The organism is Aquisalibacillus elongatus (genome assembly GCF_003843875.1).
In the GTDB taxonomy this organism is placed as follows: domain Bacteria; phylum Bacillota; class Bacilli; order Bacillales; family Alkalibacillaceae; genus Aquisalibacillus; species Aquisalibacillus elongatus.
The window spans coordinates 57,672-115,342 of the sequence record NZ_RKRF01000013.1; the positions used below are offsets into that span (position 1 = coordinate 57,672).

Annotated in this window: 60 protein-coding genes and 3 riboswitches (2 of these 63 cut by a window edge); of the genes, 15 read left to right on the plus strand and 45 right to left on the minus strand. The window is 38.3% G+C overall.

The window, feature by feature from the left end:
- The 4 genes in view from EDC24_RS13420 to EDC24_RS13435 are tightly spaced (at most 54 nt apart) and all read right to left on the minus strand, a layout consistent with a single transcriptional unit that may run on beyond the window.
- Positions 1–66, minus strand: the beginning of a protein-coding gene (locus EDC24_RS13420; protein WP_124223482.1) for a HesB/IscA family protein. Its footprint begins 291 nt before the window's first position; only the first 66 of its 357 coding nucleotides appear in the window; its start codon is at positions 64–66; the stop codon falls past the left edge of the window.
- A gap of 54 nt (positions 67–120) precedes the next feature.
- Positions 121–984, minus strand: coding sequence for a diaminopimelate epimerase (dapF, locus tag EDC24_RS13425; protein ID WP_124223484.1), 864 nt, complete (start codon positions 982–984; stop codon positions 121–123).
- A 12-nt stretch (positions 985–996) separates the two neighbouring features.
- Positions 997–1,233: a YuzB family protein gene (locus EDC24_RS13430; protein ID WP_124223486.1), complete on the minus strand. Its 237-nt coding sequence runs from the start codon at positions 1,231–1,233 to the stop codon at positions 997–999.
- Between the two features lie 37 nt (positions 1,234–1,270).
- The gene (locus EDC24_RS13435; protein WP_124223488.1) at positions 1,271–1,597 is read right to left on the minus strand and encodes a YuzD family protein; all 327 of its coding nucleotides are present in this window, start codon (positions 1,595–1,597) and stop codon (positions 1,271–1,273) included.
- Between the two features lie 160 nt (positions 1,598–1,757).
- Between EDC24_RS13435 and EDC24_RS13440 the strand changes: the two genes are divergently transcribed.
- A complete protein-coding gene (locus EDC24_RS13440) occupies positions 1,758–1,982 on the plus strand; it encodes a NifU family protein (protein WP_124223490.1) in 225 nt (74 codons plus the stop codon).
- A 46-nt stretch (positions 1,983–2,028) separates the two neighbouring features.
- Here EDC24_RS13440 and EDC24_RS13445 read toward each other — a convergent pair whose 3' ends face one another.
- The gene (locus tag EDC24_RS13445) at positions 2,029–2,988 is read right to left on the minus strand and encodes a 2-hydroxyacid dehydrogenase (protein WP_124223492.1); all 960 of its coding nucleotides are present in this window, start codon (positions 2,986–2,988) and stop codon (positions 2,029–2,031) included.
- Positions 2,989–3,061: 73 nt separating this feature from the next.
- On the opposite strand from EDC24_RS13445, the gene EDC24_RS13450 reads away from it, so the two are divergent.
- Complete coding sequence (locus EDC24_RS13450; protein ID WP_124223493.1) at positions 3,062–3,556, plus strand: phosphatidylglycerophosphatase A family protein; 495 nt, start codon at positions 3,062–3,064, stop codon at positions 3,554–3,556.
- On the opposite strand, the gene EDC24_RS13455 is transcribed toward EDC24_RS13450, so the two are convergent.
- Both EDC24_RS13455 and hepT read right to left on the minus strand, forming a co-directional pair.
- Positions 3,553–4,317, minus strand: coding sequence for a TIGR01457 family HAD-type hydrolase (locus EDC24_RS13455; protein WP_245998180.1), 765 nt, complete (start codon positions 4,315–4,317; stop codon positions 3,553–3,555). The two genes, EDC24_RS13450 and EDC24_RS13455, sit on opposite strands and share 4 nt — an antisense overlap.
- A gap of 2 nt (positions 4,318–4,319) precedes the next feature.
- Positions 4,320–4,766 carry a type VII toxin-antitoxin system HepT family RNase toxin gene (hepT, locus tag EDC24_RS13460; protein WP_124223495.1) on the minus strand — a complete coding sequence of 149 codons (447 nt, stop codon included), beginning with the start codon at positions 4,764–4,766 and terminating at the stop codon, positions 4,320–4,322.
- A gap of 149 nt (positions 4,767–4,915) precedes the next feature.
- Between hepT and EDC24_RS13465 the strand changes: the two genes are divergently transcribed.
- Both EDC24_RS13465 and EDC24_RS13470 read left to right on the plus strand, forming a co-directional pair.
- Positions 4,916–5,188 (plus strand): SAV0927 family protein, encoded by a 273-nt coding sequence (locus tag EDC24_RS13465; RefSeq protein WP_170158597.1) that lies wholly within the window; start codon positions 4,916–4,918, stop codon positions 5,186–5,188.
- Between the two features lie 43 nt (positions 5,189–5,231).
- A complete protein-coding gene (locus EDC24_RS13470; RefSeq protein WP_124223499.1) occupies positions 5,232–5,519 on the plus strand; it encodes a cytosolic protein in 288 nt (95 codons plus the stop codon).
- Positions 5,520–5,543: 24 nt separating this feature from the next.
- Here the strand turns inward: EDC24_RS13470 and EDC24_RS13475 are convergent, their stop codons facing one another.
- On the minus strand, positions 5,544–5,816 hold the full coding sequence (locus tag EDC24_RS13475) for a YutD family protein (protein WP_124223501.1): 273 nt from the start codon (positions 5,814–5,816) through the stop codon (positions 5,544–5,546).
- 119 nt (positions 5,817–5,935) lie between these two features.
- Here EDC24_RS13475 and EDC24_RS13480 point away from each other — a divergent pair, with 119 nt between their 5' ends.
- Together EDC24_RS13480 and EDC24_RS13485 are read left to right on the plus strand one after the other, a co-directional pair.
- Complete coding sequence (locus EDC24_RS13480) at positions 5,936–6,916, plus strand: M23 family metallopeptidase (RefSeq protein WP_245998182.1); 981 nt, start codon at positions 5,936–5,938, stop codon at positions 6,914–6,916.
- A 61-nt stretch (positions 6,917–6,977) separates the two neighbouring features.
- Positions 6,978–8,000, plus strand: a complete 1,023-nt coding sequence (locus tag EDC24_RS13485; RefSeq protein WP_124223503.1) for an aromatic acid exporter family protein — start codon at positions 6,978–6,980, stop codon at positions 7,998–8,000.
- Positions 8,001–8,488: 488 nt separating this feature from the next.
- Here EDC24_RS13485 and EDC24_RS13490 read toward each other — a convergent pair whose 3' ends face one another.
- Together EDC24_RS13490 and EDC24_RS13495 are read right to left on the minus strand one after the other, a co-directional pair.
- Complete coding sequence (locus EDC24_RS13490; protein WP_124223505.1) at positions 8,489–9,802, minus strand: sensor histidine kinase; 1,314 nt, start codon at positions 9,800–9,802, stop codon at positions 8,489–8,491.
- A complete protein-coding gene (locus EDC24_RS13495) occupies positions 9,799–10,509 on the minus strand; it encodes a response regulator transcription factor (RefSeq protein ID WP_124223506.1) in 711 nt (236 codons plus the stop codon). Before EDC24_RS13495 ends, EDC24_RS13490 begins: the two co-directional genes overlap by 4 nt.
- Before the next feature lie 126 nt (positions 10,510–10,635).
- On the opposite strand from EDC24_RS13495, the gene EDC24_RS13500 reads away from it, so the two are divergent.
- Positions 10,636–11,847, plus strand: coding sequence for a S1C family serine protease (locus EDC24_RS13500; protein WP_245998183.1), 1,212 nt, complete (start codon positions 10,636–10,638; stop codon positions 11,845–11,847).
- A gap of 186 nt (positions 11,848–12,033) precedes the next feature.
- On the opposite strand, the gene aceA is transcribed toward EDC24_RS13500, so the two are convergent.
- The 19 genes from aceA to EDC24_RS13590 form a co-directional block, all read right to left on the minus strand.
- Positions 12,034–13,305 carry an isocitrate lyase gene (aceA, locus tag EDC24_RS13505; RefSeq protein WP_124223508.1) on the minus strand — a complete coding sequence of 424 codons (1,272 nt, stop codon included), beginning with the start codon at positions 13,303–13,305 and terminating at the stop codon, positions 12,034–12,036.
- A complete protein-coding gene (gene aceB / locus EDC24_RS13510; protein WP_124223510.1) occupies positions 13,302–14,852 on the minus strand; it encodes a malate synthase A in 1,551 nt (516 codons plus the stop codon). The genes aceA and aceB overlap by 4 nt, the downstream gene beginning before the upstream one ends.
- A gap of 334 nt (positions 14,853–15,186) precedes the next feature.
- Positions 15,187–16,530: a sodium-dependent transporter gene (locus EDC24_RS13515; protein ID WP_124223512.1), complete on the minus strand. Its 1,344-nt coding sequence runs from the start codon at positions 16,528–16,530 to the stop codon at positions 15,187–15,189.
- A gap of 218 nt (positions 16,531–16,748) precedes the next feature.
- Entirely contained in the window at positions 16,749–18,338 is a 1,590-nt protein-coding gene (locus EDC24_RS13520; RefSeq protein ID WP_124223513.1) for a Na+/H+ antiporter NhaC family protein, read from the minus strand.
- Positions 18,339–18,453: 115 nt separating this feature from the next.
- A riboswitch (Lysine riboswitch) is annotated at positions 18,454–18,623 on the minus strand.
- 57 nt (positions 18,624–18,680) lie between these two features.
- Positions 18,681–19,487, minus strand: a complete 807-nt coding sequence (gene yunB, locus EDC24_RS13525) for a sporulation protein YunB (protein WP_124223515.1) — start codon at positions 19,485–19,487, stop codon at positions 18,681–18,683.
- A 52-nt stretch (positions 19,488–19,539) separates the two neighbouring features.
- Complete coding sequence (locus tag EDC24_RS13530; RefSeq protein WP_124223517.1) at positions 19,540–20,637, minus strand: HD-GYP domain-containing protein; 1,098 nt, start codon at positions 20,635–20,637, stop codon at positions 19,540–19,542.
- A 60-nt stretch (positions 20,638–20,697) separates the two neighbouring features.
- Positions 20,698–21,003, minus strand: coding sequence for a YunC family protein (locus EDC24_RS13535; protein WP_124223640.1), 306 nt, complete (start codon positions 21,001–21,003; stop codon positions 20,698–20,700).
- Between the two features lie 130 nt (positions 21,004–21,133).
- Positions 21,134–22,513, minus strand: a complete 1,380-nt coding sequence (locus EDC24_RS13540) for a bifunctional metallophosphatase/5'-nucleotidase (RefSeq protein ID WP_124223518.1) — start codon at positions 22,511–22,513, stop codon at positions 21,134–21,136.
- Positions 22,514–22,537: 24 nt separating this feature from the next.
- Entirely contained in the window at positions 22,538–23,359 is an 822-nt protein-coding gene (locus EDC24_RS13545; RefSeq protein WP_124223520.1) for a sulfite exporter TauE/SafE family protein, read from the minus strand.
- Positions 23,360–23,530: 171 nt separating this feature from the next.
- Positions 23,531–24,040 carry a YfiT family bacillithiol transferase gene (locus EDC24_RS13550; RefSeq protein ID WP_124223522.1) on the minus strand — a complete coding sequence of 170 codons (510 nt, stop codon included), beginning with the start codon at positions 24,038–24,040 and terminating at the stop codon, positions 23,531–23,533.
- 97 nt (positions 24,041–24,137) lie between these two features.
- Positions 24,138–25,535, minus strand: a complete 1,398-nt coding sequence (gene sufB / locus EDC24_RS13555) for a Fe-S cluster assembly protein SufB (RefSeq protein ID WP_124223523.1) — start codon at positions 25,533–25,535, stop codon at positions 24,138–24,140.
- Positions 25,536–25,579: 44 nt separating this feature from the next.
- Positions 25,580–26,026: a Fe-S cluster assembly sulfur transfer protein SufU gene (gene sufU, locus EDC24_RS13560; RefSeq protein ID WP_124223525.1), complete on the minus strand. Its 447-nt coding sequence runs from the start codon at positions 26,024–26,026 to the stop codon at positions 25,580–25,582.
- The gene (locus tag EDC24_RS13565; protein ID WP_124223527.1) at positions 26,016–27,236 is read right to left on the minus strand and encodes a cysteine desulfurase; all 1,221 of its coding nucleotides are present in this window, start codon (positions 27,234–27,236) and stop codon (positions 26,016–26,018) included. Before EDC24_RS13565 ends, sufU begins: the two co-directional genes overlap by 11 nt.
- Complete coding sequence (gene sufD / locus EDC24_RS13570; protein ID WP_124223528.1) at positions 27,236–28,543, minus strand: Fe-S cluster assembly protein SufD; 1,308 nt, start codon at positions 28,541–28,543, stop codon at positions 27,236–27,238. Before sufD ends, EDC24_RS13565 begins: the two co-directional genes overlap by 1 nt.
- A gap of 20 nt (positions 28,544–28,563) precedes the next feature.
- Positions 28,564–29,349, minus strand: coding sequence for a Fe-S cluster assembly ATPase SufC (gene sufC, locus EDC24_RS13575; RefSeq protein ID WP_124223530.1), 786 nt, complete (start codon positions 29,347–29,349; stop codon positions 28,564–28,566).
- A gap of 217 nt (positions 29,350–29,566) precedes the next feature.
- Complete coding sequence (locus EDC24_RS15235; RefSeq protein WP_170158598.1) at positions 29,567–29,719, minus strand: YuzK family famiily protein; 153 nt, start codon at positions 29,717–29,719, stop codon at positions 29,567–29,569.
- Between the two features lie 234 nt (positions 29,720–29,953).
- Complete coding sequence (locus EDC24_RS13580; RefSeq protein ID WP_124223532.1) at positions 29,954–30,847, minus strand: MetQ/NlpA family ABC transporter substrate-binding protein; 894 nt, start codon at positions 30,845–30,847, stop codon at positions 29,954–29,956.
- 22 nt (positions 30,848–30,869) lie between these two features.
- Complete coding sequence (locus EDC24_RS13585; RefSeq protein WP_124223534.1) at positions 30,870–31,538, minus strand: methionine ABC transporter permease; 669 nt, start codon at positions 31,536–31,538, stop codon at positions 30,870–30,872.
- Positions 31,528–32,556: a methionine ABC transporter ATP-binding protein gene (locus EDC24_RS13590; protein WP_124223535.1), complete on the minus strand. Its 1,029-nt coding sequence runs from the start codon at positions 32,554–32,556 to the stop codon at positions 31,528–31,530. Before EDC24_RS13590 ends, EDC24_RS13585 begins: the two co-directional genes overlap by 11 nt.
- 291 nt (positions 32,557–32,847) lie before the next feature.
- Positions 32,848–32,952: riboswitch (SAM riboswitch) on the minus strand.
- A 75-nt stretch (positions 32,953–33,027) separates the two neighbouring features.
- Positions 33,028–33,138: riboswitch (SAM riboswitch) on the minus strand.
- Between the two features lie 86 nt (positions 33,139–33,224).
- Between EDC24_RS13590 and EDC24_RS13595 the strand changes: the two genes are divergently transcribed.
- The gene (locus EDC24_RS13595; protein ID WP_124223537.1) at positions 33,225–33,644 is read left to right on the plus strand and encodes a TlpA family protein disulfide reductase; all 420 of its coding nucleotides are present in this window, start codon (positions 33,225–33,227) and stop codon (positions 33,642–33,644) included.
- A gap of 1 nt (position 33,645) precedes the next feature.
- Here the strand turns inward: EDC24_RS13595 and EDC24_RS13600 are convergent, their stop codons facing one another.
- The 4 genes from EDC24_RS13600 to EDC24_RS13615 all read right to left on the minus strand — a co-directional run bounded on the left by EDC24_RS13600 (position 33,646) and on the right by EDC24_RS13615 (position 35,193).
- A complete protein-coding gene (locus tag EDC24_RS13600) occupies positions 33,646–33,957 on the minus strand; it encodes a thioredoxin family protein (protein ID WP_245998185.1) in 312 nt (103 codons plus the stop codon).
- Positions 33,957–34,334: a toprim domain-containing protein gene (locus EDC24_RS13605; protein ID WP_245998187.1), complete on the minus strand. Its 378-nt coding sequence runs from the start codon at positions 34,332–34,334 to the stop codon at positions 33,957–33,959. Before EDC24_RS13605 ends, EDC24_RS13600 begins: the two co-directional genes overlap by 1 nt.
- 41 nt (positions 34,335–34,375) lie before the next feature.
- On the minus strand, positions 34,376–34,759 hold the full coding sequence (gene gcvH / locus EDC24_RS13610) for a glycine cleavage system protein GcvH (RefSeq protein ID WP_124223540.1): 384 nt from the start codon (positions 34,757–34,759) through the stop codon (positions 34,376–34,378).
- Between the two features lie 77 nt (positions 34,760–34,836).
- The gene (locus tag EDC24_RS13615; protein WP_124223542.1) at positions 34,837–35,193 is read right to left on the minus strand and encodes an arsenate reductase family protein; all 357 of its coding nucleotides are present in this window, start codon (positions 35,191–35,193) and stop codon (positions 34,837–34,839) included.
- A gap of 20 nt (positions 35,194–35,213) precedes the next feature.
- Here EDC24_RS13615 and EDC24_RS15240 point away from each other — a divergent pair, with 20 nt between their 5' ends.
- A complete protein-coding gene (locus EDC24_RS15240; protein ID WP_170158599.1) occupies positions 35,214–35,357 on the plus strand; it encodes a hypothetical protein in 144 nt (47 codons plus the stop codon).
- A 94-nt stretch (positions 35,358–35,451) separates the two neighbouring features.
- Here EDC24_RS15240 and EDC24_RS13620 read toward each other — a convergent pair whose 3' ends face one another.
- The 5 genes from EDC24_RS13620 to EDC24_RS13640 form a co-directional block, all read right to left on the minus strand.
- Entirely contained in the window at positions 35,452–37,236 is a 1,785-nt protein-coding gene (locus EDC24_RS13620; RefSeq protein WP_124223544.1) for an acyl-CoA dehydrogenase family protein, read from the minus strand.
- 21 nt (positions 37,237–37,257) lie between these two features.
- Positions 37,258–38,433 carry an acetyl-CoA C-acetyltransferase gene (locus EDC24_RS13625; RefSeq protein WP_124223546.1) on the minus strand — a complete coding sequence of 392 codons (1,176 nt, stop codon included), beginning with the start codon at positions 38,431–38,433 and terminating at the stop codon, positions 37,258–37,260.
- Positions 38,434–38,466: 33 nt separating this feature from the next.
- Complete coding sequence (locus EDC24_RS13630) at positions 38,467–40,869, minus strand: 3-hydroxyacyl-CoA dehydrogenase/enoyl-CoA hydratase family protein (RefSeq protein WP_124223548.1); 2,403 nt, start codon at positions 40,867–40,869, stop codon at positions 38,467–38,469.
- Between the two features lie 137 nt (positions 40,870–41,006).
- Positions 41,007–41,924 (minus strand): proline dehydrogenase family protein, encoded by a 918-nt coding sequence (locus tag EDC24_RS13635; protein WP_124223549.1) that lies wholly within the window; start codon positions 41,922–41,924, stop codon positions 41,007–41,009.
- Positions 41,925–42,114: 190 nt separating this feature from the next.
- A complete protein-coding gene (locus EDC24_RS13640) occupies positions 42,115–42,510 on the minus strand; it encodes a DUF302 domain-containing protein (protein WP_124223551.1) in 396 nt (131 codons plus the stop codon).
- 151 nt (positions 42,511–42,661) lie between these two features.
- Here EDC24_RS13640 and EDC24_RS13645 point away from each other — a divergent pair, with 151 nt between their 5' ends.
- Genes EDC24_RS13645 through EDC24_RS13660 form a run of 4 tightly spaced genes read left to right on the plus strand, consistent with a single transcriptional unit; the run spans position 42,662 to position 45,723 of the window.
- Positions 42,662–43,690, plus strand: a complete 1,029-nt coding sequence (locus EDC24_RS13645) for a metal ABC transporter substrate-binding protein (protein ID WP_124223553.1) — start codon at positions 42,662–42,664, stop codon at positions 43,688–43,690.
- 13 nt (positions 43,691–43,703) lie between these two features.
- Complete coding sequence (locus tag EDC24_RS13650) at positions 43,704–44,444, plus strand: metal ABC transporter ATP-binding protein (protein WP_124223554.1); 741 nt, start codon at positions 43,704–43,706, stop codon at positions 44,442–44,444.
- 15 nt (positions 44,445–44,459) lie between these two features.
- Entirely contained in the window at positions 44,460–45,323 is an 864-nt protein-coding gene (locus tag EDC24_RS13655; RefSeq protein ID WP_124223556.1) for a metal ABC transporter permease, read from the plus strand.
- Positions 45,313–45,723, plus strand: a complete 411-nt coding sequence (locus tag EDC24_RS13660; protein ID WP_124223558.1) for a Fur family transcriptional regulator — start codon at positions 45,313–45,315, stop codon at positions 45,721–45,723. The genes EDC24_RS13655 and EDC24_RS13660 overlap by 11 nt, the downstream gene beginning before the upstream one ends.
- Positions 45,724–45,755: 32 nt before the next feature.
- On the opposite strand, the gene EDC24_RS13665 is transcribed toward EDC24_RS13660, so the two are convergent.
- The 5 genes from EDC24_RS13665 to EDC24_RS13685 form a co-directional block, all read right to left on the minus strand.
- Entirely contained in the window at positions 45,756–48,035 is a 2,280-nt protein-coding gene (locus EDC24_RS13665) for a sensor domain-containing protein (RefSeq protein WP_124223559.1), read from the minus strand.
- A 287-nt stretch (positions 48,036–48,322) separates the two neighbouring features.
- Positions 48,323–49,057, minus strand: coding sequence for an RDD family protein (locus tag EDC24_RS13670; RefSeq protein WP_124223561.1), 735 nt, complete (start codon positions 49,055–49,057; stop codon positions 48,323–48,325).
- A gap of 233 nt (positions 49,058–49,290) precedes the next feature.
- Positions 49,291–50,463, minus strand: a complete 1,173-nt coding sequence (gene ftsW / locus EDC24_RS13675) for a putative lipid II flippase FtsW (protein WP_124223562.1) — start codon at positions 50,461–50,463, stop codon at positions 49,291–49,293.
- A 118-nt stretch (positions 50,464–50,581) separates the two neighbouring features.
- Complete coding sequence (locus EDC24_RS13680; RefSeq protein WP_124223564.1) at positions 50,582–52,192, minus strand: ABC-F family ATP-binding cassette domain-containing protein; 1,611 nt, start codon at positions 52,190–52,192, stop codon at positions 50,582–50,584.
- Between the two features lie 74 nt (positions 52,193–52,266).
- Entirely contained in the window at positions 52,267–53,400 is a 1,134-nt protein-coding gene (locus tag EDC24_RS13685) for a zinc-dependent alcohol dehydrogenase (RefSeq protein ID WP_124223566.1), read from the minus strand.
- 146 nt (positions 53,401–53,546) lie between these two features.
- Here EDC24_RS13685 and EDC24_RS13690 point away from each other — a divergent pair, with 146 nt between their 5' ends.
- Complete coding sequence (locus tag EDC24_RS13690; RefSeq protein ID WP_124223567.1) at positions 53,547–54,749, plus strand: MFS transporter; 1,203 nt, start codon at positions 53,547–53,549, stop codon at positions 54,747–54,749.
- A gap of 158 nt (positions 54,750–54,907) precedes the next feature.
- Here EDC24_RS13690 and EDC24_RS13695 read toward each other — a convergent pair whose 3' ends face one another.
- On the minus strand, positions 54,908–55,876 hold the full coding sequence (locus EDC24_RS13695) for a cation diffusion facilitator family transporter (RefSeq protein ID WP_124223569.1): 969 nt from the start codon (positions 55,874–55,876) through the stop codon (positions 54,908–54,910).
- Between the two features lie 117 nt (positions 55,877–55,993).
- Between EDC24_RS13695 and EDC24_RS13700 the strand changes: the two genes are divergently transcribed.
- Complete coding sequence (locus EDC24_RS13700) at positions 55,994–56,866, plus strand: DMT family transporter (RefSeq protein WP_124223571.1); 873 nt, start codon at positions 55,994–55,996, stop codon at positions 56,864–56,866.
- Between the two features lie 13 nt (positions 56,867–56,879).
- On the opposite strand, the gene EDC24_RS13705 is transcribed toward EDC24_RS13700, so the two are convergent.
- Positions 56,880–57,671, minus strand: partial view of an acyl-CoA dehydrogenase family protein gene (locus tag EDC24_RS13705; protein WP_124223573.1) — the final stretch only. Its footprint extends 891 nt past the window's final position; the window shows 792 of its 1,683 coding nt (coding positions 892–1,683); its start codon lies off the right edge, out of view; its stop codon occupies positions 56,880–56,882.

The window sequence follows — 57,671 nt, forward strand, 5'->3', positions numbered from 1 at the left end:
TTTAGACTCTTGTTTGCGCATTTCGTTAATTTGGTATTGAGCTTGCTCCGTTAATTCGATTGCCATACGACATACCTCCTTAAAATCATTATACAAACCATTGCCTTTAGCATCAAATATCTAGTCTAGAAAGAACTCACCTTCTGCGACTGTAACAGCAGGGCCTTTCATAAGGACATGCCCGTCATCTTGCCACGTAATCGATAAATCGCCACCGTCCAAATGAACAATAACTTCTTCGTTACGCCTAGAATGCTCATTCAAAACAGATGAGACAACCGCTGCACATGCGCCAGTGCCACAAGCTTGTGTGATTCCTGAGCCGCGCTCCCAAACGCGGAAATTTATTTCTCGTTCATTCAAAACTTCAACAAATTCCACATTAACGCCTTCAGGAAAACGATGATCAGTTGTTACAGCAGGCCCAACTGAATCAATTGGCGCTTCTGAAATATCATCTACATAAAAAACGACGTGCGGATTTCCCATCGAGACGGCTGTTGCGTAAAGGTCCTCTTCTCCGACTAAAAAAGGGTCTGAAATGACATGGTCCTCATCATCTCCGGTTAACGTTACCATTGGGATGTTGCCACGTTTAAGCTCTGGTTTGCCCATATCGACTGTCACGTTGTTAACGACGCCCTCTTCTACCTCAACCTCAGCCGTAACCACACCTGATTTAGCTTCAATTTCAAACTGCTCTTTTGTCACATAACCTAAGTCATAAGCTAGTTTCGCCACGCAACGAATCCCATTGCCGCAGTTCATGGCTTCAGAACCGTCTTTATTAAAAATTCTCATTCTAACATCAGCTACATCAGACGGAAGCATTAAAATCAGTCCATCAGATCCAATCCCTGTGTTAACATTAGATACCGACTGAGCCAATAACGGTAAATCGCTTTCGTTTATCTGAGTTTGAAACCCATCAACATAAATATAGCTATTCCCCAGACCATGCATTTTCGTAAATGGTATTTTCATTCGCCCTGCTCCCTAAACAATTGGATTTTCTTCTAGTTGTTTATAAATATTATCTAGCAATTGCTCCGGTGTCTCTCCCATCACAAGATCACCCTCCACAACCGCAAATAACGTCATCGCACATAGGGCGCAATTGCTTGTACACCCTAATTCCACAACATCTATATCAGGGTCTTTCTCAAGTTGTTCAAAAACTTCTTGAGAACCACTCATTAAATTATTTATACAAAATTCTACTAAAGGGTTCATGTTTGACACTCCTTAACCTGTTTCGACTCGAACCCGTTTATAACTGCGGCTCTAAACCTCTTTCCTGCAAGGCTTTATAAACCGTCTTTAACTTTGGATTCCCTTCTCCTACGATTTCTTCGTCGATTAAAACGACCGGGTAAAACATATCTTCTTCAACGACCCGCTCAGCAAATTTTTTATGTTGATCATCCTCTGGTGGATTGAATATATCAATATATTTATATGTCACAACATCTTCGCCAAACTTTCGCCCTATTGCAGCTTGAAGCCACTCATACTGTTCTTTTGAACTCGGTAAATTTACACAACTCGGGCAAAGCACTTCGGCACCATAGACGACTAATTCAATATCTTTCCCCATAAATCAATCCCCCTCCTATTTAATCAATCTCTAGTTACTTACATTTTACACGAGAATAAAATAAAGTTACAATGATAATGATTCTCAATAATTTTAATCAAACGGTTAGAAAAATATCGATTTCGTGATATAATATGATTAAGAAAGGGGAAGATGAACGATGTTTGAACAAGTACAGGAAGTCATTGGCAAACTACGCCCTTTTTTACTTCGTGACGGAGGCGACGTTGAATTAGTCGATGTCGACGACGAAGGAATTGTACTTTTACGATTAAAAGGTGCATGCGGTAATTGTCCAAGTTCAGCTATTACATTAAAAGCAGGTATTGAACGCGCATTACGCGCAGAAGTACCAGGAGTACAAGAAGTAGAACAAATCTTCTAATAAGCCTATGTGTAAAGGAACAATGCGAATCGCATTGTTCCTTTTTTTATCCAATTGGTGTTACTGGTTTTTCACCAACTAGTACGTTTTCAACGTTTTGAATAGCTAGCTCAATCATTTTCATTCTCGTCTCCACACTAGAAGAGCCAATATGCGGTAGTGCAACGACATTGTCCAACTCTAACAAAGCATGATCACTCTTAATCGGCTCACCTTTAAATACATCAAGTCCTGCTGCTTTAATATGTTCGTTCTTAAGTGCATCATAAAGATCTTCTTCGTTTACGACCCCACCTCTTGATGAGTTAACAAAAATCGCCGAGTCTTTCATTTTTTCAAAAGCTTCTCGGTCAAACATGTCCTTCGTCTCATCCGTTAGCGGTGTCATACAGACGACAAAGTCAGATTTCGCTAATAACTCATCAAATGAACCATACGTGGCACCCAGTTTCTGTTCCGCTTCTTCTTTTCTAGAACGATTATGATATATAATATTCATATTAAAACCCGTTGCACGCTTCGCTACAGCTTGTCCAATGCTTCCCATGCCGACAATACCTAATGTTTTGTGATGAACATCAGAGCCTGCCAATAATAATGGCGACCACGTCTTCCACTCATCTTGTTTGATATATTTCACTGCCTCAGGAATTCGTCTCGCAGTTGCTAACAATAAAGCAAACGTTAAGTCAGCAGTTGTTTCATTTAAGACGTCTGGCGTGTTTGTAACGGTCACTCCATATTCTTTAGCTGTTTCAATATCGATATTGTCATACCCAACAGCTAAATTCGCCACAACTTTTAAATTTTTAGCTTTTCGAAAAACTTCTTCATCAATTGAGTCAGTCAGCATGGTCAATAATGCATCCGCCTCTTCCGCTTGTTTTAATAGCTCGTCTCTTTCAACAGGTTTTTCTTCATAAGGCCACATATCCACTTCAAATTGATTCTTAAGTTTAGAAATAACGTTTTCCGGTAATTGACGAGTGATAAAGATTTTTGGCATTAAACCATATCCTCCTTTATATATTTGAGTGAATGATATAAAATAAAGAAAACTAAAAGATAGGTGATCTAGTATGAGTTATTTAGAAGAAAAAGCATTAGAAGCATTAGAAGAACGCAAAGTGCCTCTAGAAGAAATTGCTGAATTAGTATACTATCTACAAAAAGATTATCACGACGAATTATCAAAAGAAGAATGTCTAGATAATGTTAAAAAAGTTCTACAAAAACGCGAAGTTCAAAACGCTATTCTTACAGGCATTCAAATTGATAAGTTAGCCGAGAAAAATCATTTAGATGAGCCCCTTCAACAAATTGTTGATCAAGATGAAGGTTTATATGGCATTGATGAAATCATCGCTTTATCCATTGTAAACGTTTATGGTTCCATTGGTTTTACGAACTATGGCTATATCGACAAAGTTAAACCCGGTATTTTACAATATTTAAACGATAAATCAAACGGCTGCCACACGTTCTTAGACGATATTGTCGGTGCGATTGCCGCAGCCGCTTCAAGTAGATTGGCTCACAGCCAACATGACGCCATGAGGTCAATTGATGATTAATGAAACCATTCTGAAAGGGTTTCGACAGTGTAAGTTGGCTGGGTACCATAACCGGCTAACTCATCTTTAGTCGTCACGCCCGTTTGAACATGTAGTGTATCCATACCTGCGTTAATGCCTGCTTTGATGTCAGTCAAATAATTATCGCCGACCATAATCGCATCTTTTGCCTCAACACCTAGTTCTTCAAGTGCAACTTGTAACATAAGGCCAGTAGGTTTTCCGACAACTTCTGGCCTTTTTCCAGTGACATTTTCGATAAGTTGAATAAAAGCACCATTTCCAGGTACTAACCCTTTTTCAGTAGGAACTTTAATATCTGGATTTGTCGCAACAAATCCAGCCCCGTTTTGCACTAACACGCACGCATCCCTTAGTTTGCGATATGAATTGTTACGGTCAATTCCGACTACCACATAATCAGGATCATCTTCTACGATTTCAATTCCTTCATTTTCTAACGCTTGAGTCAACCCTACTTCACCAATCACAAAAGCTCTTACATGATTTTGTTGTTCTTTTAAATATCGTGCGGTCGCAAGCGATGCCGTCATCACTTGGTGAACCTCAGCATCAATATCAAATTTTTTCAATTTCCCTACCGTTACCTCAGGCGTACGAGATGAATTGTTAGTGACAAATCGGAAAGGAATCTGACGTTTTTTCAGTTCTTCAATAAAATTAGCCGCTTCCGGAATTGGTGATTTACCTTTATACATTGTGCCATCTAAATCAATTAAGTATGCTTGATAATCCCTCACCTTTATGACTCCTCACGCTTCGTAAAAGTTGTAACAGGTCCCATTTCCTTCTCTAAATAGTCTAAGACATAAGGACGAAACTGTTCTAATGTTTTTACATTCTTAGATAATATGGCTTCAATCTGTTCGTGGTTAATATTTGTATACTCACGGACTAACATTTTACGTAACCCAATAACGTCTTTATAAGCTTGCTCATCTTCTTGAGGAATGACTTTTTCATCGATTAAAATATCAATGATATCCTCATAACTACCTGGGTCGCGCATAATAAAGCCATCGATCATCATATTCCCAACATCGACCATGGACTCAATCACCATCTGAGATAGTCGTTCAATACCGAGTTTTTCTAAAAAAGTCGCACTGGATTGTTGCTCGTATGTTTCTAATAAACCACTCATATATAATAAAGTGTTTTCAATATGATCCCGATTTACAAAATACATAAAACGACACTCCTATACACGTTTAATTTGTTCTCAATTAGTAATCATATCACATTTTTTTGCATGACGATTGGATAAACAGTTATCTTATGACAGACGGGATTGATTCTGCTAAAATATGGTCAACAAAACCCTTAGGAGGTTCTAAAATGAATTTCGAAATTCTATCCGACGAAAGAGAACAAGCCGAACTTCGTTATGTTTGTGTCAGGACTGAGACAAGACGTTACGATTTAATTTTAATGACGAGCGAAAGTTTGAATGAAAAAAACGAAGTCGTACTGATTGATTACCAGGGGTCAAGGTATACGAAAATACATAAGAACAAAATTGAGGACAGCGAGTATTTGGCACATGCGTTTAATGTCAATGAATATGAGTCCGAAGAAATTTATGCATTCTTAAAAGAAGTTTTAGAATAAGATTAAACCTCCTGTACAAACTAATGTTACAGGAGGCGTTATGATGCGAAGAAATCGAAGAATTAAAGATCAACAAGATGATTTCACACCTGTTGAAGTTCAAGATAATTATCAAGTGCCTGAAGAATTCCCAGAAGGCAATTATGGCAATCCATTTAACGCAGATGAACCCTTAAAACCTTATCCAAATAAAGAATCCAAGCGTCATTTTTCAGCTTTTAACTATGAAAATAAAGAACTGCATGCTGATTTACCAAGACAGACGCCTGGAGCTCATGTTCCTAAAGACTTTCCAAATGAGGAAGGTATCGCTAAAGACGAAAAAGAATGACCTGCGCTTAGGGTCATTCTTTTTTTATCCATCAATTCGTTTCATGACAAAGTACGCGCAACCAAAGTTGCAATACTCATATAAGTAATCTTCTAATGTTGAAATTTTCGTATCAAAAGTCGCTTTTTGATTTTGGTCATCATAAAAACCTTTTAAGCGAAGTTGTCCAAATCCCCAATCGCCTACTATAAAATCATACTTAAGTAAAATATCACTCATGCGCTCTTCAACGTTTTCTTCTTGAAAGCCTTCTTTATGATCAATGATAATTTCGTATTGTTGGCCTAGTAGTTCCAATTTAAATCACCTCTGATACCTATTAGTGTACCATATTTTCCTAATTCAAAGAGTACATTTTTTTTGAATAACTGAACAGTATAACAATCAAGCAGACATTACCTAAAGGAGATTTTAACATGATACGTCTACATAGACGAATAATCTTTTTTTCTTTAGTGTTCATGTTCTTCATGACCTCGCCTCTAGTCACACAGGCTAAAGAAGAAACAAAAGAGATAAATGAAGCAGATTTACGACAAGCGTTATATCAAAAAACAGAAGCGTTGACACAAGTCCCCTGGTATTACTTAGCGGCAATGGATCAATACGAACGAAACATTCGAAAAACAAACGATGATGATCGTATAACCGGTATACAAATTTCCTTTGAAAAATGGTACGGCGTTTTACCACCAGGACCAAGTCACAATGAACGCGAGGAGTTGGTGACCTTATTTGGTGGAATAGGTAAAGATGGGAATGGTGATGGCATTGCAGATCCGACAGATGATGAAGATGTTTTATATACGTTTGCTATGGAGATACAGCAAAAAATCGCCGAAAATAACAGCATGGAATCGGCGATTACTGCTTATTACGAACGAGAAAAAGCAACTACGATCATTACACAAATAGCAAAACTTTTTAGTCATTATCAGACGGTTGATTTAAGTGAGCGAGCGTTTCCTATTCCGAAATGGAATAATTATAGCTACCGATCTACTTGGGGAGATACTCGCGGATATGGAGGCAGACGCATACATGAAGGGACAGATATTTTTGCAGGTTATGGAACACCTGTAAGAAGCACATCTTACGGAGTTGTGGAAATTAAAGGCTGGAACCGATTTGGCGGCTGGCGGATCGGCATTCGAGATATGTATAGTATTTATCATTACTATGCTCACTTAAATTCGTTTGCGGATGGTATTGAAGAAGGTTCCATTGTTGAGCCGGGAGATGTGATTGGTTCTGTTGGAGCATCAGGTTATGGGCCAGAGGGAACGTCCGGAAAATTCCCGCCGCATTTACACTATGGTATGTATAAAGATAACGGGAAGAACGAATGGGCATATGACCCATACCCTTATTTAAAACGTTGGGAACGACAACGATAAACTTGAAAATCCGCTTCATTATTGAAAAAATAGTATTAGACTAATTTTGGAGTGGAGAACCGTGAAGAAAATAGCCGGAAGTCGTGTTATTAAAACAGGAGTAGCCATATTTTTAACCGCATGGATCTGTGATATGTTAGGTTGGCCTCCTGTTTTTGCCGTGATTACCGCAATTGTCACAATCGAACCCAGTGTCTCACAATCGATTAAAAAAGGCATTGTACGTTTCCCAGCGTCCGCGATTGGATCGTTTTTTGCGGTTTTGTTTATATCGTTATTCGGACACTCACCAATTACTTATGCATTGGCGGCAGTGTTTACGATTGTCACAACTTATAGACTAAAACTTTATTCAGGACTTTTAGTAGCGACATTAACGGCTGTTGCCATGGTTGAAGTGATTCACACTAATGTCATCATGTCGTTCTTTATTCGTTTAGGTACGACGACAATCGGACTCATTGTATCAACGCTCGTTAACATGTTTGTTCTACCACCTGATTACACGAAGGATATTTCTAAAAAACTCCTTTCAATTACGCAAAAAACAGGCGAAGCAGTTGAACAAGTTTTTCATCAATATATTTTAAATAGTACGCAAAAAACTAGATGTCAAACACGATTGGATCAGCTTGACCGAGAAGTCCGTCAAATTGAGTCATTAGTTCAATTTCAAAAAGACGAAACGCAATATCATCCTCTTACAGTTTCTGAACAGCAGGAATTCAAACATGCTCAAGAACAACTGATCCGAATTAAACTCATGATTTATCATTTAGATAATATTTTAAACACGCCACTTACGGAGTTGTCATTAAGCGAAAAAGAACGAATGAAAATTTTAGAAGCTGTAGGCGAACTCGCCCACGCGATGAAACAACATACGAAATTCGATTTATCAAAACACCGTCAGAAATTAAAAGACTTAATTGATTTTTATTGGGAGGACAACGATAAATTGCGTAGTGAGCAAAAAGACTATCCGACCGCCTTCCCTGCTAAGCTCATTGTGTTGTACGAACTAGTGGCTATTTTTACATTAGTTGAAAATTACTATAAAGCGAATGTATATAAAAGCGAGTAGAAAGGGGTTCTACTCGCTTTTGTGTGCTATGGTTTTAGATTTATGCGGTGTTTCTTCGAATTTATGCGTATCAAACCTTGTCGAACGTTACCTTTTCTCAAATTTATGCGCCCTTATCAACCCGTTTATGCGCTATTTTTATATCGGACGAATTTTGATCAATGAGTGACCACAACGGTACTCCCTTTTACATTTATGCGCCATGTTTTTCGATTTATGCGCTACCTTCTTGAATTTATGCGTATCAAATTTTGTCGAATGTTACCTTTTTTCGAATTTATGCGGTGTTTTGAGACACTTTATGCGCTATTTTTAATCGGATAATAATTTTAGATTAGACAGTGGCCACAATGGGACCCCTTTTTACATTTATGCGCTATATCTTTGGATTTATGCGCTACTTTTTCGAATTTATGCGTATCAAATTTTGTCGAACGTTACCTTTTCTCAAATTTATGCGGTGTTTTGAGGCACTTTATGCGCTATTTTTAAAACCGAACTATAAATTTCGCTCCGCCTAAGGACGATTGTTGTACTTCAATGGTACCGTTTGACTCATCTACAATCGTTCTGGCAATCGCAAGGCCAAGACCTGTTTCTCCGCCTTTTCCTTTAACGAATCGGTTAAAAAGATACGGGACAATGTCTTCTGGAACTCCATCACCATCATCTTCAACAACAATTGTCTCGTTATGAATGCTAATTCTGACCTCGGACTGAGCATGTCGTATGGCGTTGACGACAATGTTTAAGTGCGCCTGCAACAGTTTTTCCTCATCAGAGTAAATCATAAAATCGTCGTCTGTATTTAGATTTAGCTGAATCTCGTTCTGTTCCGCTAACGGAATCATTCGGTCGTAGACTTTAGTCAGTAAGTGAGATAATTGGATACTTTTTCTTTCAAACGTATCTTGCTGGCTTTCTAATTTTGCAAGCCAGATCATCTCATTAATAATTTTTTTCAACCTATTAATTTCCTCGACCATCGTTTCAAGGCCTCGGTCGCGTTCTTCACCCGTAAACACGCCTTCCTTAATACCTTCAGCATAGCCTTGTATCGTCATGAGAGGTGTTTTCAACTCATGACTAGCGTTTTGGAAAAAGGTTTGTTGCGATTCCATGTAGCGCTGTAGTTCATCAGCCATATCAAACAGGCTTTGTTCCACTTCTTTAATCTCACCCGTTGTCTCAACCCGTTTTAAAGAATTAAACTCGCGCTTTTCGACTTTTTTCAACTCATGTTTTAACAGGGTAAGCGGCTTGACTAGACGGTTCGTTAAAAAGTAACTCATCGCGATCGCCATCACCCCGCCGATGACAAAAACAAGTAATAACCGATTCAGAAAACTACTTTGCACTTCTTGTAAATCGGTCAAAGGTGTCAATAAAATAAGCTCTACGCCCGTGCTGTTTGGCTGCCTTGCTATGCGGGATGTAACGTATTTTTGATTTGACCCTTCCCAAAGGTTTTCTGAGTAGTTATTGAAATAATCCTCTTGATAAAACTGTTGGGTGTGTGATGCTGACATCGTAGAAAACAACACAGTATCCTCACGCGTATGATACAAAATTAAATCGCCTTCTTGAGACATTAAAAAGTCCTGAAATTCACTAATCGACCGATCCGTCCCATACTCGTTATTTAAAATATCGATTAAAATCTCGCCTTTTTGCCTTAACTCCACTTCTTCTTTTTCAATTAACATATCTAAAATTAATGAATAAATGACGATTCCCGTTAAGGCTAAAATGACAACTAAAAGTCCTGAAAAAGCGATATTTAATTGCGTCCGTAATTTCATGTGGACCCCTCTTCTACTTTAAAACGATAGCCGTATCCCCACACGGTCTCAAGCGGAATATCCGTGAATTTTTTCCTCAACCGTTTGACTAAATCATCAACTGCTCGATCACTGCCGACGTAATCATCACCCCAAACACGTTGGAGTAATTCCTCACGTGAAAACGCTCGGTTCGGATGCTTCGCAAAGAGTAACGTCATACCAAATTCTTTTGTCGTCAGTTCAACCTCTTGACCTTTCCAAAAAACGCGTCGCTCATCAGGGTAAATCATTAGGTCTAATACTTGGATTTCTGCCTCATTTGATTGGCTTGTCGGTTGAACACGTTTAAACAACCGCTTCACTCTTGCGACGAGTTCGCCTGGACTAAACGGTTTCGTTAAATAATCATCACCGCCTAATTCTAGTCCAAGAATTTTATCCACTTCTTCGTCTTTGGCTGAGATGATGATGATGGGAACGTCACTTTTTTCACGAATTTTTTTACAAAAATCATAACCATCCATTCCTGGAAGCATAATATCTAAAATCCACATATCTGGTGGGTTTGTTTTCCACAAATTCATTCCTTGCTCCGCATCATCTAGCACGTTCACTTCGTATCCGGATTTTTCTAAATAAGCTGATACAATGCGTTGAATATTTGGATCATCTTCTACAACAGCGATGCTTGTCAAAACAGCCACCTCCTGAATCAACTCTATCATCTATTTTATTAAATACCCATTTGAAAAGCTAAAATTACACACTTTTTATACATTTTTCTTAAATGAATGCCACAAAAGTGTCCCATAATAATAATTGAAAAATCTAATTGGTGAGGTGATCCATTTATGGACGAAGAACAAAAACTAGAACAGCAAGAAACGACTCATCAAGACACACATAAATCTAGTGAATCAAAAGGAATCGGCAAACTATTTATGGCTGGTATCGTAGGTGGTGCTGTTGCGACCATTATGACTGCCTTTTTACTATCTACGAATATATTAACGAGTGCCAATGAATCAGAGAATTCGGAGCAGCCTGACGAAGAAAGTCAGGAACAAGCCGAAATATCGGACAACGTTTTTGACTCAGAGAATATTTCTACAGACTTAAATGAATTAGCTAAATCGATTGTTGGCGTGGTCAATATCCAGCAACAGAACATCTTTGACCAAGGCTCTGAAACTGGAACCGGCTCAGGAATTATTTACAAAAAAGACGCCGGCGATGCTTATGTCGTGACCAACCAACACGTCATTGATGGTGCTGAACAAGTCGAAGTGGCATTGAATCAGGACGAACGTGTTGACGCTGAGATTGTTGGTAAAGATCAACTAACCGACTTAGCGGTATTGAAAATTGACGGTAATAAGGTGAGCAACGTTGCTAAACTAGGTAGCTCAGAAGATACGATAGTTGGCGATACGGTTGTCGCTATTGGAAACCCACTAGGTCTGGAATTTTCCAACTCAATTACAAAAGGGATCATTAGTGGTAAAAATCGTTCGTTAAGTGTCGATACGAATGGTGACCGTCAACCGGATTGGGTAACAGATGTTATTCAAACAGACGCAGCGATTAACCCTGGTAACAGCGGCGGCGCATTAGTAAATGAAAAAGGCGAAGTTATCGGCATTAACTCTATGAAAATCGCTCAGCAACGTGTAGAAGGTATGGGTTTTGCCATTCCGATTGATCAAGCGCAAAAAGTCATTCAAGAAATTGAAGAGCACGGCGAAGTAAAACGACCGTTAGTCGGCATCAGCGCAGTCGGAATTAATCAGGTTCCACAACCTTATAACCAAAACATCCAGCTACCATCTGATGTTAGCGAAGGTTTAGTCGTCGCTCAAGTTCAAGACGGCTCTCCAGCAGCCGAAGCAGGTCTTCAACAATATGATGTCATTACGAAGATCAACGACCATGAAATCAAAAACACCATCGACCTAAAAACGTACCTCTATAACCAAGTTAAGATAAATGACGAAGTAGAATTAACGTTTTACCGTAATGGTGAAGAACAAACGGTCACACTAACATTAGATAAGGCCATTTAATAGAACAAGGTCCTAAGCTCGAGAGCTTAGGACCTTAATTTTATCCGCAGGTTTTGACTGCTTATCAGCATGTTTTTTCATGTTACACGCAGGTATTGTGAGTTTACCTGCAAGTTTTTTGAGTTTACCCGCATGTTTTTTCGATTTACCTGCAGGTTTGGTGAATTTATCCGCAGGTTTGCCGTTTTAAAACTGTTCAGACTCTGTTGATCCAGCAAGCGCAACAGTAGACGATGTGCCTCCTGATATGACTTGTGCGACTTCATCAAAATATCCCGTTCCTACCTCACGCTGGTGGCGCGTTGCCGTATAACCGTTCGCCTCATTTGCGAATTCGGCCTGTTGTAATTTCGAATAAGCTGCCATGCCGTGATTGCGATAATCGCTAGCCAGTTCGAACATGCTGTGATTCAATGCATGGAAGCCTGCTAGAGTTACGAATTGGAACTTATACCCCATGCGGCCTAACTCTTCCTGAAATGATTCAATCTCTTCATCTGATAATTTTTTCTTCCAATTAAACGATGGTGAGCAGTTATAGGCTAATAGTTTACCAGGATATTCTGCATGGATCGCTTCTGCAAAGCGTCTTGCCTCATCCAAGTCAGGCGTCGACGTTTCACACCAAATTAAATCTGCGTAAGGGGCGTAAGCTAGCCCGCGCGAAATGGCTTGATCAAGCCCTGCTTTTGTTCTGTAAAAACCTTCTTGCGTGCGCTCGCCTGTTATAAATAGCTCGTCGTATGGATCCAAGTCACTTGTAATCAAATCAGCTGCATTCGCATCCGTTCGTGCAACAATCAGTGTCGGTGTTCCCATCACATCAGCAGCCAGACGAGCTGAGATTAAATTTCTAACGGCTGTTTGAGTTGGTAAAAGGACTTTCCCGCCTAAATGTCCGCATTTTTTCTCAGAAGCGAGTTGATCTTCAAAATGAACCGCAGATGCGCCTGATTCAATCATGCCTTTCATCAGTTCAAAAACGTTTAACTGTCCGCCAAAACCAGCCTCGGCATCTGCAACAATCGGTGCGAACCAATCAACAGAATCGTCACCTTCCGCATGGTGAATTTGGTCTGCTCGCTGTAATGCTTGATTAATGCGCTTTACAACACTTGGAACACTATTTGCTGGATACAAGCTCTGGTCTGGATACATATGACCTGATAGATTTGCATCCGCCGCAACCTGCCAACCACTTAAATAAATAGCCTTTAAGCCTGCCTTGACTTGTTGCACGGCCTGATTCCCCGTTAAAGCGCCTAGTGCATTCACAAAGTCTTCCTCGTGCAGCAAATTCCAAAGTTTCTCCGCACCACGCTTAGCTAACGTATACTCAATATCAACCGATCCTTTTAATCTCTCAACCTCTTCGGCTGAATAAGGACGCTCAATACCACTCCACCTTTCATTCGTTTTCCAATCGTTTCTCATCTCTTCAACTCGATTCACGTTCATTTTACAACTCCTCCTTCAACTAAATAGTCATAAGCCGGGATCGTTAAAAATTCCTCAAAATGCTCCTGACTGATCAAATCTATAAATAGTTCTGTTGCTTTTGGATATTTATCTATTAAATCCTGCGTGACAAACTCCTCAACTAATGTGAGATTAATATCAGTTCCATCTTCTAACCTACCATTCGGATGATGAATCCATTGCCACAGCTGTGCTCTTGAAATTTCCGCCGTTGCCGCATCCTCCATTAAATGGTTGAGCGGCGCTGCACCTCTTCCGTTCAGCCAAGCCGCAATGTACTGAATGCCTACTTCAACATTTGTTTTAATGCCGTCTCTCGTAATCTTCCCTTTTGGTACTTCCAACAGGTCCTCTTGGGTAATTTCTACATCTAGCTGACGTTCTATCTGATTCGTTCCAGAAAAACCGTTTTCAAAAACATCCTTCACTAATTGAACCATTCCAGGATGAGCAACCCACGTGCCGTCATGCCCATCATTCACTTCCCGCTGCTTATCTTTCCGTACTTTTTCGAAAGCTTCTTCGTTTGCAACCGGATCATCTTTAACTGGAATTTGTGCTGCCATTCCCCCAATAGCAGGCGCCTGTCGCTTGTGACACGTTTGAATTGCTAATAGTGAATAAGCTCGCATGAATGGTGTTTCCATCGTCACCGTCGCTCGGTCAGGCAATATAAAATCTAGCTTGTGATGGAAGTTTTTAATAAAACTAAATATATAATCCCAACGGCCACAATTTAAGCCAGCCGAATGCTTTCTTAACTCATACAAAATTTCATCCATCTCAAACGCGGCTGTGATTGTCTCGATTAATACTGTTGCTTTGATCGTCCCTTGTGGAATTCCTAGCTCTTCTTGCGCAAATTGAAAGACGTCATTCCAAAGCCTTGCTTCTAGATGATTTTCAAGCTTCGGTAAGTAAAAATAAGGACCCTTTCCTCGTTCCATTAACGCCTTCGCATTGTGGAAAAGGTAAAGCCCAAAATCGACTAAACTCGCAGATAATGGCTCTCCATCGATTAGCAAGTGTGCTTCATCCAAATGCCATCCCCTTGGCCTTACAATTAACACAGCGTGATCTTCATTCAACGTATAAGACTTACCATTTTCACCAACGAAATCAATCTGATGACGAATCGCATCGTATAAATTTCGTTGACCGTTAATGACGTTTTCCCACGTTGGCGATGTAGCATCCTCGAAATCAGCCATAAACGTCTGCGCACCTGAATTAAGGGCGTTAATAATCATCTTCCGATCAACTGGACCTGTGATTTCAACCCTCCGATCTAATAAGTCATCTGGCAAAGGCTCAATCGTCCAATCTCCATTACGAATATCTTCTGTTTCGCTTAAAAAATTAAGTTCGCCACCTTCTTGTAACTCCAACTGTCTTCTTTTTCGATCATCAAGCAACTCTTTTCGTCTTGAGTTAAATTTGTTGTGCAGATCAGCTAAAAAATTCAACGCCGCTTCACTTAAAATCGTTTCATCAAGTAATGAACCTCTTACTTCAATTCTCGTCACCCTTTTTGCCTCCTCTGTTTTAAAACAATTAAATAATTTTATTATTGTTATATAACAACTTGAACAAAAAATTAATCTTCCTTTTTAGAAAGACAATGATCACATTCTAACAGTGCCACATGCTCTTCGACTGGCTTTCCACACTCTGGGCAATATGTTTTCACTCAACTCACCCCTTCTGTTACAAAACAATTATTATTTTTATATTCTGTTATAAAACAGTTTATGTCACTTATTCAAATTTTGCAACAGTTTTTTAAAATTTTTCTTAAATTAAATTTGCGCAAACACATAAAAAACAGCCTACCTAAAGGTAGACTGTTTATTCACTAGATTATAAAAAATCTTTATAGAAGTTAATCGCAAGTAATACAAATATAGCTACAGGAGCTACAACTCTGATAAACCAAATCCATAATACACCGAATATTGATTCACCAAAGCCACTTTCTTTAAGTGCGTCCATCTTCTTCCATCCCCAACCAACAAATAGGGATGTGACCAGACCACCAAGTAGTAAAGTGTACTCAGCTGTTAAAATATCAATGGAATCTAAGAATGAATTTCCGAAGAAAGTCATTGTCACTGGTCCACCTTGCGATAGCGCAGAAGGAATACCAACTGCTGTGATCACAATACCAGCAATTAAAGTTGCCTGTTTACGACTCCAGTTCATTTTTCTCATAAAGTATGCCACGTTAACTTCTAATAGCGAGATTGCGGAAGTTAGTGCCGCTACCGCAACTAAGAAGAAGAAGAAAATCGCAACAACTGTACCTGCTCCACCAAGCATATTAAACACTTCTGGTAGTGAAATAAATAATAGTGTCGGGCCTGATGCAGGGTCAATACCAAACGTAAATACGATTGGGAAAATAACAACACCGACAATAATCGCGAATAATGTATCAAGCGTTACAATCGTACCTGCCGCAGACGATAACTTCTCCTCTTTTCCTAAGTAACTAGCATATGTGATCATGGCACCCATACCAAGAGATAATGTGAAGAATGCCTGACCGATAGCTCCTGTGTAAACATCTGCATTCGTAAATGCTGACCAATCAGGTGCAAATAAGAAATTCATCGCTTCTCCAGCACCATCTAATGTTAAACTGTAAATAGCTAATACGATTAATATAATTGCTAATAGAGGCATAAACAGTTTATTCGCAACTTCGATCCCTCTTTTTATACCGAAGTACACAATGCCAATAACGATCGCCATAAATAAGAATTGCCAGAATAATGGTCCAGCTACTCCTCCAATAAAACCTCCGAAGAAGTCTCCATATCCTCCAGCTTCAACACCTTGTGCCGTGCCAGTTAGATAGGCATATAAGAAATACGTAATCCAACCTGCGATAACACCGTAGAATGATAGAATTAAAAATGCTGATAAAACTCCTAAGAAACCACCAAAACTCCACTTACTCCCTGATTCAATGTTGTAGTAGGACTGAATGGCATCAGATTGCCCTCTACGACCTACTGAAAATTCGGCCATTAGTACAGGTAAACCAACTAATAGAATACAGGCTACATAAATAATTAAGAATGCAGCACCTCCACTTTCACCCGCGAGAGTAGAAAATCTCCAAACGTTACCTAGTCCAACTGCTGAACCCACTGCTGCGAGTATAAACCCGAGTTTGGAGGCCCATTGTTCGCGTTCCATAGCTATTCCTCCCCATATATTTATTATTATAAAAAGTATATGACAAGTTGTAATTGGTATGTGTATTTTTTAACTTTTCAGAATAATTACAACTTGCTACAACACGTATTATATCGGTATAGACAAGAAGTGTCAAAGTATTTTTAATTTTTACTTTATTTGACAAAATAAAATAAAAGTGCTGTCCTTAATACCTTTAGGACAGCACTTTAAATCAACTATTTTGATGCAATACGCATCTTTATGAAGTAAACAATTAACACTAAAACACCAATTGTTACAAGTAAACCAACAAGCATCGAACTTGTTAAGGCATATAACAGGTAACCAAAAATAGATGCTAATGCAGCAATAAGTGCATAAGGTATCTGTGTCAATACGTGATCAATATGGTTCGACCCAGCACCTGTTGAAGATAAAACTGACGTATCAGAAATAGGTGAGCAATGGTCGCCAAAGACTGAACCGGCTAGTACAGCAGCTAGTGATGGAACTAAGAAATCAGGGTTAGTGTTAGCTGCGATCTCACCAGCAATACCTAACATGATACCGAATGTTCCCCATGATGTTCCGGTTGCGAAAGCCATGACACCCGAGATTAAGAAAATAACCAGTGGTAAAAATGCAATATTAAATTCTGCTTCAACTACTTTTTCAGATAAGAAATCTCCTGTTCCGATGCCATCAATGATACCAACAATCAACCAAGCTAAGACTAGTATATAAATTGCTGGTAGCATCGCCTTGATGCCTTCCCAGACTACTCTAAAGAAATTCGACTTCTCACCCGATTGGATTAAGAAAAATAATACTGACAAGACTGCGGCTGAAAGACCACCCATGACTAATGAATAGTTGACATCTGTATTTTCAAAGGTTGAAATAGCTGTAACCGCGCCCTCAGTTGCTTGAATTCCTGTATAAATCATCAATCCGACGGTGACTGAAACTAAAACTAATATCGGTAAAACTAGATGATAAATTCGACCGTTTGAACTTTCTTTAACATCATCTTGTAGATCACCTGGAACGTTCGAATTTAATGGATCAACCAGTTCACCTGTTTCTTGTGCTCTTACTTCGTGTTCTTTCATAGAGCCAAAATCAAGCTTCATTTTAATCACTAAGAAAACGAGAATAATTGCAGCAATGGCATAATAGTTAAGCGGAATCGTTCCAACAAATACGTTAAAAGCAGAAAAATCAGTTAAGTTTTGTGTTGCCAGAATACCTGCAATGGTACCGATAATATAAGCACCCCAACTAGAAATAGGCGATAAAACTGTAACCGGAGCTGAAGTTGAGTCGATTAAATACGCTAACTTCGCTCTTGAGACGTTTTTACGGTCTGTAATTGGGCGGGAAACTTGACCGATCGTTAAACTATTGAAATAGTCATCAATAAAAATACCAAGTCCTAATAAACCAGCTGTGTATTGTGAACCTTCTCTAGTTTTAATCTTTTTAATAGCCCAATCCCCAAAGGCTTTTGCGCCTCCGGTTGCTGTTAAAAATGAAATTAAAACTCCTAATAATAGTAAGAATAAGACAAGTTGAATACTCCAAATATCCCAATCCTCTGCTGTGGACTGAAATAAAGCTGACCATTCCAGCTCGCCAACATAAAACAATCCAACAAATGACTCCCAAATCAAGTTGAGGGTAGCTAAAAGATCAAATTCTTTGATCATTAACGCACCAACAACAATTCCTGCACCAAGTGAGATTAAGACTCTTCTTGTTAAAAGAACGAGCAAAATCATCACAATCGGCGGTATTAACGAATACCAAGTGCCGATAAAGTCCATTTTTAATTCCTCCTCAAAAATTAATATTATTAAATGGTATGACGTAACTACTGAAAATAAAAAAAAAAGTAATGATAGAGAAATCTACCATTACTTTACACAGACTGGTTATTTCTCGATCAGTAGCGCCCCGCCCATTTGCGAGAGTATATACCTTATTCAGATACACACCAACATTTATTCCCTGACATCAAATAAATGCTTCGGCAAATAACCCTTTCATGTACAGTCTTCGTTGTCATCCTCGTGCACATTACTCATGTTAGTTGCGCCTCTACCTCATCGATCGATAAGGTTTATCTAGTTGTTTAACATTTTACTTTGATAATATAGCATAGACTATTACTCTTGTAAACCACCATTTTCATTGAATTCACTATACGGTATAGCAATATTTGGCGGTTCGCCCCCACGACTGTAAAAGTCAGGTACGAGTCCTTGGATCACACGTGTATCCACCGGAATAGTTGTGACGACTTCTGTGGTTTTGGTCGAAAAAGGAATAACGATTTGAACATTGACTTTGATCTCTATTTCAAGCCGAACTAGCGCGTTGTTTATCCCATATTCTTCTATTGTTGTAATAAAATCGGGTTGTACATCTCCAATAACGCTAAAATGAACGGGAACTCTTGGTCCTAAGTTCGCTAATAACGTATTCCCTGTTGCCTGGCCGATTGGAATTCGAACAAGTGCTTCCCTATCATCCGTTTCATCCGGTTCAATCGTCTGGTCTTCTTCATCCAAGTCAAAATCTAACGAATTCCCAATGGGTCGCTCTCCTCTTTCTAATCGTTTTAAATAATTTTGCACACGAAACGTCGCATTCCGTAAAACACGATTTACCACAACGGCATTCCAACCCATTGAGATAATATTTCCGTCGTCATTCGTCTCAATTTGAATTAATTCCTCAACTTCTAAATCTTCAGCTATTCGTTTACTGACAGCTTCATTGATGGCCTCTCGAGCATATTGACCTGTTAGGGTTTCAGCAATATCGATTAAAGTCGGCTCAATTCCACGGTTGATAATAACGACTGAGAGAATAATCGATACAATAAAACTAACAAATGTATACATCAATATTTGACTAAATGTTTTTGGTTTTCGTTTTGAGAACGGTCGATTGCGACGTCTCTTCTTCATGAAGAAACCCCCCTCGGAACATTTTATGTCCAAGGAGGGTTCGTTATGTACATTATACTTGGGTTGTATTACAGTCCGTTATGACCACATCAGGTTTTTGAGATAAATCTAAATCATAAACTTCGCTTTTACTAATTGGCTGCTCCCCTTCATCAAGGATTCTGACAATCGGTCTATCCGGAATTTTCGTTTGGCTTGCTATAATGCCACTTCGACCATCACTTAATGTTACGTAAGCCCCATTAGGATAAATGGAGATATGCTTTCTAAATAAATTAATATATTCTTGAGAATACTGCGTTCCGCTTCCGGAATATAAAATTTCTAACCCTTCATGTGGTAAAAATGCATTTCGGTAAACGCGGTTAGAGGTGACCGCATCAAATACGTCTGATACGGCCATTATTTTGGCATACTCATGAATGTTAGGGCCTTTTAACCCTAACGGATAACCGCTCCCGTCTAATCGTTCGTGATGTTGATAAGCACAGTTAGCGACAACGGATGGTATGCCTTTGAATTGTTTTAAAATCTCATAACCATAAGTCGTATGCTCTTTCACGACTTCAAATTCCATATCAGTTAATTTACCAGGTTTATCAATAATCGATTTCGGTACTTTTACTTTTCCGATATCGTGAAGCATGGCACCGATGCCAATCTCCTCGATTTGACGGGATGAATAATTCAGTTCTTTGGCTAAAACGAGTGTATAAACCGTTACATTAACAGAATGGTTGTATAAATAATCGTCAAACATAAAAATGTCTGACATAATCGATAAAATTTCATCATGTTGATCAACGACACCTATGATATCATTTACCGTTTGCTGAACAGTATTTACAGATTGTTCGAGCATATACTGTTGATGTTTTTTCTTTTTGTATTGATGAAAGACTTTAAATGTGTTTCGAATATTGGATATCGCTTCGATTCTAAGCTCCTCATCAATGATGTTTTGAGGAATAATGTCATCTGACAATTCATCTTCAATATAGACGTATTTAAAGTCTAGATCACTAAGTCGTTTAATTAATTTTTCGGTAAAAATAACTTCTTTTTGAAGCAAGACTCTCCCATATGAATCGATAATTGGGTGAGCAAGTTGATCCCCTGGTCGCAAATATTCTAATCTAACTGCCTTCATACGTTTCCCCTTAAACCATTTTTTTACTATCATAAGCTTTTAAGGAGAATTTTTCAACGTTTATTTCAATCGTAATAAGGCATTCATGCCAATCATACCTTCATGCCAGCCGTACTTTTCTTTCGAATAATCCGTGACTTTCTGTAAAGGAGCATACAATAGTTCATCTAACGAACGCACCCCAACGGCACGCCCAGCCACGATATGACGGTCGGCTAATTTTTCATTGAGTAGATCAACATCTAACGCACCACACATGATATACCCAATGTCATTCGACACCACTAGCAAATCTGTTTTAGGTAATTCAACGTGAACAAACGTAAACGCCACATCATCAATCCAGATTGGTTCTACATGTACCATCATTCATCCTCCTTCTCATATACCGTATGAAGTTGAGAAAAAGAAGTGCCTGTCAAAATGGTACTTAATCGTTTGGCAAAAGGTCTAAAAAAGACTGGGACATAACAAAAGTTATCCCAGCCTCACAATTTTATTTTAGTGTAGTCAAACATTCTTCCAATAAATCTCTTAAAAATTCTGGTAGGTAATATTGCTTTTCTTTTACTGAGGAAATCGGTGGTACAAGCTGTGGGAATGAGAACGTATCAGCTGTTGCAACCACATATGCTGCATTAGGCTGAACCGGATGACCATTAACATATACCGTCTCTACATAATTCGTATCATCATGGTATTCAATCGATAAATTCTCATAAACCATTTTTCCAATTTTTTTGCCACGGAACCCTAATCCCTTCAGCTCAAAATGAATAAATTGTTCCTGCTCAAGCATCCGAACCGTTTCAATCAGTTCCCGCCCTGTTAGCTTCATCGTACAAGGATTCATCGGGTGCGGACAGCTTTCATGTACATCTTTACGTGTAACGGGGCCTTCATTAAACCCGTGTAATAAAACCCCAGAGTTTAACAACGCACAGTCCGCTTTAGTCCAATGTTTTAATGTCTTTACAAAAGCTTTCATTAAAGATGTTTCATTAAGCCAATCCACTGGATAAGGTTCACTAAGATTCGTAATGACTTTTCTTAGTTTATCATTCGCCTCATCGTTTAATTGACTTAAAACTTTAGCTGTTTCAGGGTGATCCTCTTCTTCAGCCACAGATACAGCATAACCGTCAAGACCAACCCGTTTCCTCGTCTCAATCTCAACATCCACGGTTACTGCTCCATAATAAAAGCCATGCTTTCCAACAGCAGTAATAATCGTATCATTGATGATTTGTCCTTGTTTGAAAAGATGGTGCGTATGTCCCCCAATGATGACATCCACATCATATTCCTCTGCCATTAACTCATCTTTACTAATCCCTAAATGAGATAGAACAATAATGACATCACTCTGTTTCTGTAAGTCAGGCAGCCATTTTTCTAAAGCTGCCAGCGGGTCTGAGGCTTCCCATCCTAATTTTTCATAAAAAGCCTGAAACGGAGCTGTCAAACCAATGACGCCAATTTTTATCCCTGATGGAGTTTCAAATATTTGATACTGCTTAAGCCAATGTGGTTCAGTTTTTTGTTGGGGTTTCACATTCGCACAGACAACTTCAAATTCAGCATGGTCATACAGATGGTATAGTTTTTCTTCCGGTAATGTAATACCCTCATTATTTCCTAACGTCGCAACATCGAAGCCCGAATGGTTTAAAAGCTCGATATTGCCCTCCCCTAAAGTCGCTTCTGTTATAAGGTGAGAACGATCCATATGATCACCGTTATCGAGTAGCATATAGAACTCTTGATTGTGTTCGTGCTTTTTTATGTTTTGATTAATTTCATTCATGATTTTTGGCCAATTATCAAAATGACTATGTAAATCGCTTGTAAAATAAAAATAAAGCGTTTCTCTCATACTGGATCTCCTTTTATTCGGTTATTACAGAATCAACCGTATTCCAATTATAATCATTAAGATACGTAATATCCATTCAAGCACTTGTCTATCCAATGTTTGATTTATTTTAGCTCCTAATACGCCACCTAACCAGGCACCTGGTACGGCTAATAATGCGTACTCCCAGACCACATTACCAGCGACGACATGAGCACTAGAGGAAACAATACTCGAAACAAAAATCATAAACATAGAAGTCGGTGCGGCAATATGAGCTGGAAAACTAAAAAATAAAATCATCGCCGTCACCATCAGCGACCCGCCTCCTATGCCAAACAAACCTGAGATCATCCCGACGAAAAATGAGATGATCACGCCAAAAATGATTGAATAGGAATACTCAACCTTTTTTCCTGTTAGGTTAAACTCGCGGTGTACGTAAAACTTTTTCCCTCTAGTGTTTCGAGCTGTTGCAAATTGAAGTAAATAATCTTTCACAAAAAATAAACTCGCTAAACCAAGCATTAGAATTCCAAAATAAAGCTCAAAGGAATTAATATTAACATAACTATTTAACCAAACGCCAACTAAAGCCCCGGGAATACTTCCAGTTAGAAAAATAAGCCCACTATAAATGTCTACCCGTTTACTTTTTAAATATGTAAGAGTGGATGATAATCCGGTAAAGATCATAATTAATAAAGACATCGCCACAACATTTTGAGGCGTTACCCAGCTAAATGACTCGGAGAACTTAGAAAGGAACAGTAAGGATGGAACAAAAATTAATCCACCACCTAAACCAACTAAACTTCCCATAAAAGCACTTGCCAGCCCGATGAGAAGCATGACGATAAGCATCATATGCAATCCCTCTTTCTACTATAAGGTTAGCATAGTTTGGTCAATTTAAATAGGTGATGGCAGTGGTGTTTATCTACTCTATATGAAGGAATGATCGACTAAGTAAAAACCCCAACCTTTTACTTTTAAAAAGATGGCTTATCGGATTACAATAAGCCATTTCCACGATTATTACTTTGATAGCGCAATTTTTATATGAGCTAAATGATGCTCTTCGTGCCAAGCTAATTTTGCTACTTTAGTGGCAACTGTTATTTCCCCATTTACCTCATGTGTAAAAGCTCTGTTTAATTGCTCTTCTGTTAAACTAGAACCTAAAGATACGATGCGCTCATTTATGCCTTCTAGCATTTTAATAGAACTTTCCACAGGAAGCTTGGTATCTGGTTGAATTGCCCATTTATCCTGATCAAAAGCTGGTACTGTAGGATTATCGTCTGTTAAAGCTAGCTTCAAACGTTGAAACATGTTCATCTGAGAATCTGCGATGTGATGAACAAGTTCACGAACTGTCCAACTACCTTCACGATATGTTTTGTTTAATTCCTCATCACTTAATGAATCAACAGTTACTCTTAATCGATCCGTGTAAGTTTCGATTTCTTTTAGCCATTCTTGAATATGTTCTAATGTGACATGATCAGGTACTTCTAATTCACCAATTGGAAATTTCACATCCATTTTGGATCCCCCTTATATCTTAATCATCTATAGTACGCAAAGAAAATAATAAAATAACCCTTGATATATTATTTTATATCAAGGGTTATGAAAAATATTAACCGATTGAACCTTCCATTTCGAATTTGATTAAACGGTTCATTTCAACCGCGTATTCCATTGGAAGTTCTTTTGTGAATGGTTCAATGAAGCCCATGACGATCATTTCTGTTGCTTCTTCTTCAGAAAGACCGCGGCTCATAAGGTAGAATAATTGTTCTTCTGATACTTTTGAAACCTTCGCTTCGTGCTCAAGTGAAATGTTTTCGTTAAGCACTTCGTTGTAAGGAATTGTATCTGAAGTAGACTCATTATCCATGATTAACGTGTCACATTCGATGTTTGAACGTGCACCTTCTGCTTTTTTACCAAAGTGTACGATACCACGGTACGTTACTTTACCACCTTGTTTAGAGATGGATTTAGAAACGATTGTAGATGACGTATTCGGTGCCAAGTGGTGCATCTTCGCACCAGCATCTTGGTGCTGACCTTTACCGGCTAACGCGATTGATAATGTGTTACCGCGCGCACCCTCACCTTTTAGAATAACAGATGGATACTTCATCGTTAGCTTAGAACCTAAGTTACCATCAACCCATTCCATTGTCGCATTTGCATCTGCTGTAGCACGTTTTGTAACCAAGTTATAAACGTTGTTTGCCCAGTTTTGGATGGTTGTGTAACGGCAATAACCATCTTTCTTAACGAAGATCTCAACAATCGCACTGTGTAGTGAGTTTGTTGAATAAACCGGTGCTGTACAACCTTCAACATAGTGTACAGACGCGCCTTCGTCTACGATGATTAGCGTACGTTCGAACTGACCCATATTCTCTGAGTTAATACGGAAATACGCTTGTAGAGGTGTCTCTACTTTCGTATTCTTAGGTACATAGATGAATGAACCACCTGACCATACCGCTGTGTTAAGTGCTGCGAACTTGTTGTCAGCAGCTGGAATTAACTGACCGAAGTACTCTTTGAATAGGTCTTCGTTTTCTTTTAGGGCTGTATCGGAATCTTTGAAGATAACACCCATTTCTTCAAGGTCTTTTTCCATGTTGTGATAAACAACTTCTGATTCATACTGCGCAGAAACACCTGCAAGATACTTCTGCTCTGCTTCAGGAATACCTAAACGATCAAATGTTTGTTTAATCTCTTCCGGTACTTCATCCCAAGAACGTTGTGTACGTTCAGAAGGTTTTACATAATACGTGATCTCATCAAAATCTAACTCACTTAAGTCGCCGCCCCATTGTGGCATTGGCTTCTTATAGAACTGTTCTAATGCTTTAAGGCGGAATTCTAACATCCATTCAGGTTCTTCTTTACGATTGGAAATTTCACGGACAACGTTTTCGGTCAACCCACGCTCTGTACGGAAAATCGATACGTCACGATCGTGGAAACCATATTTGTAATCGCCTACCTCTGGTGCCTTTTTAGCCATGTAATACCCCTCCTTTAAATAATTAGGTGAACAAAAAGGCTAACTTACTCTTCTTTTTCTACACCTTGTTCCATTGCCTTCCATGCTAGCGTTGCACATTTAATTCTTGCTGGGAATTTAGAGACGCCTTGTAAGGCTTGAATGTCGCCTAAATCCTCTAATTTATATTCACTTGTATCTGCTTCTTCACCAAGCATCATATCAGAAAACATTTTCGAGATTTTAAGTGCATCCTCAGCGTTTTTCCCGATGATAACTTGTGTCATCATGGAAGCTGATGACATTGATATTGAACAACCTTCACCTTCAAATTTAGCATCTTCTACGATTCCATCATTGATTTTAAGTTGTAAATCAATTCGGTCACCGCATGTCGGGTTATTCAATTCAACTGTGATGTGATCACCTTCAAGTTTTCCCTTATTGCGGGGATTTTTATAGTGATCCATAATGACCTGTCTGTACAGTGTATCTAAGTTATTAAAAGACATCACCGAAATACTCCTTTGTCTTGCGTAATCCTTCAACGAGTTTGTCGACGTCTTGTTTACTATTATACAGGTAAAAGCTAGCTCTTGCAGTAGCTGCAACTTGTAATTCTTTCATTAAAGGCTGTGCACAATGGTGACCAGCACGAACCGCAATACCTAATGCATCTAGTGCTGTTGCGGTGTCATGTGGGTGAACATCATCTAAATTAAACGTCACTAAGCCTGCTCTTTCCTTAGGACCATAAATTGTGATGCCTTCAATTGTTTGCATTTGTTCTAATGCATAGTTAGCTAATTCTTGCTCATGAGCTTCAATAGCTTCCATACCGACGTCTTGTAAGAAATCAATAGCTGCTCCAAGACCAATGGCTCCAGCTATGATTGGCGTACCACCTTCAAATTTCCACGGAAGCTCTTTCCATGTTGAATCGTAAAGGCCGACAAAATCAATCATTTCCCCGCCGAATTCTACGGGTTCCATATTTTCTAATAATGATTGTTTTCCGTATAAAACGCCAATGCCTGTTGGGCCACACATTTTGTGTCCGGAAAATGCGAAGAAATCAACATCTAAATCCTGAACATCAACACTCATGTGCGGAACACTTTGTGCGGCATCAACAACGATTACAGCTCCATTGTCATGTGCAATTTGGGCAACCTCTTTAATAGGGTTAATGGTCCCTAACACATTTGAGACTTGTGACATGGCCACGATTTTCGTTTTAGATGTGACCGTTTCTTTTACATCTTCTAATGAAATTGTACCATCTTCTTGAAGTGGTAAATATTTTAACGTTGCACCTGTCACTTTAGCAACCTGTTGCCAAGGGATGATATTACTATGGTGCTCCATTTTTGTTAAAACAATCTCATCGCCTTCAGATAAGTTCTCTCTTCCGTAACTATGAGCAACTGTATTAATTGCTGTTGTCGTTCCACGTACAAAGACAACTTCTTTAATACTGTTGGCATTAATGAAATGTTTAACCTTCTCACGAGCACCTTCATACCCGTCAGTTGCACGCGAACCGAGTGTATGAACGCCGCGATGCACGTTTGAATTATAACGTTCATAGTACTCGTTTACTGCATTAATTACTGATTGTGGCTTTTGAGAGGTTGCTGCACTATCTAAATATACAAGTGAATGTTCGTTAACTTCCTGATCCAAAATCGGGAACTGTTTGCGAACGTCTTCATTTAGCATTAATAAACTTTCCCTTCGATAACCTCACGAAGCTGATTTTGAACAGTTTCAATTGGAATTTCTTTAACAACAGGGCTTAAGAAACCATGAATAACTAAGCGTTCGGCTTCTTGTTTTGAAATTCCACGACTCATCAAATAGTAAAGCTGAACTGGGTCTACACGACCAACAGATGCTGCGTGACCTGCTGTAACATCATCTTCATCAATTAAAAGAATTGGGTTAGCATCACCACGTGAGCCTCGGTCTAACATTAACACGCGCGATTCTTGTTCAGCGTTAGACTTAGATGCTCCGTGTTCAATCTTTCCAATACCGTTAAAGATTGATGCCGATTCGTCTTTCATAACACCATGTTGTAAAATGTAACCTTCTGATTCTTTACCAAAATGTACAATTTTAGCTGTGAAGTCTTGTTTCTGTTTACCACGGCCAACTGATACAGCTTTCGCATGGCATAAACCATTTTCACCCATTAGGTTCGTAATGTTTTCAGAAATCGTGTTACCATCATTCATTTGGCCTAATGCCCATTCTAATGTTGCGTCACGACCAACTGTTCCGCGGCGGTTAACATATGTTGTTGTACCTTTTTCTAAGTTATCAACGGCACCGTAAGAAACATTCGCATTATCTAATGCAAAAACTTCACTTACGATATTAGCAACAGATTCTTCGTTTTCGTTTTCAGATACGTAGTTTTCTACGTATGTCACTTCACTGTTTTGATCTGCTACTAATAGAACATGGTTAAACAGCGCTGCTTCTTTGTCTTCTTGCCAGAAAACGACTTGAATTGGCTGTTCAACTTTGACGTTTTTCGGAACATATAGGAAAACACCACTATTTAATAACGCTGCGTGACGAGCTGTTAATTTATTTTCATCTACAGATACGCCTTCTTGCATGAAATACTTCTTCACAAGATCTTCGTTTTCATTCATCGCTGTGAAAATGTCTTGGAAAATAACGCCTTGATCTTGAAGTTCCTTTGATAATGACGCATATGCTACATCGTTGTTACGTACGATGATTAAGTTATCACTAACTGACTCTTCGCCTAATAATACACGTACTTTTTCCGGTAGGTCGGTAAACTTACTCACTTCATCACCTGAGACATCATGTTTGAAGTTCGTAAAGTTCCAGTTACGAATACGTGTTTTTTCTAGTTTAGGCATTGGAAGGTCTTCTGCTAAATCTGCTGCTTTTAAACGAATGTCGCGGAACCATTGTGGCTCTTGACGACGTTCGGAATATTGCGTGATATATTCTTTATCATAAGGTAGCTGTGTGTCCACTGTCATCCTTTTACCTCCTATCCAAATTACGCTTTTTGACCGACTGTTTCGTCTTCGATACCTAATTCTTCTTTAATCCAGTCATAACCTTCTGCTTCTAAGCGTTGAGCAAGTTCAGGTCCACCGGATTTCACAACACGACCTTGCATCATAACGTGTACATGGTCAGGAGTGATGTAGTCAAGTAAACGCTGATAGTGTGTGATGATTAGGCAACCAAAATCGTCACTGCGCATTTGGTTGATTCCTTTAGATACGACTTTAAGCGCGTCGATATCTAGACCAGAGTCAATTTCGTCTAAGATTGCAATTGCTGGTTCAATCATCATAAGTTGAAGGATTTCATTACGCTTCTTCTCACCGCCAGAGAACCCTTCGTTTAAGTAACGTTGTGCCATATTTTTATCGATTTCAAGTTCATCCATGTTACTGTCCATTTTCTTAATGAACTCCATTAATGGAATCTCGTCGCCTTCTTCACGGCGTGAGTTAATTGATGAACGTAAGAAATCAGAGTTTGTTACACCACTGATCTCACTTGGGTACTGCATAGCAAGGAATAAACCAGCTTGTGCGCGTTCGTCAACTTCCATTTCTAATACGTCTTCACCATCAAGAAGTACAGACCCTTGAGTGATTTCGTATTTAGGGTGACCCATAACTGCACTAGCTAATGTTGATTTACCAGTACCGTTTGGCCCCATTACAGCGTGGAATTCGCCACCTTTAATGGTTAAGTTAACCCCGTTAAGAATTTTTTCACCTTCAATTTCGACATGAAGATCTTTGATTTCTAAAGTTGATCCTGCCATTTGAATACCTCCATTTTTCTATAATTAATTGATGGTCATTCTCAATTTATTCTCATTATAATTTTATAACATTTACAAAGTATATTCAACTTATATACACAGAATAACCATACAGTTAACACCTATACTATTATATAAGAAATCTTGTCAGATTTAAAAGAAAAACGTCTATACAAAAAGCCTACCACAAAGTTGTGATAGGCTCTCGTTTCTTATATTAACGATGTATCTGTCGGTCAACTTCTGCGACCATTCGTCTACTCTCTTTATAATCTTGCTCGCGTTGCTTCTCTACTTCCAAACGCTTCTCTAGTTTCTGACTGTACTCCTTATAATTAACTCCGCGTGCTTGCTGCATCGCTTTTTCCATTTCACCTGTGTACGTCAGATCAATCTCATTGTCGTTTAAAATGACTAAATCATCCTTTCTTTTAATTACACTTATTATATTAACATGGGTAAATATTATTCAAAAACCGCATTCTAATCGATTTCTATAAATAAAAATGGATATGAGCGGTTAACTCCCACTCATATCCATACCCTTTATTTTTCTTCATAAATCCTCTTGTATAAACTTAATACATCTAAATTTGCCAAAAAATTATTCACTTACTGGAACGACAGCACCTTCATATTCTTCTTCGATAAATGTTTGAATCTCCTCAGAGCTTAAGACTTCAACTAAGGTTTGTAGTGCTTCGTTGTCTTCATCTTCACTACGAGCTGCAATGACGTTTACATAAGGTGATTCTGAACCTTCAAGAATTAATGAATCTTCTGCTGGAACTAGTCCTGCTTCGATTGCATAGTTTGTGTTGATTGCAACTAATGCATCTTCTTCACGTTCATAGAATTCTGGAAGTAATCCTGCATCGATACTCGCATCGAACTCAAGATTTTTAGGATTTTCAGCTACATCATCAACTGTCGCGTTTAATGGGTCAACGTTTTCTGAAATTGTGATAAGTCCATTTTCCTGAAGTAATGATAAAATTCTACCGTGATCTGCCACAGATCGGCTCATTATTACGACTGTGCCTTCTGGTATTTCATCAACATTATTTATGTTTTTAGAATAAATACCCATTGGCTCAATGTGAATTCCACCTAAATTAACAAAATCATAGCCGATTTCAGCTTTTTGATCCTCTAAATATGGAATGTGTTGGAAGTAGTTCGCATCTAATGTTCCATTATCTAAATCTTGGTTTGGTAACACATATTCTTGGTACGTTTCAATTTTTAAATCAATGCCTTCTTCTTCTAAAAGCGGTTGAGCTTCCTCTAATACTTCAGCATGTGGAACGTTTGTTGCACCAACTACAATCTCCGTTAATTCTTCTTTTTCTTCTTGTTCTTCATTATTTTCGGTATTATCTTCCTCTTCACTCTTGTCACCTGATGTTTGTTCTTCTTCACCATCACCCGAAGTACCACAAGCAACCAATACAACTGATAATAAACCTACGATTAATAATGCTAATAATTTTTTCATTTTAGAAACTCCCTTCAACTAATTATCTTTTATCTAATTTTTTGGATAAGTAATCTCCAATAAACTGGAAAATGAATACAATAATGACGATAAAAATGGTACTCGCAACTACGACATCATAATCACGGCGCTGGAACCCTTTCAAATAAGCTAAATCACCTAAACCACCGGCACCAATAATTCCTGCCATTGCCGTAAAGCTAACTAAGTTAATGGCGGTTACAGTAATACCAGATATAAGCGCTGGCATGGATTCCGGTAATAGCACTTTGAAAATGATCGTGTGCGTCTTGGCCCCCATCGTCTTGGCCGCTTCAATGACCCCTTTATCCACCTCCTTAAAAGCAATTTCAACTAACCGAGCATAGAATGGAGCCGCTCCCAGAATAAGCGCTGGTAAAGCCGCTTTTGGCCCCCGAAGAGTTCCTACTAAGAAATCCGTTAGAGGGAACAATAGTAAAATCAATATGATAAATGGTATGGCTCGGAATATATTAACAGCTGATGCTGTTACTGAGTTAATTAATCGGTTCTGCCATAGATTTCCTCGTTCAGATAAAAAGAGTAATAACCCTAATAAGATTCCTAAAATAAGTGTTCCAATAACGGAAATGACCGTCATATATAACGTTTCATACGTTGCGTCCCACATATCTTCCATCACAACATTCGGAAACCATTCACTTAACATCTCGAATCACCTCAACTTCTACACCTGATGCTTCTATGAATTTTAACGTTTCGGCAATCACGGATTCATTACCGTTCAGCTCAACATACAATGTTCCGTAGGCTCCTTCTTGTGTTGGCGAAATCGAACCTTGCAGAATATTAACTTCAACGTCAAATGTTTTAACAACCTCTGATATTAAAGCTCGTTTTGCATCATTACCGATGAAATGCAGTTTAATGACTTCGGTGCTTTCATCTTCTGTAATAAATCTTTTTAGTGAGTCCTGTTTGTGCTCAAGTGGGTTTAATTGTTGCACAAATCGTTTCGCTGTTTTAGATTGCGGTTTGACGAATACATCTAATACATCACCGTGCTCAACGACTTTACCTTGATCCATGACCGCAACGCGATGGCAAACTTTTTGTATGACGTGCATTTCATGGGTAATCATAATAATCGTTAAGTTTAGCTTTTCATTAATTGATACTAATAGGTCTAAAATATCATCCGTCGTCTCCGGGTCTAGAGCTGATGTCGCTTCATCACAAAGTAAAACATCTGGGTCATTCGCTAACGCACGTGCAATACCCACACGCTGCTTTTGACCACCGCTAAGTTCTGATGGATAAGATTTTTCTCGACCTTTTAGTCCAACTAAGTCAATGAGTTCCTGTACCTTCTCTTGTCGTTCAGATTTTGAAATGCCAGCAATTTCTAAAGGAAAAGCTATGTTATCAAATACGGTCCTTGACCATAATAGATTGAAGTGCTGAAAGATCATGCCCATTTTCTGTCGTCTTTTTCGAAGTTGATTAATGGGTAGATTAGTAATATCTGTTCCCTGAATGTTGATATGGCCACCTGTCGGTTCTTCTAAACGGTTGATGAGTCGAATAAAGGTACTTTTTCCAGCACCGCTATAACCAATAACACCAAAAATTTCACCTTGTTCAATGTTCAGTGATACATCATCGACAGCTTGAACATTTTGATGTTTGGTTTTATATAACTTAGATAACCCTTGAATCGAAATCATGTGTTAAATCTCCTCTCTCGGTTGAATAGTTCTTGTTTTGATTGTGATTCGCTACCGGCGGACGCTTTCCTGGGGCGCGAGCTCAACTTCCCAAAGCTCACTATTGTTTCGCTTTGCGTGATTTTCACTTCGCGCTATTCCCTTAGGAGTCGCCGTCTCTCGCTCATCACAACAAAACAACTAAGTACAATCTTTTATAATCAAAACTTTAATTGAAAAAAGCTATAATAATAAAAAACCTTCCTGTCCATAAGAGAACAGAAAGGCAAGATTACATGTCGAGCATCCGTCCTCTTATCTTCCAAAGCTTGACGCTTTGCAGGATTTAGCACCTGTCAGTTACCTGATGGTTGCCGGGTTTCATAGGGCCAGTCCCTCCACCTCTCGTGATAAGAGTTATTATTTGTTATTTTGTTATAAAAAAAACTCTTTTCTTGCAAGCACAAGAAAAGAGTTGAGTACAACGACCTTTTCTTATCTTGCAATGAATTCATCATTGCTGGATTTAGCACCTGTTAGATATAATATCTAATGGTTGCCGGGCTTCACAGGGCCAGATCCCTCCACCTCTCTGGATAAGAAATTTCTTATTCATATTTTCGATGATTTATATGTTAGCATGGTATATGTAACGAGTCAATAAAAATTTCAATAAAGGATGATTATATATGAAGGCACCTTTGTTTGAACTACCATACTTAGACAAGCCGAACGAAACTTATAATATAGAAGACTACATCGGTCAAAAAGTAATTGTCCTAACCTTTTGGGTATCCTGGTGTCCAGATTGCGCTCGAGACCTCCCAAAGAAAGAGCAATTTTTCAAAACTTCCCATAACGATGACTTAGAAATGATCACCATCAATGTCACCGGACGTGAACATGGCGATGAGGAAGCCTTAAAATATCAAGACCAATTTTTAACACAACCTGTATTAAAAGACCGCGGTCGTGAGGTCTATGATTTGTATGAATGTGAAGGCGTTCCAACGACCATCGTTATCAATCGCGAAGGCGAAATTATCGGCCGGTTTGGTGACCAGGCAGATTTTGTTGAAGTCATTCACACCTTAAGTGAAGTTCTGTAAGTCAGACTAAATAAGGCCCCATCTCTTTTAGCACATATGGGACCGAGTGAAACGTATACATGCGATCAACAGGCTCACCATTTTTAAATACGATTAAACAAGGAACACTTGTAATTTCGTATTGTTGCATGAGGTCTGGAGCTAATGTCGCGTTTAACTCGTAAAATTTCTTGTCTCCCATCGTCTCTTCAATATATTCAAGCATTCTACCAGCAACTTTACACGTTCCACAAAAAGGGCTGTTCACAAAGACAATGTGATAGTCCTTTTTCTTTATTAAAAATTGTGCATTTTCTCGATTGATTTCAATCACTACAAAAACCCTTTCAAATATTCCACTTTCACCTTCATATTGGCAGCTTGCAAAAGGGATGCTAACACATAGTCCGGTGCATCTTCAACTTCACGGTACTTTTTATCAATATAGATGTTACGAGCATGCGAAAGTTCCTGGTTCAACATTTTCCGAAGGTTGACGCCAGGTTCATCTGTATCGGTAAAAATAAATACATCTCGATCAAAAAGATTATATTCGTCAACAAAATTTTCTAACGCGTCAATGCCTAGAGTGCCAAACGTACATAAGATTTGGACATCATCGTCTTCTAATATACGTTTGATTTTAAGACGATCTTGTTTCCCCTCGACAATTAACACTTTTGACTGTTCATCCATATGATCACCTATCATATAAGAAAAGCCGACCCTTATTGGATCAGCTTATCTCAACATTATTCAGCATCAATCATTTTTTGATATTCGTCTGCATCCATTAAGTCATCTAGTTGAGATTCGTCACTTAGTTCAACAACAACCATCCATGCTTTTTCAAATGGAGATTCGTTGACTAACTCAGGGCTATCTTCAAGCTCTTCGTTGATCTCAACGATTTTTCCGGAAACTGGAGCATAAAGCTCAGAAACGGTTTTAACAGATTCAACGCTACCGAACGGCTCATCTAAGTCTAGTTCGTCGCCAACTTCAGGAAGTTCAACGAATACGATGTCCCCTAGTTCGTCTTGTGCGAATTCTGTAATGCCAATTCTAACTTTGTCTCCTTCGACTTTTACCCATTCGTGTTCTTTAGAATAACGATATTCTTTCGGTAAGCTCATTTTCAAACCCTCCACTATGTAATTTCTCAAATTAATCATACAACAAAACGCCACTATTTAACACAATCTTAGTTCAGTTATTTCCAATTTTCTTCAAACGTTTCTTCTTTGAACCCGACTGTAACCTTCTCTCCGTCTGTTGCAATTGGTCGTTTAATTAACATACCATCAGAAGCTAAAAGTTTTGTCATCTCATCTTCAGACATATCCTTTAATTTGTCTTTTAGCCCAAGCTCTCTGTACTTTTTCCCTGATGTATTAAAAAACTTTTTAGCTGGCAGGTCACTTTTTTGAATAAAAGATTTTAGCTCATCTTGTGACGGAGGATGTTCAACGATATGTATGGAATCATACTCAACGTCGTTTTCATCTAACCATTTTAACGCCTTACGACAAGTTCCACATTTCGGGTATTGGTAAACTGTTAAAACCATTTGAGCACCTCCTTAAAGGTATGATAACACAAAAAAATAAAATAAGGTTGAGAGAAAAGTTATTAGCTGATCGGCACTTAGAGGTATCGGCAGGTTTTGATGGTTTACCAGCAGGTTTTCGAAGTGTACGCGCAGGTTTTTGGATTTTATCCGCAGGTTTTTGAAATTTACCTGCAGTTTTTTTCGATTTACCGGCAGGTTTGCTAAAATCAATACAAAAAAACAGCTGGTGCGGTACTGCACCAGCTGTTTTCCTAATTAAACCACATATTTTTCAGCATCGATGATCGTTGCTGCGATTTCACGTTTCTTCTCAATCACGTTGATTGGGTCGTGACGAGTTAGCTTGCGAAGGGCACCTAGCATCATGCGTAGGCTATCGCCTTCGTCACTTGCGATTAATGTTTCTTTCGCGTGTGCGTCAATACGGTTGAAGGCTTCTTGTACGTAAACTTGCGTGTAAAGAAGTTTTTGCTGGCTCTTGTCAACGCCGACACTGTCGAATGACTTTTGCGTACGTAAAATAGCTGATTCCATATTATAGATTTCAGCTGCAATGTCCGCAATGTTAACAAGTAGCTCTTGTTCTTGTTCTAATTTTTCTCCGTACTTCTGTGCGGCAAGACCTGCAACAAGTAAGCCAATTTTCTTCGCGTTCTTAAGCAAGTAGAATTCTTGCTCTAGTGGTTCATCGCCTACTGGTTCAGGCATGAATGTCATCAATTCTTCCTGTAAGCCTTGAGCTTTTTGTAATAATGGAAGTTCGCCTTTCATGGCTTTCTTCATGAATGTTCCAGGAACGATCATACGGTTGATTTCGTTTGTACCTTCGAAAATACGGTTGATACGAGAGTCACGGTACATGCGCTCAACTTCATACTCTTGCATGAAACCATAACCACCATGGATTTGAACCGCTTCGTCAGCAGCAAAGTCTAGTAATTCTGTTGCCATATATTTGTTCATTGAGCACTCAATGGCATATTCAGCAATACTTTTTGCAACTTCATTACCTTCGTTTTGTTGTTCTTTCGTTAGTCCGCCTAAGCGTTGTTCAAACAATCCAACCGTACGGTAAACGGCACTTTCGTTTGCGTAAGTGTTCGCTGCAACGCTAGCAATTTTTTCTTGAATTAAGCGGAACTGTGAAATTGGTGTGTCAAATTGCTTACGTTCATTGGCGTATTGTGTTGCTACTTCGACTGCGCGTTTTGCACCACCAACGCCACCGATTGCAAGCTTATAACGGCCTACGTTTAAAATGTTAAACGCGATTACGTGGCCACGGCCGATTTCACCTAGTACGTTTTCAACTGGCACTTCAGCGTCTTCTAAAATTAATGTACGAGTCGATGATGATTTGATCCCCATCTTCTTCTCTTCCGCACCTGTTGAAACGCCTGGGAATTCACGCTCAACAATAAAGGCTGTGAATTTGTCGCCATCAACTTTCGCATAAACAACGAATACATCAGCAAATGCTGAGTTCGTAATCCATTGTTTTTCACCGTTTAAAACATAGTGTGTGCCAGATTCGTTTAGCTTAGCAGTTGTTTTCGCACCTAATGCGTCCGAACCAGAACCAGGCTCCGTTAGGGCGTATGCTGCAAGCTTTTCACCTGTTGCTAATGCTGGTAGATATTTTTGCTTCTGTTCTTCATTACCGAAAAATACAATCGGTAGTGAACCGATCCCCACGTGTGCACCGTGAGAAATTGAGAAACCACCTGCTAGAGACATTTTCTCTGTAATAAGTGATGATGCAATCTTATCAAGTTCAAGACCACCATACTCTTCTGGTACGTCAGCACCTAATAAACCAAGTTCACCTGCTGTTTTTAAGAGTTCCACCGATTTGTCAAACTCATGATTCTCTAGGTTATCGATGACTGGCCATACTTCGTTTTTAACATATTCTTCAGTCGTTTTAGCAATCATTTTATGCTCTTCAGTAAAATCTTCTGGCGTTAAAATGTCCTCAGCTTGAACATCTTCAACTAAAAATCCGCCACCTTTAAACACTTTTTCAGTCGTTTCACCCATTTTAAAATCCCCCTTATGGTTTTAAATTAATTCAAATACGCCTGCAGCGCCCATGCCGCCGCCAATACACATCGTTACTACACCGTATTTCACATCACGGCGCTTCATTTCATGGATTAATGAAAGAGTTAGCTTCGTACCTGTGCAACCTAGTGGGTGCCCAAGTGCGATCGCACCACCGTTTACGTTCACGATGTCTTCGTTTAATCCAAGTTCACGAATAACTTGTAGTGACTGTGAAGCAAACGCTTCGTTTAATTCAAATAAACCAATATCATCAAGCTCTAATCCTGCCTGTTTTACCGCTTTCGGAATTGCTTTAACAGGGCCTACACCCATGATTTCTGGTTCAACACCCGCCACTGTAAATGAACGGAATTTAACTAGAGGCGTTAAGCCTTCCTGCTCCGCTTTTTCGCGGTCCATGACAAGAACTGATGCAGCACCGTCACTCATTTGTGATGAGTTACCAGCCGTAACACTTCCTTGAACATTAAAAGCAGGTTTTAGTTTTCCTAAAACGTCTTTTGTCGTGCCTTTACGAACGCCCTCATCACGCTCAAGTGTGACAGTTGTTTCTTTCACTTTGTTATCTGGACCGACTTCGCGTTGAGTCACTTCAACTGGTACGATCTCATCGTCAAACTTTCCTTCTTCTAATGCTTTTGCTGCACGCTCATGACTGCGTACGGCAAATTCATCTTGATCATCACGAGAAATGCCAAAACGTTGAGCTACTTCTTCTGCTGTATGACCCATAGACATGTAGTAGCCAGGTGCATTCTCGACTAATTCAAGGTTAGGCTTAATGACATGGCCTCCCATCGGTATGAGACTCATCGATTCCGCACCACCAGCGATGATGGCGTCACTTCCGCCAACCATAATACGTTCAGCTGCATACGCAATACTTTGTAAACCGGATGAGCAGTAACGGTTGATTGTAATACCTGGCACTTCGTTCGGAAGTCCCGATAAACCTGCGATATTACGTGCCATGTTCATGCCCTGCTCAGCTTCTGGCATCGCACAACCCATGATAACGTCATCAATTGGGCCGTCATAATTGTTCGCGCGTTTAAGCGTTTCTTTAATCGTTAAAGCTGCTAAGTCATCTGGACGACTATTCGCAAGCGTTCCTTTTTTCGCTTTTCCTACAGGTGTACGTGCACCTGATACAATAACTGCTTCTCTCACAACTTTTCCCCCTCTTCTATTTGGAGTGATCGTTTAGTTACGTAGTGGTTTACCTTTCATTAACATGTGTTGCATTCTTTGCTGTGTCTTCGCCTCACCAATCAAGCTTAAGAAAGCTTCACGTTCTAAATCTAGTAAGTAATCTTCATCAACTAATGTTCCGTAGTTCAAGCGTCCACCAGCTAATACAAATGCTAGTTTTTCAGCGATCTTAAGGTCATGCTCAGATGCATAGCCGCTATTCGCTAACCCTTTAGCACCTAATAGCATCGTCGCGTAACCTGCTTCACCTACAACAGGTACCTTCTCACGCTTACGCGGCGTGAAACCGGCATCAGATAGACTGATCACTTTTTGCTTCGCATCATAGATTAAATGGTCGCCATTGACACTAATTGAGTCGACTTCAGCATCTAAAATACCGTTTTCAACCGCTTCTGCAGCTGACGTCGAAACTTTAGCCATCGCAACCTTTTCAAACACATCATTTGTAACTTTTTGTAAGTCGAAATCAACGCCTTCTGGTAGTCCTCTTAACTGCTTAAGGTAAAATTCTTTATTACCTCCGCCGCCAGGGATTAGACCAACACCGAATTCGACTAAGCCCATGTAAGACTCTTGTGAAGCCTGAATGCTATGAGCTGGCAAGCAAACTTCTGTTCCGCCACCTAGCGTCATGCCAAATGGTGCTGCAACAACTGGTTTTTCATTATACTTAATATTCATCATTGCTTGTTGGAACTGCTTAACAACTAAGTTTAACTCAGGGAAGTTAAAGTCCTGTGCTTCCATAAGCATCATGCCAAGATTAGCCCCAACACAGAAGTTATTACCTTGGTTACCAATCACAAGCCCTTTGTAGTTTTTATTTACTTCTTCAAGTGACTGGTTAATCATTTGAATGGTATCAAGTCCGATGGCATTACTTTGTGAATGGAACTCTAGTAACGCCACATCGTCACCTAAATCTATTAAGCTAGCACCACTATTTTTCTTAATGACACCGTGTGCTTGCTTATGAAGTTTTAAGTTAATCTCTTTCGGGTTAACTTGCTTCTCGACGTATTCACCGTTTTGATAGAAATAAACTTTACCATTTTCCGTTTTGTAGAACGATTCAAAGCCTTTATCTAGCATTTCTTGAACCCAAGCTGGAACTTGAGTGCCTTCTTCTTTCATACGTTCTACAGATGATTGAACGCCAATCGCGTCCCACATCTCAAAAGGTCCTAACTCCCAGCCGAAGCCCCATTTCATCGCTTCGTCAATCGCATTAATATCATCAGCAATTTCGCCGAGTAAGTTAGCTGAGTAAACGAGTGTAGGCTTAGTAATATTCCAGATCAGGTCACCCGCACGGTCGCCTTTAGCGTTTACTAACGCTTTTAGCTTACGCTTAGGGCCTTTCTCCTGCTTAGCCATACCCGATGCATTTGTTTTAAGCTTTTTACGCTCTTCATATTCCATCGTTTCAGGATTTAGTTCATAGATGACACTGCCATCTTTACCCTTTTTCTTAAGGAAAAAGCCTTGACCAGCCTTCGCACCAACCCAGCCTTTTTCGTTCATATCTTTCATGAAGTCTGGAACAACGAATGCTTCTTTTTCTTCCCCTTCGACGTTGTCATAAACGTTTTTAGCTACATGAATAAATGTATCTAAACCAACGACATCTAATGTACGGAATGTCGCACTCTTCGGACGTCCAATCATTGGACCTGTCACTGAGTCTACTTCACCGATACTATAGCCGCCGTTTAACATTTCTTTTACAGTTACTAATAAACCATATGTTCCTATGCGGTTTGCTATGAAGTTTGGCGTGTCTTTTCCTTCAACGACACCTTTACCTAATACGTCTTCACCAAAAGTCTTCATGAAATTTAAGATATCAGGATCTGTTTCTTTATTAGGGATGACTTCTAGTAACTTTAAGTAACGCGGTGGGTTGAAAAAGTGCGTTCCTAAGAAATGCTTTTTAAAATCATCAGAACGGCCTTCTGCCATCGCATTGATTGAGATCCCGGATGTATTCGATGATACAATAGATCCGTCTTTGCGATATTTCTCAACTTGATCATAAACCTTTTTCTTAATATCTAAATTCTCTACAACTACTTCAATCACCCAATCAACTTCAGCTAGTTGTTCCATATGATCATCAAAGTTACCGACTTCAATTAGATCTAAGCTCTTTTTACTCGTAATTGGAGATGGGTTTTGTTTCTTCAGCTTCTCCTTGTTGCTTGCAGCAATGCGATTACGAACTGCTGCATCTTCTAAAGTTAAACCCTTATTTTCTTCCGCTTCAGTAAGCTCACGAGGTACAATATCCAACATAATTGTCGGGATGCCAACGTTAGCCAGGTGAGCAGCAATACCAGACCCCATAACGCCTGAGCCTAATACTGCAGCGCGCTTGATTTTACGGTTCATGTTTCTTCCCCCTACTCTTGAATGAATACTCATTCATTTTTTCGTAAAAAATTATTGGATAGTCTCACTACCCAATAAAAATATTCTACTTTAACTATAAAATATTTTCTGATATTTCGCAAATAAAATTATTAAGTTTATTTCTTAAAAATTCCTTTTAATACAAACCAGACATTCGCCGGCCGTTCCGCTAAACGACGCATATTGTAACCAAACCAGTCATTTCCGTATGGTACATAAACTCTCATCGTATAGCCTTCTTTAACCAATTTTTCTTGAAGTTCATTACGAATCCCGTACAGCATTTGGAATTCAAATTGATCGTTTGAAATATCATGCTCTTTAACAAATTCTTTTGTAAAATCAATCATCGTATCGTCATGAGTCGCGACTGCTGTATAATTCCCGTTTTGCAGATGAATTTTGATAATGTTTTTGAAGTTCTCATCAACATCTTTTTTATCAGGGTATGCAACCTCAGGAGATTCTTTGTAGGCGCCTTTTACTAAACGAAGGTTTGGATCATACTTGTCCAATCGCTCTAAGTCATCAACCGTACGATATAAATAAGATTGAAGCACTGTGCCAAGCCCTTCATACTCCTGCTTCAACTCTTCAAAAATTTCAATCGTCATCTCACAACGCGCATGGTCTTCCATATCAATTGTGACAAAAACCCCATGTTTTTGACCTGCGTCTAAGATCTTTCGCATGTTCTCCATAACAAGTTCACGCGAAATATCAAGTCCCATTGATGTCATTTTTAGTGAAAGTTGTGACTCTAAATTTCCTTCATCTATAACACGAATCGCTTTGATACACTGTTCCGTTCTCTCACGTGCCTCTTTTTCATCGTTAACAAATTCACCTAAATGATCCAAGGTTACAACAAGACCTTTTTTATTTAATTCACGAATGGCCTCAGCCGCTTCCTCAATCGTCTCCCCTGCTACAAATCGAGAAGCAAACATCTTAAATCCATATTTTTTAGCTATTTTAGTGAAAAATTTATTGTTAGATAGAAATAGAAAAAATTTACGCATTAACTTCTCCATGATGAGCTCCCCCTTTTGTTCTCTCTAACATGAAACCGGTTTCCATTTTATCATTTTTTTGAGAAAAAAGATAATTAAATTTTTTAAAATCTTTCTCTCAAACAGGTCAACCCAATTCGCGGAAACACCTCGCCTTCTCGCGAAAGCACCACTGCAGTTTTATTCGCGAAAAAAACTCCTAAGTCAGTACTTAGGAGTTTGTCGCTTGATCAATTGCTTGAATCATTGTTTTTTCGATATCTTCAGCGAAAGCTTTCACATCAGGATTATCAATGTTTTCCATTAATGATGTCGGTCTTGGCATACCGATTTTAGTTGTACCATCCTGACTGAGGTACACGACGACTTTACAAGGTAAAAAGTAACTGACTTTCTCTTCCATACCTAACACTTCATAAGCGGCCTTAGGGTTACAAACCTCTAAAATTCGTATGGACTGGTTAAAATCATCAAACCCTTTATTATTTAAAGTTTCCTTCACATCAAAATCCCAAAGAACGCCGAACTTCACTTCTTTAAGCGCAGATGAAAGTGATTCAACTGCCTCATCAACACTTTGGTTCGTGGTTACAGTATAATCAAACATTTAATCCCTCCATTTTCATGTTTTTATATAGTTTACCCATAATAATACCAATCGTAAACATTTTCTCTAAATCGTAAACATTCCTATTTACAAATCGTAATCGTTACGATATACTCATAAAGGCTTTACTTAACAACTGGAGGAGAAAACTATGAAACTCGTAAAATTATTTAGCATGTTATTCTTTTTATCATTCTTATGGGCTTGCCAAGCTAATGATTCGAATTCAAATGAAGAAAATACGATTTATACATCTATATATCCAATTGAATACATCGCCTCAGAAATTGCTGGTGACCATGTTCAAGTTAATACTGTAGTGCCATCAGGAGCAGATGCACATTCTTATGAGCCATCAACAAAAACAATGATCGAGCTATCATCAAGTGATGCGTTTTATTTTGTTGGCGAAGGAATGGAAAGCTTCTCAGAAACGATGGCTGAGTCAGTTCAATCAGAAGACGTTCATATTTTGCGTCTAGCTGAATATGAACAGTTATTCGAAGACTTCACACAAGATGAAGGTCTGATCAATCAATCATCTGAATCGAACCAAGAAGACGAAGATGAGCACGAACACGAAGAAGATGATCATTTTGATGAGGATAACCATCAAGAGGAAGAAACACACGAAAATGATGCAGAAGACGATCACGCTCATGGTGACTTTGACCCTCACTTCTGGCTCGATCCAATTCGTATGATTGATGCAGGTGAAATTGTTTTAGACGATTTAATTCAGCTATATCCAGAACAAGAAGAAGCATTCCGTGAAAACTTTGAAGCCTATAAAAATAAAATGAACGAATTAGATGAAGAATATAACAACCAACTCGATCAAGAAGTCAGTATTTTAGTGACACACAAATCCTTCTCTTATATGGAAGAGCGTTATCCTATAAAACAGCACTCGATTCGTGGAGTTTCAGCATCACAAGAGCCGTCACAACGAGAACTGCAACAATTGTTTGAACAGATTGAAGAGTTAGGAATTGATTCAATTGTGTTTGAGGAAAATTCAGATGACCGTCTAGCTCAAACCATCGCTAACGAATTAAACTTAACAAAATATTATCTAAATAATTTATCAACACGTACTGAAGACAACGTTAAGCAAGATAAAGATTACTACGACATTATGATCGATAATCTTAATGTTTTAAACGAAATTCAACCATAAAGGGTGATTTATGATGACACAGCCCATTATTTCCGTTCGAGGCGTTCAGCATCGTTACGACCGCCAAACGATATTGAAAGATATAAAGTTTGATATTGTGGAAGGCGCTTTTGTTGGTCTTGTCGGGCCAAATGGTTCTGGAAAGACGACACTTATCAAACTTCTCTTAGGAATCGAAAAACTTCAAAAAGGACAAATTACAGCATTCGGACACCCAATCCAGAAGTTTAAAAACAAAGGCCGAATCAGTTACGTTTCACAAAAAGCAAACTCCTTTAACCGTGGATTTCCAGCAACGGTTAAAGAAGTCGTGTCGATAGGGATTGTTTCAAAAGAAAATAAACAAACCAAAGAGAATCTTGTTTATAATGCATTAAAGCAAGTTAATATGGAATCCTATATCGACCGAAATATTGGTGATCTATCTGGTGGTCAACAGCAACGCGTATTCATCGCTAGAGCCATTGTAAGCAATCCAAAACTGCTCATTTTAGATGAACCGACCGTTGGTGTTGATAGTGAAAATGTGGAACACTTTTACCGTTTACTATCGAAATTAAATAAAGAGTTAGGTATTACGTTAGTCCTTGTTTCCCATGATATTGGAGCCATTACCACGTATGTCACTGACTTATTATGTTTAAATAAAACCATTCATTATCACGGGGATCCCGGTGATTTTGAAAATATGCCAGACGAACAACGATCCAAACTTTATGGACATCGAATTCACACGATTACACACGATCATTAGAAAGGGGCGATTATCATGATTGAAGCCTTTATAAATTACACACTATTACGCAATACACTCTATGCTGGGTTACTCGTCGGATTAATAGCCCCTCTATTAGGAGTGTTTATCGTCGTAAGACGCCAATCGATGATAGCAGATGGTTTATCTCACGTAACATTAGCTGGGTTAGCATTCGGTTTATTTATGCAAAAAAAATACACCTTGCTTATGTTCACACCATTTCACACCGGGATTCTCTTTTCTGTCATCGGCGCATTAATTATAGAAAATTTAAGAGACGTCTATAAGGCGTTCCAAGAAATTGCGATTCCAATTATTTTATCTGTCGGTGTTGGCTTAAGTATCGTCTTCATAGCGTTAGCCGATGGAATCAATACAGATATTTACTCTTATTTATTCGGCTCTGTTGCCGCCATTAGTAATCAAGATCTTACACTAATTTTATGGATTTCGATTTTAGTTATTGCATTTATTTTGACTTTTTATAAACGTTTATTTGCCTTATCTTTCGATGATGAATTCGCAAGAGTCTCGGGTGTAAAAGCAAAAACACTGAATTTCTTTTTCATTCTCGTAACCGCACTAGTGGTCTCAGCTTCTATTCGAATTGTCGGAGTACTACTTGTCTCAGCGCTTATGACACTTCCTGTTGCAACTAGCATGAGGGTTTCAAATAGCTTTAAACAGACAATCGTTTATAGTATTATATATGGAGAAGTTGCTGTTGTTATTGGGCTAATCGCAGGTTATTATTTTGAAATTCCTGCTGGGGGTACGATTGTTATTACCTCTGCCTTATTACTCGGATTAACCTTATTATTGAAAAAAGTTCAACTCGTTTTAACCATTAAAAAGGATGATGAACATGCAGCTTAATCAAGCCTTAGACATTTTAAAAGACGAAGGTTATAAATACACCGAAAAGCGTGAAGATATACTTGTGTTTTTCAATGAGCAGGATGGTTACCGAACGGCTAGTGATCTATTAAATCACTTAAGCCAAAAGTATAATGGAATTAGTTATGATACCATTTACCGTAACCTGCATTTATTTAATGAGTTGAACATCTTAGAACAGACAGAGCTAGATGGTGAAAAACATTTCCGCTTATCCTGCGGTCATCACGAACACCATCACCATTTCATATGTAAATCCTGCGGCAAAACGAAAGCCATTGAAGCATGTCCGATGAACGAGTTAAACCTAAACTTTAACGGATATTTTATTGAAAATCATAAATTTGAAATTTACGGGCTCTGCCCTAGTTGTCATTAAAAGCCATTGACCGACACGTCAATGGCTTTTTATTAATGTGTTACATATAATTGCTGTACTTCTTCAAACGGCATTGGTCTTGCGAAATAAAACCCTTGGCCAATCCGACAGCCAATCGATAATAAATAATTCATTTGATCAGATGTCTCTATTCCTTCCCCTACAATATCAATCTCGCATAACTTAGCTAAATCAACCATAAAATCGACCATGTTTTTGCCATCGCTTTGGCCAATCATCGAAATAAATGATCGGTCAATTTTCACAAAATCTACTGGTAAATCGCGCATATATCTTAAAGAGCTATAACCCGTTCCAAAGTCATCAATGCTGATCATCACACCGGCTTCCCTTAACTGGTTCAACTTCGGCATATTATTATCAATATTCATTGTAATAGACTCTGTAATCTCGATTTCTAATACTCCCGCCGGAATTTGATAATCTTCTAAAATTTCAAGAACATTTGAGACAAACTCTCTTTTCGAGAATTGTTTAGCAGATATGTTGACAGAAAAACTTGGAATATGGATACCCTCATCTCTCCATTTAACATAGTCTGCACACGCTCGCTTCAACACATAATCCGTCATTGAGAAAATCAAACCAGTTTCTTCTGCAATTGGAATAAACACACCAGGCGAGATCGTCCCTTTCTCTGGGTGATACCATCTCGCTAATGCCTCCAACCCTTGTATGCTCCCTGTTTTCATATCTATTTTTGGTTGGTAGTGTAACTCAATTTCCTCATTTAAAATCGCCCTGTGTAACTCGTTTTCATAGAAATAATGCTCTAGATGATCATTCATAGACGGCTCATAAAAGCTATACGTCTCTCGATCTACTTTAGCATTTTTAAGCGCAGCATTTGCCTTTTGATATATCCCTTCAAAGTCATGATCATCCTGTGGGTAATAGGCGATTCCAATTGAAATCGTCGGATGAATAATCTCATCACGGATTGTAGTCGGTTGATTAAGTTCGTTCTTTAACGTTTGAAGTAACTCTTTTATATCCGCATAATTATTGACATTTGAAATCAAAATACCGAATTCATCGCCTTTTAACCTAGCAATGATCCCTCGTGACTTAACGACTTGCTTAATCGTTTTAGCAATTGACAAAATCACTTCATCACCGAATTCCGTTCCATACTGCTGATTTATCGAATGGAAACGATCAATATCAAGAATCATAAATGCGTGCTCTTGCTCTTTATTCTGCTCAATCTTTCGAGCAGCTTCTTCATTAAACGTATTAAAATTGTATAATCCCGTAATATAATCAAAATGTTCTAAGTAATTAATTTCACGCTTAAACTCTCTTTCAGTCGTGAAATCGCTAACCATGACCTGCATACCTATTAACTTTCCATCTTGATTATATAAATTCGAATAAGTTAATTGTAAATATTTACTCTGTCCGCCCGTATGCTTAACTTCCCGATGTTGTTTATAAATATCACCTTCTGAAGCTAGATAGGTTGAAGCCCCTTGTAGCAAAATAGGTTTAACGTTCGTGATAGGTTGATTTAAAGCATCTTGTTTAGAAATCCCTAAAATTTCTTCAGCTTGTCCATTCCAAACATTAATAAGCCCTTTACGATTGATCGCAATAATACCTAATGGGGAATGTTCTAAAATGCCATGAAGTTGATTTCTGGTAACATGTAGTATTTGATCTTTTTGTTTCGTTTCTTTTATATCGACTAAAAACCCGAAATAATTCGTCAGTTTACCATGTTCATCAAGGACCTTATGCATAGTAAAGTATCTTGGCATAACATTTCCAGATCCATCTTCCATAAACACTTCATCTTCCCAATGCCCTTCAGATTCTAACTGTCTACGAATTTTCCGGTAACTATCTTTCGTCTCAAATTGCAGGACACGCTCATAGCGTTCACCGATAATCTCGTCTACAGGTAAATTCACCATGTCTTCAAATTGTTTGTTAACTTTTAATACATAACCATTTTCATCCGTGATAATTAGACCTTGGTCTAAGTTGTTAAAAGCTTCATTCGTTAACATTATTTCCTCTTCATTGTCCTGAAGTTTTTGATAAAAATTGATATTCCGCTTCGTTTCTTTCGTAAGATAATAATAAAAGAACATGCCAGTCACAAACACATACAACCAACCTTTAAGCGATTGGACAAACGATAATGATTCTGCTCCCTCGACAAATACCTCGACTATTTGGTCCGATGTTGTGATCCATACTAACCCAATTAATAGATGCAAGATTAAAAACTTAGTTGGAAATTGCCTAAGTTGATGAATCTTTGCATCATAGAAGTTATTCCCCATTTTAATCACCTAAATTATCAATTTATATTATTATACAACAAATTGTTTATTTATTCTAAATATTTCGTCATTTATTTTATTCTTAATTATATTAATAATATCGGTTTAACTGTTTGATATTAAAGAGGATAAACAAAAAAAACCTAATAGATATTAGGTTAATAGGGCACTGGACTCTCTATAGAAATAAGCAACGATGTGGTAAATGGTTATGGTGCATTGAAATTTGCTAACAATCCACGATAAAAATCGTTTTTCTTAATCAAGCCAGAAAGAATAAAGTCTTATTAATAATACATATCTTCAACAACCCAATCTTGTTGTGGTTTCTTAGTTAAATATATTTCTACATAGAGATCATGATCTTCACCTTTTATATTAATAGCAAATTTTGATTCTCCAAAACCGTCAGCTATTTGTATATTACCAGTAGGTAGATAACCGTACCCTTCAATTCCTCCAGTTTCTCGTATAATATATTCATCATTTTCGATATATGTAATAGCAGTATTATAAGCTTCACTATTTTTCATAAATAATACAATTGAAGAAATAAACAACATAAATGTGAGTATAACAATAAAGAAAACAACTACAATTGTTTTCCATAAACTCAACTTCCTTACTTGAACTACAACTGAATTCGCTAAGTTATCTCCAATTCTCTGCTTATCCTTATTTACTGCAAACACAATTAATTCAACAGGCCATATGATTAATATTAAATTCCTTAAAAATAACCTTGTCTTTGAAGGAACCTCATCTTTATTTTCCTCATCTCTTACACCAATGCCAATAATTGATTTACCAATGCTTGCTCCTTTGTAGGAATCTTTAAAAGAATACAAAACAAAGGCAACGAACAACCCAATCCAAAATCCCCTAAAAACGAGGTTATTATTTAATCCCTCATTAATTAAGAAAAAAGTAAAAGGAACAACAACAATAAACGAAATAATAAAATGATCTATTATAAAGGCAAATACTCTACTTTTTCTCGACGCTAGTTTTAATTCTGTCAAAACTTATCCTCCCCTTTTCGTACAATATTTTCTAATATTACTGAGATTTTATAAGACTAAATGTTCACTTTCAAATTAGATTCGACAAAAAATGCGTAAATCCTTTTTTGGCATTATTGCTCACTAGATAAGGTACTATGAATCTAAGTATGTTTCAGATTGTTAATGCGCGCACGACATCCGATCACTCATTATAAAAAAACTGCCGAGATGTTCTCGGCAGTTTAAAGATTTTATTTAACTGAACGGATGCGGTTATCTGTATATGTTTCTTCGATATCTTCTACTTGATAGCCTCGTTTAATATTTCCTTTAATTGCAATGTTCATTAAGATTCCAAGTGAGAAGAAGGTAATAAGTAATGAGGAACCACCATAGCTGATTAAAGGCAGTGTAATTCCTGTAATCGGCATCAAACCTGTAATAGCTCCCATATTGATGATGGCTTGAATAATAATTTGAAAGGTAATACCTAAAGCTAATAACCTTCCAAATTGATCAGGTGCTCGTTTAGCAATTAGAATACCTTTATACATAAACACCATAAACGCAATAACTACGATCAACACACCGATGAACCCTAACTCTTCTGCAATAATCGAAAGAATAAAATCCGTATGTGCCTCTGGTAAAAAGCCAGCTTTTTGAACGCTATTAGCCAAACCGACACCACTGAATTCTCCAGATGCTATGGCAATCAAAGAATGTACTAACTGATAGCTTTCGCCTGATGGGTCCTGAAAAGGTTCTAAAAACGACGTTACCCTGGACTTACGATAATTCGCACCGAAAATTAATAAAGCCACACTTCCAATCGCCACAGTGGCTAAGCTAAATAAATGAATGAAACGGGCGCCTGCAAACAACAATATAATTCCGCACGCCGCGATAATAGAGGTAGCTGTTCCTAAATCGGGTTGCGCAACAATTAGTAAGAAGACTATGATCAATATGATAAGTGGTGGTAGTAAACCGTCCTTAAAACTATGTAGCCTGTCCTCTTTTTTAGTCAGAACGTGAGCAAAATAAAGGACCATCCCGATTTTAGCTAATTCAGAAGGTTGAAATAAGAACAATTGGAGATTAATCCAACGTGTTGCACCATTAACCTCAACACCCAGTCCAGTAAATGCTACAAGCAATAATAAAACAATGGTCGTATAAAGCAATACCTTCGTTAATCCCCTTAAACTCCGATATGAGAAAATACTCATAAATAAGAAGACTATTAAACCAAGCATTAACCACATGCGTTGCCGTTTGAAGTAGTGAGCTGGGTCATTAATATTAGGATCTAGGCCCGCTTCTACAAAACTCGCACTATACACCATGACGAGTCCGAATAAAGATAATAATATAATAATCGTGAATAACGGATAATCTATATTTCGTAAATGTTTTTTCAATCCCAACACCGTCCTAGTTATATCTTAACTGAAAATTCCATTTAACGGAATAGGACTTCTAGAGGTTTAAGAAGTAAAATAAACCCTTCAGTCAAACTAAACTGAAGGGCTATCACTTTTATATAGTAGGTTGCGTATTAATTTTCTTCACATCATCTAAATATTCTTCATAAGACATCGACTTATCGATGATGCCTTCATCTTTGATCTCTATGATGCGGTTCGCAATCGTTTGGATAAACTGATGGTCGTGGGAACTGAAAATAACAGACCCTTTAAATTTAATAAGACCATTGTTTAATGATTGAATCGACTCTAAATCTAAGTGGTTTGTTGGATCATCTAGAACAAGCACGTTAGCATTACTCAACATCATTCTAGATAGCATACAACGTACTTTTTCACCACCGGAAAGAACGCTAGCTTTCTTAAATACATCATCACCGCTAAACAGCATACGTCCTAAGAATCCACGAATAAATGTCTCCGTTTCATCTTCAGGTGCGTATTGGCGTAACCAATTAATTAGACTAAGATCTGATCCTTCAAAGAACGGTGAATTATCTTTAGGGAAATACGACTGAGATGTTGTCACGCCCCATTTATATGAACCTTCATCAGGTTCCATTTCACCCATTAAGATTTTCATAAGTGTCGTAACCGCTTGATCGTCACCTAATAACGCCACTTTATCGTCTTTGTCTAAACGGAAAGATACGTTATCGAGCACTTTTTTACCGTCTACAGTTTTACTAATGCCATTAACTTCTAAGAGGTCATTACCAATCTCACGTTCAGGTGTGAACGCAATGTAAGGATATTTTCTTGAAGAAGGCTTAATGTCATCAATCTCAATTTTGTCTAATAACTTCTTACGAGACGTTGCCTGACGTGATTTAGACGCATTGGCACTGAACCTGGCGATAAATTCCTTTAACTCTTGAACTTTCTCTTCTTTCTTCTTGTTTTGCTCTTGCTGCATCTTAAGCGCTAATTGGCTTGATTCGTACCAGAAATCATAGTTACCGACATAAAGCGTAATTTTTTCAAAATCTAAATCCGCAATATGCGTACACACGTTATTTAAGAAATTACGGTCGTGAGATACGACAATAACCGTATTTTCAAAGTTAATTAAAAACTCTTCTAACCATCTGATCGCTTGAATATCTAAGCCGTTTGTCGGCTCATCAAGTAATAATATGTCTGGATTTCCAAATAACGCTTGAGCTAAAAGGACTTTAACCCTTTGTGCTTCCGTTAATTCAGACATCTTCTTAAAATGAACCTCGTCTTCGACACCAAGCCCGCGAAGTAATGTTGCTGCGTCGCCTTCAGCTTCCCAGCCGTTTAGTTCTGCAAACTCACCTTCAAGCTCAGCAGCGCGCATCCCATCTTCTTCAGTAAATTCACCTTTAGCATAGATGGCATCTTTCTCTTGAATAATCTCGTGTAGACGCTCGTGACCCATCATGACAACGTCTAACACATTTTCGTCCTCATAAGCGTAGTGATCCTGTTTTAAGACCGCAATTCGCTCATCTTTCCCTACTGATACATGGCCTTCTTGAGGCTCAATTTCACCAGATAATATTTTTAAAAACGTTGATTTACCAGCGCCATTTGCGCCAATCAACCCATAACAGTTTCCATTGGTAAACTTAATCGAAACATTTTCAAATAACTTACGACTTGGAAAACGTAAGCTGACATTCGTTGCTTGTAGCATAAATACAAATCCTCCACATCAATTAATCACTTTTATCATTATAGCATCTTTTAAGAGGATTTGACGAATTTTACTCATGGCTTTAATACAACTTTAATACAATCATCTTTACGTCCATTAAAAATCTTATAACCATGCTCCGCATCATCTAACGAAAGCTTGTGCGTAATAATGTCAGTTGGATTAATTTTTTCATCTACAATCATGTCATATATTTTTGGCATAATCGGGATGACCGGAGCTTGTCCCATTTTTAACGTCACATTCCTTGAGAAAAATGCGCCAAGTGGAAAAACATTATAATTGCTACCATACACACCTGTTAACTGTACTGTACCAGCTTTTTTCACAGCCTTTGTAGCAATTTGAATCGGTCCAAGCGTTCCACCTTGAAGTTTTAGTTTTTGTTCTAAAAACTCAAGCGGAGACTTCTTCCCATCCATCCCAACACAGTCAATAACAACATCTGCGCCACCTTTTGTAATTTCTTTTAAGTGCTCACCCATATCAGGGAACTTCGTAAATTCATACACCTCAACGTTATTCGTTTTCTTAGCATGATCCATACGATAATCTAAATAATCAATCGCAATAACACGCTCTGCTTTTTTCATCCAAGCAAATTTCTGAGCCATTAAGCCAACCGGACCACACCCTAAAACAATGACCGTATCACCTTCCTTAACGCCTGCATGCTCCACACTCCAATATGCAGTGGGCAGGACATCAGATAGGAATAACAATGATTCATCTTCCATTTCGTTGTCTTCTGGCACAACAAAAGGCGTGTAATTACCAAATGGCACTCTTAAGTATTCTGCCTGTCCTCCAGGGTAATTACCGAATTTTTCAGTATAGCCAAACAAACCTCCTGAATCATAATGAGGATTTGAATGGTCACACTGGCTCGTTATGCCTTGATCACAATATGAACAACGACCACAAGAAACATTAAATGGAATGATCACACGGTCACCTTTTTTTACTTTGGTAACCTCTGGTCCTACTTCCTCAACAATTCCCATCGGCTCATGGCCAATAATATATCCCTTAGGTAAAGGCATATTCCCTTGATATAGATGTAAGTCAGAACCACAGATCGCGGTTGACGTAATTCGTACAACGATATCATCTTTCTTTTCAATCGTTGGATCATCTTCATTCGTAACATCTACGTGATAAGGCGACCGATACGTCACAGCCTTCAATATACTCACTCCTTGTCATGTGTACTCATCATAGTTTTCCATTGAACACGGGGTTTATGCTTTTTCCTTATTATCCCTTTTATATAAAAACTTGAAATGATGCACATTAAATAAAGAAGCAAATATTGAAGTATGAGGGTATGTCCATGAAAAATAACGTAAGCGTATGGTGTATCATTTCGATGGCATCGATTCCTTTAGTGATGACACTTGGGAATTCGATGCTAATCCCTATATTGCCTATTTTTGAAGAACAATTAAATATAAATTCCTTTCAATCGAGTTTAATAATTACGAGCTACTCCATTGCTGCTATTTTATTAATTCCTATTGCAGGATACTTATCAGACCGCTACGGAAGGAAAAAAGTTATTATTCCAAGCCTACTTCTAACCTTAATCGGAGGATTAATAGCTGGCATAGCTTCTATGATGAGTAGCGTTCCTTTTTTGTGGATTATATTAGGACGAATTTTACAAGGGTTTGGTGCAGCAGGCGCCGCTCCGATTGTCTTGCCTTTAGTGGGAGATTTATATAAGGACAACGATGAACAAGCAAGCTCTTGTCTGGGCATTATTGAAACCTCCAATACTTTCGGCAAAGTTTTAAGCCCTATTGTCGGTGCTGCACTTGCGGTCATCGTTTGGTATATCCCATTTTTTGCGATTTCAGTTTTTAGTTTAATCTCTCTTATTTTTGTGTTCTTTTTTATCAAAGTACCTAAAGACAATGAGCCAAAAGATTCGTTAAATCAATTCTTGGCTCATGTAAAAGATATTTTTATACGCGAGGGACATTGGCTTTACGTGGTATTTGGAATCGGTGCCTATTCCATGCTTATCTTGTTCGGGATTTTATTTTACTTATCGGACATATTAGAGAAACTTCATGATATTGAAGGGGTGAAAAAAGGTGTAATTCTAGCTATACCCTTACTTGTGCTTTGTTTAGCGTCATTAGTTACTGGTAAAAAAATTAAAGGTGATTTAGTCTTCATGCGTTATATTTTGTTAGTTTCATTAGGACTGATCTCAATCCTTTCACCTTTTGTCGGATTTTTAGAAGAACAAGTTCGGACACTTCTTCTCATTACAAGTGCAATTGGACTAGCAATCGGAGGCTTATTACCAACGTTAGATGCCATGATTACCGAAAATATCGAAAAAAAGGAACGTGGCACGATTACATCACTTTATAGCGCAGCACGCTTTATCGGCGTAGCAGCCGGCCCACCTTTAATCTCTATTTTTATGAAAGACAGTTTAGCTGTCGCAACCATAATGAGCGGCATTTTAGGGGCGACGATTTTAATTTGTGTACTTCTTTTTATTAAACCGAATGCGCAGTAATTTTAAAAAAAGATCTGAAAAAAATTATTTTGAATCCTATTCGACATGATTCGTACTTAATATTTCTGAAAAAGGGTCTATACTCTGTTCCAAAGCGTCTAAACAAGCTTGAAAAGGATCTGAAATAACGAAGACGCCTGGATATTCCAGGCGTCTTTTCATTCTTTATCTTTTTGATCTTTTAATTGATAATCTTGATCTTCGTCAGACTCAATAACCCCAATGGTCGCATCATCAATATCCTTATCCTCTAATAATAAATCGACGACCTCGAATTTAATATCATCAGCTTCTGCCAAAGACATTCCTTTCTCTAATTCGATATAGCTTTCGACATGGTACTGCCTTCCTTCTTGTAAGACACGTAATTCATGGATGTCTTTTACTTTAGAATGATCTAGCATAATTTTAGCAACTTTATCCTTAACTCTTTTGGGAGCTGCAACCCCGACTAACCCAATCGTGTTTTCATAACCGATTTTGATTGCGATACCGATTAACAGAAGCCCAATCAAGATTGTACCGATACCGTCGACTAAATAATTACCCGTAAAATTAGCAATAATAATTGCAATTAAAGCAACAAGTGCCCCTAATGTTGCTACGATATCTTCATAAAAAACTAGCCTCGTCGGCGGGGATGAGTACTTCACATTTTTAATAACTGTTTTAATAAATCCTTTTTGGGATGTGTCAACATCTGACTCAGCCACAACTTCTTTCATTACCTTGTATAAAACATAACCATCGACCACAACCGAAATGACTAAAATACTAACATTTAGCCAAAAGTTCTTAGATTCTTTAGGGTGCTGTAAAATTTCCCAACCTTTTAAAAGCGTTTCATACGCCATGATCGATACGACAATCACAGCCAACAGAACGAATAAGTTCACGACACGATTAAAGCCAGCTGGAAAACGTTTCGTTGGTTCTTTTTCAGCTAGGGCACTTCCGAAGTAAACCATCCCTTGGTTAAGTGCGTCTGCAGATGAATGAATTGCTGTGGCAAACATCGATCCGCTTCCACTTATAATAGCTGCAATCCATTTAGCGATGGCTAAACCTGTATTACCTAACGACGCAATCCCCGATGATGTATTACCTTTCTTTAAAAGTTCCCACATAACATCCCTCTTCTCAAATTATTAATAGCCTTATTTTTGCACAAATCACTGAATTGATACTTCATAAGGCAAGCACCAAACAATACAGCCACAATATACTAAATATAGGTGAATAACATGAGATTGTACGTCGCATTAATTAGCTTAAGCATCGTCTGGGGACTGACGTTCATTTTAATTAAAGTCAGTGTGGATGACACAGGGGTATGGGGCATGGTTTTTCTAAGGTGCTCTTTAGGAGCGCTAGCACTCTTACCTTTTTGTATATTTCGGATCAAACGTTTAAAACTTTCCATACCTTATAAACACTTAATCATCTTAGGAATTTTGAACGCAGGCATACCTTGGGGATTGCTTGCCTGGACTGAAACAGCGATTAACAGTAATACGACATCCGTCATCAATGCCCTAACACCCATCTTCACAGCATTAATTGGATTTTTATTTTTCCAGAAAAAATTAATTAAAAAACAATGGTTAGGGATTTTAATTGGCTTTTTCGGAATCATTGTGCTAACGGAGTTTCAAATCCATCAGCTACTAGGAAGCGATTTTATCGGCATTGGGACAATGGTATTAGCCACGATTTTTTATGGATTTGGTTCACAATATCTTAAGAAAAATCTCCAGCATCATGACTTAATCGTCACCATTACGGTTTCGTTGTTTGTTGCATCAATATTTGGTCTAATCATGTCTTTATTCCTAAATGACTTACCACAGTTTGCATCCTTTGATTTTGAAACATCTTTAATCGTTATCGCATTAGGCGTCTTCGGATCAGGTTTAGCTCACGTTTTGTTATATTACATGATCTTAAATGGCACACCTGAGTTTGCCGCAACAGTGGCCTACATCATTCCAATAACCGCCATCATTTCAGGGTTCTTTATTTTAAACGAATCCATTACCCTTAATTTACTGATCGGAATGTTATTTATTTTTACAGGTATTTATATAACAGGAAGACATAATCCCTCCAATACGTAGAAAACCCTGTATCTTAAGTCGATACAGGGTTTTTAGCATTAACAATTAAGTCAAAATGTTTTAATGATAAAGGATTCAATTGATATTTTCTGGAGTTAAACGTTTGTTCTATAAAAACTTCTGCGACAGCAACATCTCGCTCATAAATCTCACCTTCTTGAACTTGCTGAAGAGCCACAACCGCTTCAAATATATCCGACATATCTTTGGCTAAATGTTTGGGATACATCAATTGCGCTTCTTGATCCATTTGTGCTAACTCTTCTAAGGATTGCTTTATTTGGCCAAGCGCATTCACAACAGGTTGCTTTAATTCAGATAACTGAGGACTTAACTCTTCTAAACGTTCGTGCATATCTCGAACAAACAATTCATGTACGTTAAAATTATGAATTAACCGTAACACTTCGAGTCCTAGAATGTTCGCGGTTCCTTCCCAAACGGTTAACACTTGGGCATCACGCAACAATCTAGACGTGACAAAATCCTCAATATAACCATTTCCACCATGCATTTCAATCGATTCATGCGAAAATTCGATCGCCTGCTCGGCCGTTTCCTTTTTCATAATCGCAATATATAAGCGAAGTAAAGCCCGTTCTTGTTCTGACGCATCAGAGCCTTTAGCCATCACGTGGTCAAACAAGTGAACCACATCAAATGTAGCATAAGTTTCTACTTCAAGTTTTGTAGCAAGTTGAACAAGCGTATCTTGAATCATTGGGTAGTTCGTCAGTTTATGACCAAATGCATCACGATTAATGGCATAATCCCTCGCTTCATCATAAGCTCGGCGCATTATCCC

What these genes read in the sequence shown, in the direction of transcription:
- EDC24_RS13580 (WP_124223532.1), bottom strand. Translation starts at nt 30,847, where the DNA reads ATGAAAAAATTATTAGCATTATTAATCGTAGGTTTATTATCAGTTGTA.
- EDC24_RS13680 (WP_124223564.1), bottom strand. Translation starts at nt 52,192, where the DNA reads ATGCTACAAGCAACGAATGTCAGCTTACGTTTTCCAAGTCGTAAGTTA.
- EDC24_RS13660 (WP_124223558.1), top strand. Translation starts at nt 45,313, where the DNA reads ATGCAGCTTAATCAAGCCTTAGACATTTTAAAAGACGAAGGTTATAAA.
- sufD (WP_124223528.1), bottom strand. Translation starts at nt 28,543, where the DNA reads ATGACAGTGGACACACAGCTACCTTATGATAAAGAATATATCACGCAA.
- EDC24_RS13445 (WP_124223492.1), bottom strand. Translation starts at nt 2,988, where the DNA reads ATGCCAAAAATCTTTATCACTCGTCAATTACCGGAAAACGTTATTTCT.
- EDC24_RS15235 (WP_170158598.1), bottom strand. Translation starts at nt 29,719, where the DNA reads ATGGAAAAAGCGATGCAGCAAGCACGCGGAGTTAATTATAAGGAGTAC.
- EDC24_RS13655 (WP_124223556.1), top strand. Translation starts at nt 44,460, where the DNA reads ATGATTGAAGCCTTTATAAATTACACACTATTACGCAATACACTCTAT.
- yunB (WP_124223515.1), bottom strand. Translation starts at nt 19,487, where the DNA reads ATGAAGAAGAGACGTCGCAATCGACCGTTCTCAAAACGAAAACCAAAA.
- sufC (WP_124223530.1), bottom strand. Translation starts at nt 29,349, where the DNA reads ATGGCAGGATCAACTTTAGAAATCAAAGATCTTCATGTCGAAATTGAA.
- EDC24_RS13595 (WP_124223537.1), top strand. Translation starts at nt 33,225, where the DNA reads ATGAAGGCACCTTTGTTTGAACTACCATACTTAGACAAGCCGAACGAA.
- EDC24_RS13635 (WP_124223549.1), bottom strand. Translation starts at nt 41,924, where the DNA reads ATGGAGAAGTTAATGCGTAAATTTTTTCTATTTCTATCTAACAATAAA.
- EDC24_RS13645 (WP_124223553.1), top strand. Translation starts at nt 42,662, where the DNA reads ATGAAACTCGTAAAATTATTTAGCATGTTATTCTTTTTATCATTCTTA.
- EDC24_RS13495 (WP_124223506.1), bottom strand. Translation starts at nt 10,509, where the DNA reads ATGATAGAGTTGATTCAGGAGGTGGCTGTTTTGACAAGCATCGCTGTT.
- EDC24_RS13585 (WP_124223534.1), bottom strand. Translation starts at nt 31,538, where the DNA reads ATGTTAAGTGAATGGTTTCCGAATGTTGTGATGGAAGATATGTGGGAC.
- EDC24_RS13480 (WP_245998182.1), top strand. Translation starts at nt 5,936, where the DNA reads ATGATACGTCTACATAGACGAATAATCTTTTTTTCTTTAGTGTTCATG.
- EDC24_RS13430 (WP_124223486.1), bottom strand. Translation starts at nt 1,233, where the DNA reads ATGAACCCTTTAGTAGAATTTTGTATAAATAATTTAATGAGTGGTTCT.
- EDC24_RS13590 (WP_124223535.1), bottom strand. Translation starts at nt 32,556, where the DNA reads ATGATTTCGATTCAAGGGTTATCTAAGTTATATAAAACCAAACATCAA.
- EDC24_RS13620 (WP_124223544.1), bottom strand. Translation starts at nt 37,236, where the DNA reads ATGGGTGAAACGACTGAAAAAGTGTTTAAAGGTGGCGGATTTTTAGTT.
- EDC24_RS13615 (WP_124223542.1), bottom strand. Translation starts at nt 35,193, where the DNA reads ATGGTTTTAACAGTTTACCAATACCCGAAATGTGGAACTTGTCGTAAG.
- EDC24_RS15240 (WP_170158599.1), top strand. Translation starts at nt 35,214, where the DNA reads ATGATAACACAAAAAAATAAAATAAGGTTGAGAGAAAAGTTATTAGCT.
- EDC24_RS13470 (WP_124223499.1), top strand. Translation starts at nt 5,232, where the DNA reads ATGCGAAGAAATCGAAGAATTAAAGATCAACAAGATGATTTCACACCT.
- EDC24_RS13550 (WP_124223522.1), bottom strand. Translation starts at nt 24,040, where the DNA reads ATGGATGTGAAATTTCCAATTGGTGAATTAGAAGTACCTGATCATGTC.
- aceA (WP_124223508.1), bottom strand. Translation starts at nt 13,305, where the DNA reads ATGAACGTGAATCGAGTTGAAGAGATGAGAAACGATTGGAAAACGAAT.
- EDC24_RS13440 (WP_124223490.1), top strand. Translation starts at nt 1,758, where the DNA reads ATGTTTGAACAAGTACAGGAAGTCATTGGCAAACTACGCCCTTTTTTA.
- hepT (WP_124223495.1), bottom strand. Translation starts at nt 4,766, where the DNA reads ATGTATTTTGTAAATCGGGATCATATTGAAAACACTTTATTATATATG.
- EDC24_RS13650 (WP_124223554.1), top strand. Translation starts at nt 43,704, where the DNA reads ATGACACAGCCCATTATTTCCGTTCGAGGCGTTCAGCATCGTTACGAC.
- EDC24_RS13520 (WP_124223513.1), bottom strand. Translation starts at nt 18,338, where the DNA reads ATGGACTTTATCGGCACTTGGTATTCGTTAATACCGCCGATTGTGATG.
- EDC24_RS13690 (WP_124223567.1), top strand. Translation starts at nt 53,547, where the DNA reads ATGAAAAATAACGTAAGCGTATGGTGTATCATTTCGATGGCATCGATT.
- EDC24_RS13500 (WP_245998183.1), top strand. Translation starts at nt 10,636, where the DNA reads ATGGACGAAGAACAAAAACTAGAACAGCAAGAAACGACTCATCAAGAC.
- EDC24_RS13515 (WP_124223512.1), bottom strand. Translation starts at nt 16,530, where the DNA reads ATGGAACGCGAACAATGGGCCTCCAAACTCGGGTTTATACTCGCAGCA.
- sufB (WP_124223523.1), bottom strand. Translation starts at nt 25,535, where the DNA reads ATGGCTAAAAAGGCACCAGAGGTAGGCGATTACAAATATGGTTTCCAC.
- sufU (WP_124223525.1), bottom strand. Translation starts at nt 26,026, where the DNA reads ATGTCTTTTAATAACTTAGATACACTGTACAGACAGGTCATTATGGAT.
- EDC24_RS13695 (WP_124223569.1), bottom strand. Translation starts at nt 55,876, where the DNA reads ATGTGGGAACTTTTAAAGAAAGGTAATACATCATCGGGGATTGCGTCG.
- EDC24_RS13450 (WP_124223493.1), top strand. Translation starts at nt 3,062, where the DNA reads ATGAGTTATTTAGAAGAAAAAGCATTAGAAGCATTAGAAGAACGCAAA.
- EDC24_RS13535 (WP_124223640.1), bottom strand. Translation starts at nt 21,003, where the DNA reads ATGGTACATGTAGAACCAATCTGGATTGATGATGTGGCGTTTACGTTT.
- EDC24_RS13540 (WP_124223518.1), bottom strand. Translation starts at nt 22,513, where the DNA reads ATGAGAGAAACGCTTTATTTTTATTTTACAAGCGATTTACATAGTCAT.
- EDC24_RS13700 (WP_124223571.1), top strand. Translation starts at nt 55,994, where the DNA reads ATGAGATTGTACGTCGCATTAATTAGCTTAAGCATCGTCTGGGGACTG.
- EDC24_RS13605 (WP_245998187.1), bottom strand. Translation starts at nt 34,334, where the DNA reads ATGATAGGTGATCATATGGATGAACAGTCAAAAGTGTTAATTGTCGAG.
- EDC24_RS13545 (WP_124223520.1), bottom strand. Translation starts at nt 23,359, where the DNA reads ATGATGCTTATCGTCATGCTTCTCATCGGGCTGGCAAGTGCTTTTATG.
- EDC24_RS13435 (WP_124223488.1), bottom strand. Translation starts at nt 1,597, where the DNA reads ATGGGGAAAGATATTGAATTAGTCGTCTATGGTGCCGAAGTGCTTTGC.
- EDC24_RS13490 (WP_124223505.1), bottom strand. Translation starts at nt 9,802, where the DNA reads ATGAAATTACGGACGCAATTAAATATCGCTTTTTCAGGACTTTTAGTT.
- EDC24_RS13565 (WP_124223527.1), bottom strand. Translation starts at nt 27,236, where the DNA reads ATGCTAAATGAAGACGTTCGCAAACAGTTCCCGATTTTGGATCAGGAA.
- gcvH (WP_124223540.1), bottom strand. Translation starts at nt 34,759, where the DNA reads ATGAGCTTACCGAAAGAATATCGTTATTCTAAAGAACACGAATGGGTA.
- dapF (WP_124223484.1), bottom strand. Translation starts at nt 984, where the DNA reads ATGAAAATACCATTTACGAAAATGCATGGTCTGGGGAATAGCTATATT.
- EDC24_RS13530 (WP_124223517.1), bottom strand. Translation starts at nt 20,637, where the DNA reads ATGAAGGCAGTTAGATTAGAATATTTGCGACCAGGGGATCAACTTGCT.
- EDC24_RS13465 (WP_170158597.1), top strand. Translation starts at nt 4,916, where the DNA reads ATGAATTTCGAAATTCTATCCGACGAAAGAGAACAAGCCGAACTTCGT.
- EDC24_RS13640 (WP_124223551.1), bottom strand. Translation starts at nt 42,510, where the DNA reads ATGTTTGATTATACTGTAACCACGAACCAAAGTGTTGATGAGGCAGTT.
- EDC24_RS13630 (WP_124223548.1), bottom strand. Translation starts at nt 40,869, where the DNA reads ATGAACCGTAAAATCAAGCGCGCTGCAGTATTAGGCTCAGGCGTTATG.
- EDC24_RS13665 (WP_124223559.1), bottom strand. Translation starts at nt 48,035, where the DNA reads ATGGGGAATAACTTCTATGATGCAAAGATTCATCAACTTAGGCAATTT.